Origin of the sequence: Hydrotalea sp., from assembly GCF_049968455.1 — a bacterium.
Classification (GTDB): Bacteria; Bacteroidota; Bacteroidia; order Chitinophagales; family Chitinophagaceae; genus Hydrotalea.
Genome location: NZ_JBMFQT010000001.1, coordinates 121628 through 166763, shown reverse-complemented (window position 1 = coordinate 166763; position 45136 = coordinate 121628). Strand labels below are relative to the sequence as shown.

Sequence of the window (45136 nt, the reverse complement as noted above, 5' to 3'; positions counted from 1 at the left end):
GCAATATGTTTATGCAGTTAACGAAAATCATAAAGAGGTACCGGGTGGCGTAAGCGCTTTTTCATTTAATAAAAAAAATGGCACATTACAATTACTCAACTCTACTCCAAGTGGGGGCGATGATCCCTGTTATATTGATGTAGATGCTACAAATACATGGGCTGCAGTTGCTAATTATAGCAGTGGTAGTTTGTCTATGTTAAAAATAAATGCAGATGGATCTTTACAACCACTTGCCCAGAATATTGAACACCATGGTTATAGTGTAAATGTTACACGTCAGGAACAAGCACATGTGCATTGTACCATTTTTTCACCCGATAATAAATATTTATTTGTTGATGATTTAGGTACTGATAAAGTATATCAATATAAGTTTAACCCAAATAACAGTTCAGCACCTTTATCGGAAACAGATACGGCAATGTTTGATGTTCCGGATGGTTATGGCCCTAGGCACTTAACTTTTAGTCCTAATAGAAAATTTGCTTACTTAATTACTGAATTGGCGGGTAAAGTTATTTGTTTTGATTATGATAGTACAACAGGTCGTTTGCATGCTATACAAACCGTCAATTCCTGCACCGTTGGCGACCCTAAAGAAAGAGGTAGTGCTGATATACGTATAACCCCCGATGGTAAATATTTATATACCTCTAACAGAGGAAAGGCAAATGATATTACTATTTACAGAATTGCTGCAAATGGAACACTAACAGAATTGGGACATCAATCAAGCCTAGGCGTACATCCACGCAATTTTGCTATTGATCCAACAGGAAAATTTTTATTAGTAGCCAATCGCGATACGAACAACATTGTTGTATTTTCAATATATAAAAGCACCGGAATGCTTATGCCAACCGGTGTTCAAATAAAAACAGAAAAGCCTGTGTGTATTAAATTATTTCCTGTTCAATAAAAACTCTTTTAACGCTGAGAAATGTGCAGGCAATACTGTACTGTTTTGTGGTTTACTAAATAAATCTTGAATGCTCTCGGGAATAGGTACCTCTATTTGAGTAGCCTTTTTAACAACATCTGGAAATTTTACAGGATGGGCAGTCGCAGCTATATATCCTTTTAAATTAGGATGTTGCTGTAAATATTGATTTATTGCAGCAAAAGCCACTGCACCATGTGGGTCAAGTAAATAATGATGTTGTTGATAGACATCTTGTATGGTTTGTAAAGTTGTATCATCGTTAATACTATAACTACTTATTTTATTTTTTAGTGTTTGAAACGATTGATGAAAAATTTCTAGTATTCGAATAAAATTGCTGGGATTGCCCACGTCCATTGCATTTGAAAATGTTGGAATAGCTTTTTGTGGTTGATAAACACCCTTGTTTAAATAATCGGGTACAACTTTATTGGCATTACATGCTGCTATAAAGTGTTGTACAGGTAAACCTGATTCATGCGCAAGTATTGCTGCACAAATATTTCCGAAATTACCACTTGGTACTGATATAACGGGGGCCAATTGTTGCTGCCATTGTTGGTATGCGTAAAAATAATAAAGTTGCTGTGGTAACCATCTAGCTACATTAATCGAATTGGCAGAAGTGAGTGTATAATGTTGCTGTAAATCCTCATCTATAAAAGCATCTTTTACCATTGCTTGACAATCATCAAAGTTGCCCTCAATCTCCACTGCAGTAATATTATTGCCTTGTGTAGTTAGTTGTAATTCCTGCACCTTACTTACTTTATTTTTAGGAAATAAAATAATTACTTCAACACCTTGTACCCCTAAAAATCCATTAGCAACTGCACCACCTGTATCACCCGATGTGGCTACTAAAACAGTTACCGGTTTTGAACTAGTCCTATTAAAATAAGCTAAGCATCTACTCATAAATCTGGCCCCAACATCTTTAAATGCCAAGGTAGGTCCGTGAAACAACTCTAAAGCATGTATAGAAGGTGTAATGGGTATTAATGGGAATGGGAAGTTGATGGTTTCTTCAATAATTTTTCCCATTTGTTGAAGTGGCATACTGTTGCCTATATAGGGTAACATAACCGTAATGCCAATTTCAATTTTATTGTATTGATGAATATTATCAATAAATCCTTTTGGTAAAGTAGGAATGGTTTCAGGGAAATATAAACCCTTGTCTGGTGCTTGTCCTTGAATTGTAGCTTGTGCAAAATCAACTAACGGTGATTGTTTATTTAAACTATAATATTTCATTGTTCAAACTTTTCTTTTTGTAGCGTTGTTGTTCATTTTATTTTGAATCCAATATTTTTACACCTTCATGGTTAATGGTGGTAACATAGGTGTTATATGCCAATCCAATTTGGTTATAAACTTCTTGCATAATTTGTTCAAATGAATTGGCTATTTGTAATGTGGTGCTTAGCATAAAAATAGATGGGCCTGAGCCTGATATACCACCACCTAATGCACCTGCCTCTTTGCATTTACTTTTAATTTCATTAAATCCTGGTATAAGTATACTTCTAACGGGCTCAATAATTACATCTTCCAAACTTCTGCCAATTAAATCGTAATCGTGATGTATTAAGCCTGCTACCAAGCCCGCAATATTTCCCCATTGTTTAATGGCATCTTTTAATAAAATGTTCTGTTTTAAAATTTGCCTAGCATCAGCTGTACGAATTTCAATTTGTGGATGTATAATTGTAACGTACAAATCAGGGGCTTTAATTGGAATGATATCTAAAGGGAAAATAGAACGAATTAAGGTTACGCCGCCATATATAGCAGGGGCAATATTATCGGCATGCTTAACACCACTGGCAACTTTTTCACCAAACATAGCAAAGCGCACCAGTTCTTCTTTAGGAAAATAATTATTGATTAAATGGTTTGCTGCAACCACTACGCCGGCAGCACTAGCAGCACTTGAGCCAATGCCACTTCCAGGTTTAATATTTTTTTTGCTATGTAAAATTAATCCTGGAATTTCAGGAACTGCTTCTAAAAATGCTAATAGTGCGGCACCCGAAACATTTTCTTCAGGGTTTGCAGGTAAATCAAAAGCATCCTCCTGAATAATTTTTATGCCTTTTTCATTGCTGATTGTTAAGGTATAAATATCATTAGGTGCTTGTAATGCAAATCCTAAAATGTCAAAACCGCAAACCATATTGGCAACGGTTGCCGGACTACTAACGGTAACGCTTTGATGTTTAATTGTTATCATTTTCTAAGTGTGTCAGGTGACTTAAGATTATTGTGCTACTCTAATTATGTCGGCAAAAACACCTGATGCGGTAACGTCTGCACCTGCACCGGCACCCTTTACTACTAAGGGTTGTTCCAGATAACGTTTGGTATAGAAGAGCACAATATTATCTTTACCATATAAATGATAAAAATCCGAATTAGATGGAATAGCTCTTAATCCAACCTCTGCTTTTCCATTTTTAAACTCTGCCACAAACTTTAATTTGCAATTATTTTTTTGTGCATTCTCATATAATGTTTTGAAATGTAATTCATGAGCTGCTAATTCATTGTAAAAGTCTTCAACTGTTCCTTCCATACATGAGGCGGGAAGAAAACTATGGTTCTCAACTTCCTCAATTTCCATAGTTGTGCCTGATTCACGAGCCAATATCAAAATCTTGCGCATTACATCTGTTCCTCCTAAATCAAGCCTAGGGTCGGGTTCTGTGTAACCCTCATCTTGTGCACGTTTTACTATAGCAGCAAAAGGTTCCTTACCATCATAATGATTAAAAACATAGTTTAAAGTGCCTGATAAAACAGCTTGAATTGAATGAATGCTATCACCACTTTTCATCAAATCGTTTAAAGTTCCAATTATGGGTAATCCGGCACCCACATTGGTTTCAAAAAAATAAGAAGCATTATATTCTCGCGATAAGTTTTTTAATTTTTTATAATTGTTATAAGTTGATGCAGCTGCAATTTTATTACAAGCTACAACTGCTACAGAGTTGGCTAAAAGTTCGGCATATGTTTCAGCTACTTGTTCATTTGCTGTAACATCTACTAAAACACTGTTACGTAAATTTTTTGTAATAATGCTTTTTACAAATGAATGCAAATGCATGGCCGGTGCCTCATTTATTAAATGATGCCATTTTGATAAATCAATACCTTCATCATTAAACAACATATGTCTGCTATTTCCAATTCCGGTTATTCGTATTTGAATATTTAAATTTTCTAACAAATACTTTTGTTGTTGATTAATTTGTTCTATTAATTTACTGCCAACATTACCGGTTCCAACAATAAATAGATTTAATTGCTTGTAGGATGATTCAAAGAAAGCTTCATGTAAAACATTCACTGCTTTTTTTACATCTTTATTGGCTACTACTGCAGAAATATTTCGTTCTGAGGATCCTTGTGCAATAGCTCTTATATTAATGCCATTTCTTCCTAATGCAGCAAACATTTTCCCGGCAATACCCGGATGGCTCTTCATTTTATCACCAACTAATGCTACTATTGATAAATCGTGTTCTAATTTCAATGGCTCCAATTTTCCGGTATTAATTTCATGAGTAAAATGTTCATCAACAACTTGCTGCGCATTAATTGCATCTGCAGTATTTACTGCTACGCATATTGAGTGTTCGGAAGAGCTTTGAGTAATTAGAATTACATTGATGTTTGCAGAAGATAATGCCTCAAATAAGCGTTTAGAAAAACCGGGTATTCCCACCATACCGCTTCCTTCTAAACTTAATAAGCTAATAGCGTTGATGCTTGAAATGCCGGTAATTATTTCATTTTCTTTTTTAGAAATATTTTCAATAACGGTACCGGGTTGTTGTGGCTCAAAAGTATTTTTTATCCAAATAGGAATAAGTTGTTGCATGGCAGGTTGTATAGTAGGAGGGTAAATTACTTTGGCACCGAAATGCGATAATTCCATGGCCTCTTTATACGAAGTAGAAGGAATTGTTTTTGCATTACTTACCCAGCGAGGGTCAGCAGTCATCATGCCTGTAACATCTGTCCATATTTCTAAAGCATTGGCATGAATGGCTGCAGCAAAAATAGCTGCTGTATAATCAGAACCACCTCTGCCTAAAGTGGTTGTTAGTCCTGTTTCATTTGAAGCAATGAAACCCGGAGCTACAAATAGATTAGCATTGTTATTGTTAATAAATGTTTGAATATTTTTGTTGGTTTCAGAAAAATTTACTTGTGCAAATCCAAAGTTGCTATTGGTGATGATTAGTTTTCGACTATCTATCCAAACGTTTTTTATTTCAATGGCATTGAAATAGCTGGAAACAATTACAGACGATAGAAGTTCACCGTAACTGATAATTCTGTCTAATGTACGCTTGGAAAGTTCTTCTAATCTGAATACGCCTTCGCAAATATCTTCCAGTTCGTTAAATTTTTGTTTTACATTACTCAGACAACTACTTTGAGCAGTAATCGGCAATAAGTTTTTAATTGTATCTAAATGCCTAGTTTCTAAATTGGCTAACAATTGTTTGTAATCTTCATTTCCTTTAGAGGCTGTTTGACCGGTTTGTATTAGTGCATCTGTAACACCACCCAAGGCTGAAACCACAACTAAACAATGTTGGTTTTGTTGTGCGGCTACAATTTCGCCTACTTTTTTTATATTCTCTGCATTGGCTACTGACGAACCACCGAATTTCATTACTATCATAAAAAAAATTATTTGTATATAAAATTATATGCTATTTAAAATGTAAAAATTAAACTAAAGTGTATAGTTGTTTGAGGAACTAAAATCAGCAAAATTGCCCGGAGTATTATATAAATGTAGTATTACCCTTTACAGGGTAGTTGTTGTTGTGGTAGTAATAGCAAGTATGTTTAAAGTTGTGTACAACATTGCTAATAATAGGTGTTGAATTGATGACATTTATAATTTCGGTTGCTAAGATAAATAAAATTCAATAATTCTACCAAAATATTTATTAATTTTCAACCCTCAATTCCTTTTAGGATTCGTATCATTCGTTTAAATTATAAATTTTATTATGTCTGGTTCTGCAAATTTATCCGTATTTCAAAGTCAGGTAGCTATTAAATTTCAGTTATATAATAGTTTGTTTACATCTCTCCCTTTTCATAAAATTGAAAAAACAGGGATCTTGGTGTCAATGCTATTGTTGCATTGTGAAGAAGGATATAAGAAAAAGCAGGCCCCTGCAGAAATTATTGAACATTTTTTTCAAACACAAACAGAAATATTAACCGAACAAGAAAAAATTGATTTGTTATTTCGATTTGTTCAATATGTTGAACGACAAGTTGTTTTGTTTGATGCATTGGAAGATGCTGCTTTTCGCGAAGTAAATGACATGCAAGGTAAAGGTACTGTGAAGCAATTATTAATTGAAGCAGAACAAAAGCAATTGTTAGAAGTTTTAAAAAAACGAATGAATGATTTTCATATTCAATTAGTATTAACGGCACATCCAACTCAATTTTATAGAGGTGCTGTTTTAGGAATCATTCACGATTTATCGAGTGCTATTAATGCAAATAATGAAAAACAGATTTATACTTATTTACAGCAACTGGGTCGTACTCCATTTTTTCAACAACAAAAACCTACTCCTTACGATGAAGCAGTAAGTTTAATATGGTATTTAGAAAATGTTTTTTACCATGCTGCCGGGAAAATTATTTCTTACATGAAAGAAAATATGCCCGATTTATTACAGCCGCATCACACCATTTTGCGAATGGGTTTTTGGCCGGGTGGCGACCGTGATGGAAATCCATTTGTTACGAAAGATATTTCGGTAAAAGTGGCGAACTCATTACGAGAAAGTATTGTAAAATCATATTATACTGAAGTTCGTAAATTAAAACGCAGATTAACTTTTAAAGGTGTAGATACAGCATTAAGCAATTTGGAAAAAAGATTGTATGATAACTTGTTTGTTCCAGGGCATGCATTCGATTTAACCAAAGCCGAAATATTAGACGCACTCGAAAAAATTAAACATCAGTTAATTTATGAGTATAACCAATTATTTGTAGGGTTAGTTGAATCATTAATTAATAAAGTAGAGTTGTTTGGTTTACATTTTGCAACCTTAGATATAAGGCAGGATAGTAGTATTCACGGAAAAATTTACGAAAACATTATTGCTAACAGCACTATCTTACCCAAAAACTTTAATGATGTATCTGAAAATGAGCAATTGAATTTACTTGCTAATATTTCAAATGTTATAGATACTAATTTACTTACCGATGCAGTGCAAAAAGATACGCTGGAAATTGTTGGTGCTATCCGTCAAATTCAACAGTTAAATGGTGAAGCCGGTTGTAATCGTTATATCATTAGCCATTGCTTTAGTGCTGTGAATGTAATGGAAGTGTTTGGTATGTTTTTAATGATGGGATGGCCTAAAGAAAAAATGTCAATTGATATTGTTCCGCTTTTTGAAACTATTGACGATTTGCAAAATGCAGCACATATTATGGAAACGTTGTACCAACACAACGTGTATCGTGCTCATTTAAAACATCGGAATAACAAGCAAACCATTATGTTAGGCTTTAGCGATGGTACCAAAGATGGGGGTTATTTAATGGCAAATTGGAGTATTTATAAAACTAAAGAAGCTTTAACTGCTATTTCACAACAATACGGCATTGACGTTGTATTCTTTGATGGTAGGGGTGGCCCTCCTGCACGTGGTGGTGGAAAAACGCATCAGTTTTATGCTTCAATGGGTAAAAATATTTCCAATAAGGAAATTCAATTAACCATACAGGGGCAAACAGTAAGTTCAAATTTTGGAACTGTTGATTCAGCGCAATACAATGTAGAGCAACTGATACATGCAGGTATGTACAATGAAATATTTTCCAATAATGCTATTACTTTCAATGAAAAAGAAGAAGTGTTAATGAGTGAAATTGCTTCAACCAGCTATGATGCATTTCTGCAATTAAAAAATCATCCTTATTTCATTGATTTCTTAGTGCATGTTAGTCCTTTAAAATTGTATTCTGAAACCAATATAGGCAGTAGGCCTACCAAACGGGGCAGCTCAACCAAACTAACGTTAAACGATTTGCGTGCCATTCCATTTGTCGGTTCATGGAGTCAAATTAAGATTAATGTAACCGGCTATTTTGGTGTAGGCACTGCTTTGCAAACCGCTGAAAAGCAGGGCAAATGGAATGATATTAAAGCCCTGTATCAACATTCTTTATTTTTCAAAACACTGATTGATAATTGTGAAATGGCCATGCAGAAATGTTTTTTCCCATTAACTGCTTTTTTGGCACACGATGAAAAATACAGTGATATTTGGAATATGTTGTTTCATGAATATGAACTAACAAAAAAATATGTTTTATTGTTGAATGGTAAAACTACTTTGATGGCCGATTATCCCGTTGATCATTTATCTATACAAATGCGTGAAAGAATAGTACTGCCATTGGTTACCATTCAACAATACGCAATTACTAAAATCAGAGAATTTGAAAATATACCTTCAAAAGAAACGCTAAAAAATACTTACGAAAAACTGGCTATGCGTTGTTCATTTGGAATTATTAATGCCGGGAGGAATTCAGCATAAACTATTTAAATAAGGCCTTCTATAAAGAAGGCCTTTTGCTTTCTTTTATAAGAAAGTGCTCACAACTTAATAGGTGGTTAGTTTTGGTGAATAACCCAATTGTTGGCTTGCTTAGCCTTTAGCATTTGTTGTGAACGAGCTATTTTTATTTGTTTTATATCTAATATAAAAAAGTAAATACTGCTAATGGCAAATGATAAGCACATAGCTAATAAAATGGCTACCGTTGCTTCTTCTTTTAGGATAGAATGATCAAATGCCAGTGTTGTTGTAAAAATGGACATGGTAAAACCTATGCCGGCCAATGTTCCCATACCTATAAATTGAATCCAAGATGTTTTAGAGGGTAAATGTGCAATTTTGAAATATACTAATATCCGACTAAATAAAAAGATGCCAATTGGCTTACCAACTACTAAACCTAAAAGAATGCCCATACTAATGGGCGTAAATATATTTTGCCATATATTGTTAGGTAAGATTATTGCCGTATTGGCTAAAGCAAATAAAGGTAGAATGATGAAGTTGACAGGAGTATGAATTATTTTCTCTAGTTTGTTTAAACTGCTAATGGGTAGTGCTAATGCTACTAATACACCGGTTATTGCAGCTTCTATACCTGATTGATAAAGACAATACCATAACGCAATAGATATGATAATGTATAATGCTGAATTTTTTGTTTTAGTAAAATTCAACAGCAATAGGATGCCGTATAAAACTACTGCAACAATAAAATAATTTAAATGAATAGCACCACCATAAAAAAAAGTTACAATAATAATTGCACCCAAATCATCAATAATAGCTAAAGCCATTAAAAATATTTTTAGGGAAACAGGGAATCTTTTTCCTATGATAGAAGCAATGCCTAATGAAAATGCTATATCTGTTGCAGTTGGAATACCCCATCCGGATAAATGACCTGAGGTTCGGTTGAATAAAAAATATAATAATGCAGGTACAACCATTCCACCTAAAGCTGCTCCAAAAGGTAGTATTGCTTTTTTGAAAGCAGATAATTCACCATTGCTCAATTCTCGTTTTATTTCAGTTCCGGCTAAAAGAAAAAAGAATGACATGAGTGCGGCATTAATGAAGCTTAAAGGGGTGTTAGGAAAAATTTCAGCATCGGTTTTTAGAATGCTTTTATGCCAAAATAAAAGATAGTTGTGCGTAAATGTTGCATTTGAAAGCACTATTGATACTAATGTGCATGTTATTAATAAAATTCCGGTTACCCTACTATCGTTTAATAGTAACCTAAATGGTTGGATAGCTTTTTTAATTTTTGGATACATATAGTAAATGTTTAATTTAATAATGATAGAAGGGAAGGGGTTTTGCAACCCCATCCCTGTGTATCCCTCCTCATGTTTATTTATAAAAACATTTTATTGATCATTGATTAATCAACATATCCCAACACGCCGGTCTCCGGAATATCTAAACCGGCAATTTCATCCGCTTCTTTTGTTCTTAAAGGAATTACTTTGTTAAGTAGTTTAAAAAACACATACATCACTACAAATACAAAAACAAAACAGGTAATTGTGCCAATGCATTGGGCAATAAATTGTTTGTAATCACCATAAAACAAACCTTTTACTGTGCCTGAAACGCCATTCCAACCATCACCATACGATCCATCGGCAAATAAACCAAGCGCTAACACACCCCAAGCTCCATTTGCGCCATGTACAGCAAATGCTCCAACAGGGTCATCAATTTTTAATTTGGTATCTACAAAATTGTATACTAATATCACCAGTATGCCTGAAATAGCACCAATAATAACTGCTGATATTGCTGTAACAAATGCACAGGGTGCTGTTATGGCAACTAAGCCCGCCAGCATTCCATTTGCAACCATGCCGGGGTCAGCTTTTCCGCCCTTAATGTACATGTAAAACAATGCTGCAATAGCACCGGCTGCGGAGGCTAACATTGTATTTACTGCAACAATGCTAATACGTAAATCACCACCGGCTAATGTTGATCCTGGATTAAATCCAAACCAACCGAATGCTAAAATAAACGTACCAATAATGGCCATTGGAATATTATGTCCGGGAATGGTTTTTACTGATCCATCTTTTCCATATTTACCATAACGTGGACCAATTACTATTGCTCCTGCTAAAGCTGCAACGCCGCCAACCATATGAACAACAGAAGAGCCAGCAAAATCAACATGACCATGTCCCAGACCAAAATTGGTGCCTAAAGCTGAAAGCCATCCACCGCCCCATACCCAATTTCCATAAAGTGGGTAAACAAACATGGAGATAAAGAAGCCATATACAATAAATGATTTTAAAGTCCAACGTTCAGCCATTGACCCGGTAGGAATTGTGGCAGTTGTATCCATGAAAACCATTTGGAATAAAAACAACGTAAATACCCCTACGTCATAAACCTTACTGTTTAAAAAGTAGGCAGCAGTTCCGGCAATGCCAAAATCTTTACCAAATAAATGAATAATTACTTCATGACTGGAAACGCCCGGTGCACCACCCAATGTTGCAGGATTTAAAGATCCGCCAAACATAATAGCAAATCCAACTATCCAAAATCCTAACATGCCAATTGCATAAATTAAAAAATTCATGAGCATGGTATGTGCCACATTTTTCTTTTGTGTAAATCCTGTTTCAACCATGGCAAATCCTGCCTGCATAAACATTACCAAAAATCCGGCAATTAAGGTCCACATAATATTAATTGCAATTTTATTGTGGCCATCTGCATCTCCAATACTATGAACTGTGCTTGCTAATTGGCTAATATGTTCAGCCAATTTTGCGGTACTACTATCTTTTGCTTTGCTTATTGTATCTAAAGTTTTAACGGCTGATGTATCAATATCCGCTAATGTCCCGGTTTTGGCTCCTGTGGGGTCTTGTGCAAAACTGTGCAATGGTATAAATGTTATTATAAATACAAATAATAATATTATCGTATATAAATATTTTTTTCCTAAAAAGGATGGTTTTGATTTTTCCATGATAATAAGTTTGATTTTAGTTAGTTTGGTTTTGGTGTAGGTTAGAATTTGTAAACGGCTGCAAGAAGGCAGCTGTTATCATTTTTGCTGGAATTATATAAACTGCTCTTAGAGAAAATGGCCGATTGTGAATTATCTATTCTAAATTCCGGAATGAGTGTAAGATTATTAATGTGAATATTTCCAGAAAGTGTTGTAGCAAAAATAGCTGCACCAACACCTGCCACATTTTTTTTGTCGTTAAAATATTCATTCCTTAAAGTGAACCCAACTGTTTTGTTGATGTCGTAATTAATGTACAATGCATTGCTAGTCCAGTTATTACTTACTCCATTTTCATGCACGGTTTTAATAGTCCCGTCATAATCAAGGCTTAGTTTATCTGATAGCGTTGCATTCAATACTAAGTCGAATTGATTAAAACCTGTACCACCTTGGAAATTGAGGAAGGCTTTAAAATGATCATCTTTAGTACCTGTGCTTATTTGCGCCAATGCCACCTTGTTAGATGAGGAAGTGGTTGTATAATCTGTTGGATTGGCTATTCCTACCATGATGGCAGTTTTGCCCCCCAAAGAAATATCGGCTTTAATACCGGTATGAAAGAATGGGCCGTAGGAAAACCCATAACTCATACTGTAGTTTCTGTTAGCGTAAGCATCTAATACTTCATAGCCAATGAAGGTGCCAAATTTTCCGGCAGTGAAGGTTAAATTTTTAAATGGGTGATAGGTGAGGAATAGTTGTTTAATAGCAGCCATAGTGCCCACATCGTTATAGGAATAACTTTCGGCACGTTGTCCAAAACCTAAATCAGCAGTAGCGCTTACTTTTCCAAAAGTTTGATCTACCCTTACAGAAGCCATGCCCAATTCAAATGAATTTTTAGAATTGGTAAAACTTGTTAAGCTGTTTGTTTTACTGTCGGAAGCAGGGTCTGTAAAATCGGTTCTGTAATAAGCATCTACTGAATAGCTGAAAGTGGTAGAGCTCGTTTCCAATTTTTTGGTAGTGTCGGTTTGTGCTTCAATAGAAGTGACCGCTGCAAAACTTATTGCAGTTAGTTGGCAAATTTTCTTTAACATTGTGGTTGGTTTTTTGTTAATAAAAGGGTACAGCAAATAGGCTTGGTCAGAAGTTTGTTACCTGCTGTACCTTTTTTGTGTTATGATGCATGCATGATAATTTCTTTTTGAGTGATTAATCCCGGTTCTGTTTCTTCAATTTTTTCTACAATTAATGTTCCTTGTACGTATTTTTCATCGTGTTGTGATTTGTCCAATCCCACTTCTTCTTCTGCCAAACTAACTCTCAGCGGTAAAATGAAGTTGATGAATTTAAAAATAGCAAATGACATGATGAAGCTATAGGCTACAACTATTAGCATGGCTTTCATTTGGATAAAGAATAAAGCCGCATTGCCATAAAACCATCCATTATTACCTGCAGCATTTACTGCTTTGGTAGCTAATAATCCGGTTAACAACATGCCTACAATACCCCCTAAACCATGACAAGGAAATACATCCAGTGTATCATCTAATTTCGACTTTGATTTATAGTAAACAGCAATATTCGAAATAACTGCAGCAATTACACCCACAAATATGCTTTGAGGAATACCAATAAATCCCGAAGCGGGTGTAATGGCTACTAAACCCACAACAGCCCCAATACAAAATCCTAAAACAGAAGGTTTTTTACCTTTCATTGCATCAAAAAACATCCAGGAACAACCTGCAGCGGCGGCTGCAATACTGGTGGTTGCAAATGCTGATACGGCTAATGAGTTGGCTGCTAATGCAGAGCCTGCATTAAAACCAAACCAGCCAAACCACAATAAACCGGTGCCAATTAATACGTAGGGAATATTAGCTGGTGGAATTTCACGTTGTTCAATATGAACTTTTCTACGTTTTAAAACCAAAGCACCTGATAAAGCTGCACAACCGGCTGATATGTGTACAACCGTTCCACCGGCAAAATCTAATACGCCCATTTTAGCTAAAAATCCATCAGGATGCCATGTCCAATGAGCAATTGGTGCATAAACCAATAAACTAAATAAAGCAATAAATAAAATATAAGCTGTAAACCGAATGCGTTCAGCAACGGCCCCTACTACCAATCCGGGAGTAATGATGGCAAACATTAATTGAAATAGGGCGAATAAGGTAAGAGGAATTGTTGGAGCACCCGTCCATGGAGCGCCGGAAGCAACATTTTTAAAGAAAAAGTGGGTAGAAGGATTACCTATAAAGCCCCCTATTGAGGGTCCAAAAGCCAAGCTGTAGCCCACTACAATCCATAAAATACTAACAATACCGGCTGCAACCACACTTTTAATCATAGTTGAAAGCACGTTTTTGCGATGTACCATGCCGCCATAAAAAAAAGCCAAACCTGGTGTCATTAAAAATACCAATGCAGTTGCAACCAAAATCCAAGCAATATCTGCGGTGTTATATTGTCCTTTTGTGTCTGCAAAATCGGGGATAGTTGGAACGAATAATGCTGCAATTGCTACAAGGGCTAATAAGGTAAAAGGGGCAATTGTTTTAAATGACAGTTTGTTTACCATGATGCTTATTTTATGTTATAAAAATAAATATATTTATTTTTTTTTGCTAAAATAACAAAAAAATTATAAAAATAAAATAAATTATCAAATGTAAATATATATAATATGATTATAAAAAAAACATTCTTTTGTTAAGTTATTGATTTTCATTGAATATTGTTTGATAAATAAAAAAGCCGCTCATTTTAGCGGCTAAAAAAAGTATTAAAAAATAATTAATTTATGCAATTTCCCAAAGAGATGCATCTTTTGTTTCTAAAACTGACTGTCCCATTAAAAATTCATCCACTTTACGGGCACATTCTCTGCCTTCACTAATTGCCCATACTACTAATGATTGTCCGCGACGCATATCACCGGCTGTAAATATTTTAGTAATATTAGTTTGGTAATTTTTTTCAGAAGCTTTTACATTGCCTCTTTCATCTAATTCTACATCTAATTCCTCCAATAAACCGGAATGTTCAGGATGCACAAAACCCATGGCTAATAAAGCTAACTCACAAGGCAAATCTCTTTCTGTACCCTGTATTTCTACAAACCGAGTTGGCTTGCCATCATTACTAACCGTCCATTCAACATCAACTACTTTTACGGCTTTTAATTTCCCATTTTCATCACCTAAGAATGATTTGGTAACAATGGCCCAATGGCGATTGGCCCCTTCTTCATGTGAAGTAGTTGTTTTTAATAGAATGGGGTAGGTAGGCCAGGGCATGAATGCTGTACGACTTTCAGGTGGTTTGGGTAATAATTCAAACTGGGTTACTGATTTAGCCTTATGGCGATTGGAAGTGCCTACGCAATCGCTACCTGTATCACCTCCGCCAATTACAATTACATTTTTGTTAGTGGCCATTACTTCATAAGTAAGCATATTGCTTTCTATGGTATTACCCGTAGATGTTGTAGTTGGTTTACTGGCTACTCTTTTATTGTTTTGTTTTAAAAACTGCATGGCAAAATAAACTCCCTCTAGTTCTCTGCCAGGTATAGGTAAATCTCTTGGTGTAGTAGAACCACCGGCCAACACTATGGCATTAAATTCTCGCAGTAAATCGTTAATACTCACATTTACACCCACATTGGTGTTGCACTTAAATACAATACCTTCTTGCTCCATTAATTGAATTCTTCTATCCAATACCGATTTTTCCAATTTAAAATCGGGTATACCATATCTTAATAAACCACCGGGTGCATCATCGCGTTCAAATACAGTAACACTATGGCCTGCATAATTTAGTTGAGCAGCCGCCGCTAATCCGGCAGGTCCTGAACCTATAATGGCTACTTTTTTCCCGGTACTTACATTGGGTTTTCTAGGTTGTACAAATCCTTTTTCAAATGCAATTTCAATAATGTGTTTTTCAATTTCTTCAATGGTAACTGCGGGGCGATTAATGCCTAATACGCAAGCACTTTCACAAGGGGCAGGGCAAATGCGTCCGGTAAATTCCGGAAAATTATTGGTTGAAATTAATATTTCATAAGCTTCCTGCCAATTGGCGTTATATACTGCATCATTAAATTCAGGAATTACATTTCCCAACGGACAACCATTGTGGCAAAAAGGAACACCGCAATTCATGCATCGTGCAGATTGTTGATTTAATTGTTCTGCTGTGAAAGGAAGTACAAATTCTTTATAGTCGTTAATACGTTCTTTAACCGGTCTTTTTTGGGGTAATTCTCTTTCAAATTCCAAGAATCCTGTTGTTTTTCCCATAATGAAATTTTTTAAATAATGTTAGTTGATGCAATAAGTTGAATTATTTTTTTTGTGTGACGGTTGCTTTGTTTTTTTCTTGTAACACTTTTTTATAATCTCGTGGGAACACTTTAATAAAGTTTTTTAATTGATTTTCAAAATCATCTAAAACAAACTTGGCAACAGTACTTCCGGTATATTGATGGTGTTGCTGAATGAGTTGAAATAATTCACGGCTGTCCTGTTCATCTAATGGATCTAAATCAACCATTTCAGTGTTGCAATTGGTTTTGAAATTATTGTTGACATCGTACACATAGGCAGTTCCGCCACTCATGCCTGCAGCAAAGTTTCGACCTGTATTACCTAATACTACCACTTTACCACCGGTCATATATTCACATCCATGATCGCCAACACCTTCTGTAACCGCAATAGCGCCGGAATTTCTAACGGCAAAACGTTCCCCTGCTTTTCCTCTAATAAATGCTTCCCCTGAAGTAGCACCATACAGGGCTACATTGCCGATTATGATATTATTTTCCGGCACAAATGAAGCTTGTTTGGGCGGATAAACTATCAGTTTAGCACCGCTTAAACCCTTTCCAAAATAATCATTGGCATCGCCTTCCAATTCTAACGTAATGCCATTTGTGTTGAAAGCGCCAAAACTTTGTCCGGCAGTTCCCAAAAATTTAAAATGTATAGTATTTTCAGGAAGTCCTTTTGAACGATATCGTTTCGTAATTTCATTTGAAAGAATAGCGCCAACAGTTCTGTCTGTGTTTTTAATATTGAATTGTGCTTGTACTTTTTTTGCTTCTTCTAAAGCCGGTTTTGCTTTTTCCAATAATTGCCAATCAAGTACATTGTCTAATCCATGATCTTGTGTTTCCTGCTGGTATAAACTAACATATGGTGAAGCAGGTTGCTTATATAAAATTGGTGAAAGATCGAGGTGTTGATATTTCCAATGATGAATATTATCACGAACTGTAAGATTATCAACCTGTCCTACCATTTCGTTTATGGTTCTAAAGCCCAATTCGGCCATAATTTCACGCAATTCCTGTACAATAAATTGGAAGAAATGAATAACGTGGTCGGGATTGCCGGTAAATTGTTTTCTAAGTACTTCATCTTGTGTAGCAATACCTACCGGACATGTATTGAGGTGGCATTTACGCATCATAATACAACCTTCTACAACTAATGCTGCAGTTGCTGCGCCCCATTCTTCAGCACCCATTAAAGTTGCAATAGCAATGTCTCTGCCGGTTTTCATTTGGCCATCAGCTTGTAAAACCACTCTGCTGCGTAATTTATTTTTTACTAAGGTTTGGTGCGCTTCTGCTAATCCCAATTCCCATGGTAAACCTGCATGTTTAATGGAGCTAATGGGTGAGGCGCCAGTACCGCCATCATACCCGGAAATAAGAATTACATCTGCTTTAGCTTTTGCAACACCGGCAGCAATGGTTCCTACGCCTGCCTTCGCAACCAATTTAACACTAATGCGTGCTTTGCGATTGGCGTTCTTTAAATCATATATTAATTGTGCTAAATCTTCAATCGAATAAATATCGTGATGGGGCGGGGGTGAAATTAATCCCACACCAGGTGTTGCGTGCCGTACTTTCCCAATCCATTCATCAACTTTATGTCCGGGCAATTGTCCACCTTCACCCGGCTTTGCACCTTGTGCCATTTTAATTTGCAATTCATCGGCTTCGGTTAAATATAAACTGGTTACACCAAAGCGTGCAGAGGCAACTTGTTTAATAGCGCTGCGCATACTATCGCCATTGGGTAAAGGAGTATATCTTATTTCGTCCTCGCCACCTTCGCCGGTATTGCTTTTTGCACCAAGACGATTCATGGCAATAGCCAATGTACTATGTGCTTCATGCGAAATAGACCCGAAACTCATTGCACCTGTAGCAAAGCGTTTGTAAATGTTTTCTGCAGGTTCTACTTCGTCAATGGATATGGGTTGTCTTGTTCTTTTAAAATCTAATAAACTGCGAATAGTGCATGCTTTTGCGCCCTGCTCATTAATAAGCTTTGCGTACTTTTTGTAGGTATTATAATCATTCATTCGTGTAGCATATTGCAATAAATGAATGGTTTGAGGATTGAACAAATGTTCTTCTCCTTTTCTTTTCCATTGATATAACCCACCAACTGCTAACCGCTGAACAGGTGCTTCTTTTTTACTGAAAGCTAATTGGTGTTTTGCCAAAGCTTCACGAGCAATTTCATCTAACCCCATTCCTTGAATACGGGAAGTGGCACCGGTAAAATATTTATCAACTACGGATTGATTCAATCCCACAATTTCAAAAATTTGCGCACCCTGGTAGGATTGTAAGGTTGAAATACCCATTTTGGAAAACACTTTCAATAATCCATCACAAACTGCTTTAATATAATTTTTCTTCAACTGATCAGCATCTTGTTCTGTTTTTAATTGTCCATCCATCTTCATATCACGAATGGTTGACAACGCTAAATATGGGTTAATTGCAGTTGCACCAAAACCAATTAAACAGGCAAAATGGTGTACTTCCCAAACATCGCCTGCCTCAACAATAATACCTACTTGCCCACGATATCCTTTTCTAATTAAATGGTGATGTACAGCAGCAGTTGCTAATAAAGTTGGAATAGGTGCATGTTCACTATCAATTGCGCGATCGGAGAGAATGAGTACTTCAAAGCCATCTTCAACAGCATCAACTGCATAACGACAAAGTCGGTCAATACCTTTTTGTAATGAACCGGGTTGTCCATCAGCACGGAAATAGGTTTGAAGTGTCTTTGCTTGAAAAATTCCGGTATCAATACTTCTAATTTTTTCTAATTCGTGGTTGTTTAGAATTGGATGCTTCAGTGCTACACTATGGCAATCAAGCGGATCTTCTACCAATATGTTTCCATTGTTCCCTGCAAATGTGGCAAGGCTCATCACCATCTTTTCGCGAATAGGATCTATAGGTGGATTAGTAACCTGCGCAAACAATTGTTTAAAATAATGGCTTAAATGCTGTGGTTGATTACTTAAAATGGCCAATGGTGTATCAGTACCCATAGAACCGATGGGTTCTTTCCCATCTAATGCCATAGGGGCAATAATGGTTTCTAAATCTTCTGTGGTGTAGCCAAACGCTTTATGATATTTAAATACCTGATCGTGATGTAAATGGGTAAACGTTACCCTGGGTTCAGGTAATTCTTCCAAACGAATTTTATATTTGTTTAACCATTCTGCATAAGGCTTTCTGGAACAAATATCTTTCTTCAATTCTTCATCACTAATAATTCTACCTTGTTCCATATCAACCACAAACATTTTGCCGGGTTGTAGGCGACCTTTTTCAATTATTAGCTCAGGATCAACGGGCAATACGCCGGTTTCAGAAGCCATAATTACTCTATCATCTTTTGTTACACAGTAACGTGATGGGCGTAATCCATTTCTGTCTAAAGTGGCACCAATTATTTTGCCATCGGTAAATGAAATGGAAGCAGGCCCGTCCCAAGGTTCCTGAAAAGCTGCATGAAACTCATAGAACGCTTTTTTTACCGGATCCATTTGTTCATTACCATCCCAAGCTTCCGGAATCAGCATCATCATTACATGCGGAAGTGATCGACCTGATAAGGTTAGCAATTCAATCATGTTATCTAAACAAGCAGAATCAGACTGGTTTTCAGAAACAATGGGCAAAAGCATTTCCATTTCTTCTTTAGTGAAATAAGGTGTAGTGAATCCTTTCTCACTGGTTTTTAACCAGTTTAAGTTGCCTTGTAATGTATTGATTTCGCCATTGTGTGCAATGTAACGGAATGGTTGTGCTAATTTCCATGAAGGAAATGTGTTGGTAGCAAAGCGAGAGTGTACCAAGCCAAATGCACTTACTACTCTTTTATTTTGCAGATCGGGAAAATAAGTGCGAACCTGCATGCTGGTTAATTGCCCCTTGTAAACAATTGTTTTATAAGAAAGTGAAGCAATGTAAAAACCAATATTATCTTTTTTTACAGTATTTTGAATTGTATGTGTAGCATAGTTTCTTAATACAAATAATTTTCTTTCAAATGCATCGGCATGGTTAATATGATCGGGGCATGCTATAAATACTTGTTCAATTTCAGGTTCTACTGAAAGAGCTGTTGCGCCTATGTTTGAAGGATTAACAGGCACTTTTCTATAGGCAAGAATTTCAAGTCCGAGTGTTTCAGCAGCTCTGTTAAATATATCGCGGCATTCTTCCTTTAATCGAATATCTTTTGGGAAGAAGATCATGCCAACTCCGTATTTTCCAAAACTGGGCAGATGTACTCCAAGTTTTACACATTCTTCAAAGAAAAATTCATGGGGTAGTTGAATCATAATACCTGCACCATCGCCCGTATTGTTTTCGCATCCGCAGGCTCCTCTATGCTCCATGTTTTCTAAAATGGTAAGTGCATCTAATACATTTTGATGCGACTTATTGCCTTTAATATTGGCAACGAAACCAATACCACAAGCATCATGTTCAAAAGCAGGGTTGTATAAACCTTCGTTTGCAGCCATTGTGTTGTTAAAGTTTACCATTGTTGTTTGAATTATTTTATGTAATGGCGGTAATCGTTCAAATATATTTAATTTTTTGGGAAAATTGTTTAAATTATCTAAGTTTTTGCTTAAAAAATTAGATAAGATAGCCAAAAAGTGTGTTTTGTTTATTAATTTCCGTAAAATCTATTTGATGTTGTTGCATGCGTTGAATAAGTGCGGTATAATCGTTTCGATTGCTTAATTCAATTCCTACTAATGCAGGACCTTTTTCTTTATTGGTTTTTTGCATGTATTCAAAGCGGGTAATGTCATCGTTTTTACCCAGCACATCGTTTAAAAATTCTCTGAGTGCACCGGGACGTTGTGCAAATTGTATTAAGAAATAATGTTTTAAACCTTCAAATTGCAAAGCCCTTTCTTTTATTTCGGGCATTCGGTCAATATCATTGTTGCCTCCGCTAATAATGCACACAACGGTTTTGTTTTTAATTTGGTCTGCAAACGCATCTAATGCCGCAATACTTAAAGCGCCGGCGGGTTCCGCAACAATGGCGTTTTGGTTGTATAAATTTAAAATTGTAGTACACACTTTTCCCTCGGGAACCAGGCATAGTTTTGAAAGTGTTGATTTACATATAGGGTAGGTAAGATTACCCACTTTTTTAACGGCAGCACCATCTACAAATCGGTCAATAGTTGGTAAGGCAACCGGGTAACCGCATTCAAAAGCTTTTGTCATAGATGGAGCCCCTTCGGGTTCAACACCTATAATTTTTGTTTGAGGTGTTTGCCTTTGGAAATAGCTGCCAACACCTGCGGCTAATCCGCCGCCCCCAACGGGTAAAAACAAATAATCAATTAGGTGCAATTCTTCCAAAATTTCCATTCCCACTGTTGCTTGTCCTTCAATAATTTTAAAATCATCGAATGGGGGAATAAAGATCATTCCATGGTGTAATGTATATTCTTGTGCGGCTGCTGCACAATCGTCAAAAGTATCACCAGTTAAAATAATTTCAATTGCATTTTCCCCAAACATTTTAGTTTGATTAATTTTTTGTTTGGGTGTAATAATTGGCATAAAAATTACGCCCTTAATACCCAGGTATTTACAACTATACGCAAAGCCCTGTGCGTGGTTGCCGGCGCTTGCACATACAACGCCTTTTTGTAATTGCTCTGTAGGAATGCTGTTTAATAAATTAAATGCGCCGCGAATTTTGTAGGAACGAACGATTTGTAAATCTTCGCGTTTAAGAAATATTTTGCAATGGTATTGTTTTGATAAAACTTCATTGTATTGTAGTGGTGTTTTTACTACTACCTGCTTTAGTTTTTGGTAAGCCTCTTGAAAATTGAATACCTCTATTTTTTCCTGAACCTGCATTGCCACAATTTTTTTAAAGATGATGGTGTAATGCTACACCATCATCTTAACACACATTTTATTACTGATTTTCAGGCCTTAAGCTGCGTACAGTTTTTCCGGCCTGCCACATTTCGCTATCGCGTAATTCTTTTAATTCTTTTTCTAACTTTTCTCTGTAATCGGGCTGACTATTGGAATCAATTGAACGTTGTGATTCTTTGCCACTGGCAACGCTTTCATATAATTCCTTGAAAACAGGTGCGGTAGCATCTCTGAATTTTTTCCACCAGTCAAGTGCTCCCCGTTGTGCTGTAGTTGAACAGTTGGCATACATCCAATCCATGCCATTTTCTGCAACTAAAGGCATTAAACTTTGAGTAAGTTCTTCAACAGTTTCATTAAATGCTTCACTTGGTGAATGGCCTTTATCGCGCAATACCTGGTATTGTGCAGCAAATATGCCCTGTATAGCACCCATTAATGTGCCTCTTTCACCGGTTAAATCGCTGTATACTTCTTTTCTGAAATCAGTTTCAAATAAATAACCGCTACCAACGGCAATACCTAAAGCAATTACTCTTTCTTTAGCTTTTCCTGTAGCATCTTGGTATAAGGCAAAACTACTGTTTAAACCACGGCCTTGTAAAAACATTCTTCTTAATGAAGTTCCGGAACCTTTTGGGGCAACTAAAAATACATCCACGTCATTTGGGGGAATAATGCCGGTTTGATCATTAAAAGTAATACCAAAGCCATGTGAAAAATAAAGTGCTTTACCGGGTGTTAAATGTTTTTTTACAGTTGGCCATAAAGCAATTTGTGCAGCATCGCTAAGTAGATAACAAATAATGGTACCTTTTTGTAACGCCTCCTCAATTTCAAACAAAGTATGTCCGGGAACAAAACCATCGGCAATGGCTTTGTCCCATGTTTTCGAATTTTTGCGTTGGCCTACAATAACGTTAATGCCATTGTCGCGCATATTCAAAGCCTGTCCGGGACCTTGAACGCCATATCCTATTACAGCCACAATTTCATTTTTCAATACATCCTGTGCTTTTGAAAGAGGAAATTCTTCGCGGGTTACTACATTTTCTTCAACGCCGCCAAAATTCAGTTTTGCCATTTTGCTAATTTTTAGTTTTTAATGTTGGTTGTTTGTATAATGGTATATTACATAGAAAATACTTCAGCCTGTTTACTCAGGTATTCATTTTCAATTACCTCTTCACCAGGTTCTAATTGCTCAAATTGTTTTAATTTTTCGTGGAAGCCACTGCTCGATTTAATGATGGCTACCCGTGCACTTCTAACAAATTCAATTAATCCGTGCGGCTCCAACACTTTTATTAAGCGGTCGGTTTCTTCTCGATGACCTGATGTTTCAAAAACTGTATAATCTTTTCTAATTACAACTGCACGGGCACCATATTCGCGAAGTAGCCTTTCAACTTTTACTTTTTCAGCTATTGCATCCGTTGATACTTTATACATGGCTAATTCTTGCCATACAATTTCATCCTCGGTATTGTAATATGCTTTTAAAACTTCAACTTGTTTTTCAATTTGCCTGCAGAGTTTTCTTACCACTTCCTCTGTTTCATTAATTAGAATCGTAAAGCGATGAATGCCTTCCGATTCAGAGGGGGAGGTATTTAAACTTTCTATATTAATTTTTCTTCGCGAAAAAATGATGGCAATTCTATTCAATAAGCCAATTTGATTTTCGGTATAAACGGTTATGGTATATTCCTTTTTCATATTTGTATTTTTAAAATGCAATTACTGTAATCTAATTTCAGCTACGCTGCAGCCTTGTGGAACCATGGGGAATACATTATTTTCTTTTCCTACCATAACTTCTAATAAATAACTCCCTTTGTGGTTTAACATGGTTTGTAACGCATTTTTCAATTGGTTTCTATCTTTAATACTATTGGCTTCAATATGATAGGCTTTGGCAAGTTGCACAAAATTGGGGCTGGTAATATCTACAAACGAATATCTTTTATCGTGGAATAACTGTTGCCATTGACGTACCATACCCAAGAACTCATTATTTAATATTAAAATTTTTACATCAACATTAAATTGCATGATGGTACCTAATTCCTGTAAAGTCATTTGAAATCCTCCGTCGCCAATAATTGCTACTACGGTTCTGGTTGGTGCACCAAATTTTGCACCTATTGCTGCCGGTAAGCCAAATCCCATAGTTCCTGCTCCGCCGGATGTGATGTTGCTTTTTGATTGATTGAATTTAGCATAGCGGCAGGCAACCATTTGGTGTTGTCCAACATCAGTTACAACAATGGCATCTCCGTTGGTCAATTCATTCAAGGTTTTAATTACTTCACCCATTGTCATAATTGGTGATGTAGGGTTTAATTCGTTTTGAATAACTACATCATATTCCTGCTGTGCATATTCGCGAAAACGATTAATCCATGCTGTGTGGTTATTGGGTTGAATGAGTTGGGTTAACATGGGAAGTGTTTCCTTACAATCGCCCCAAACAGGAACTGTGGTTTGAACGTTTTTATCAATTTCTGCAGGATCAATATCTAAATGAATAACTTTAGCTTGTTTGGCGTATTTATCTAAACGTCCGGTAACACGATCGTCGAAGCGCATTCCTACCGCAATTAATACATCGCATTCATTGGTTAAAACATTTGGCCCATAGTTACCATGCATACCTAACATACCCATGTTTAAGGGATGATCTGTTGGTAAAGCGCTTAAACCTAATACAGTCCATGCAGCGGGAAAATTTCCTTTTTCAATAAATGCTTTTAGTTCCTGTTCTGCCTTTCCTAAAATAACTCCCTGGCCAAATATTACGAATGGTTTTTTGGCTTCATTAATCACTTTCGCAGCTTCTTCTATATAACTTTTTCTAATGATAGGTTTGGGCCTGTAGCTTCTTATGTGATTACATTTTTCGTAACCACTGTATTCAAACTTTTGTAATTGCGCATTTTTGGTAATATCAATTAAAACAGGGCCCGGTCTTCCAGTGCCGGCAATAAAAAATGCCTTCGCTAAAACATGCGGTATTTCAGTTGCGTCTGTAATTTGATAATTCCATTTGGTTACCGGTGTTGTAATGTTGATTACATCAACTTCCTGAAATGCATCTGTTCCTAATAAATGTGCAAAAACCTGACCTGTAATGCACACTAACGGAGTACTATCTATCATTGCATCTGCTAAACCTGTAACAAGGTTGGTAGCACCGGGACCACTGGTTGCGAATACAATACCGGTTTTTCCCGAACTGCGAGCAAAGCCTTGTGCAGCATGAATTGCTCCTTGTTCGTGGCGGACTAAAATATGCTTTATTTGGTTGGTATAATCGTATAAAGCATCATAAATCGGCATAATTGCACCTCCCGGATAACCAAAAATGGTAGTTGCATTTTCAGCTAATAATGCTTCTAATACCGCTTGAGATCCTGAGATGGAAACAGTTGGTTTAGAAGTTGATGTAGCTGTTTTATTAGGTGCAGTGATTACAGTATCCATTATTCAATATTTTATTGTGATTAAAAGGTTTGCTCATCGGTAACACAGCCCTCAGACGCTGATTTTACCAATTGAATATATTTATACAATACCCCCTTTGTGGCTTTTAGTTCGGGGCGGTTCCATTGTTGTTTTCTGCTTTCAATGGTTTTTTCGTCTACCAACAAATTAATGGTGTTTTTGATAGCATCAATTTCAATGATATCATCATTTTCTACTAATGCTAATACACCACCTGTAAATGCTTCGGGTGTAATGTGGCCTACTACAAAACCATGTGTACCACCACTAAATCTTCCATCAGTAATTAAAGCCACACTTTTTCCTAAACCTGCTCCTACAATTGCACTGGTAGGTTTAAGCATTTCGGGCATGCCTGGTGCACCTTTAGGGCCAATGTATCGGATAACGACCACATCGCCGGGTTTAATTACATTGTTTTCAATGCCTTTAATAAAATCATGTTCACCATTAAACACACGGGCAGGGCCTTTGAAATGAGTACCTTCTTTGCCGGTAATTTTAGCTACTGCCCCTTCACTTGCCAAATTGCCAAATAAAATTTGTAAGTGTCCGGTTGCTTTAATAGGAGTTTCAACCGGTTTAATTACTTGTTGTTTTTCAAAATCTAAATCTCTAGCTTCCTCAGCATTTTCTGCTACTGTTTTACCCGTAACGGTTAGGCATTGACCGTGAAGAAAACCTTTTTTCAGTAAGTATTTCATTACAGCCGGTAAACCTCCATGTTGATGTAAATCTTCCATTAAATATTTTCCGCTGGGTTTAAAATCAGCTAATACAGGAACTTTATCACTTATTTTTTGAAAATCGTTTATGCCAAAAGGCACACCAATGGTTTTGGCCATGGCAATAAGATGCAATACGGCGTTGGTGCTTCCACCTAATGCCATTACGATTGTTACAGCATTTTCAAAAGCTTCGCGAGTCATAATGTCGCGAGGTTTAATGTCTTTTTCCATTAAAAGTTTAATAGCTTTTCCTGCTGCTTCACACTCTTTTTGTTTGTCATTACTCAAAGCAGGATTAGTAGATGAGTAAGGCAAACTCATGCCCAATGCTTCAATGGCTGAAGCCATGGTATTAGCTGTATACATGCCACCACATGCACCGGCTCCGGGGCAAGCATGCTGAATAATACCTTTAAAATCGCCTTCACTTAATTTTCCCGCAATTTTTTGGCCCAATGCTTCAAAAGCAGAAACAATATTTAAATCTTCTCCCTTATAATGCCCTGCAGCAATGGTACCTCCATAAATCATTAAACTTGGACGGTTTAAACGGCTCATAGCCATAATGGAACCAGGCATATTTTTATCGCAACCGGGTATAGTAATTAATGCATCGTAATATTGTGCAGCTGCGTTGGTTTCTATGCTATCAGCAATTAAATCGCGACTCACTAATGAATAACGCATGCCATCTGTTCCCATGCTAATACCATCACTAACACCAATAGTATAAAAACGTAAGCCCAATAAACCTTCTGTATTATCAACACTTTTCTTCACCACAGTAGCCATATCATTCAAGTGCATATTACAAGGGTTACCATCCCATCCCATACTGGCAATGCCTACCTGCGCTTTTTTTAAATCTTCTTCATTAAAGCCTAGTGCATAATACATTGCTTGTGCTGCCGGTTGTGTTTCATCTTGAGTAAGCGTTTTGCTGTATTTGTTTAATTCTTTTTGCATAGTATTTATTTTGTATTAATGTTATTCTGTTCCTAATACTTCGTTTAAAATTGTTTTTTGGTTTTCGGTAATTAAGTTTTTATAAGAAGTTTGAATAAGCCGACTAATGGTTTCAGCCCAAGGCTTTGTAAATGGCTTATTGTCTAAAGATTCAATACCAATTACTTCAGCAGCAGTGCCACAAAAAAAAGCTGCATCAGCATTGTACACATCTTCTACTTTTAGTTTTGTTTCTTTTACAGGAATATTTAATTCACTGCATAAATCTAAAATTGTGGCACGTGTTATACCAGGTAATATATTTCCTAATTCGGGGGTAAAGAGTGTTCCATTTTTTTCGAAAAATACATTGGCACCAGGAGCTTCTGCAATGTAACCGTGCATATCTAATAATAAGGCCTCATCAAAGCCTTTTTGTTTTGCTTCCTGACTGGCTAATATTGAATTAACATAATGTCCGGTAGCTTTTGCATGAATGTGAAATGCTTTTGGATTTGGACGTTCAAAGGAGGAAGTAACTACTCGCAACATTTTGTTACCTAAGAAAGGCTCCATATGCCATGCTTCAATAACTATATGTGAAATGGTATTTTGGGCAAAACTCATATTAGCCGGCGCAAACACCAATGGACGTATGTAAGCATCTTGCAAATCATTCAGCGCTAGAACTTTGTAAGAGGCTTCTATTAATTCTTCAACTGTGTAGGTATAAGGTAAATTCAATGCTAAAGCAGATTGACGCAATCTTTCGAAATGTGCCTCAGCTTTAAAAATTTTAGTTTGGTTGGATACAGTTTTGTAAGCACGTATGCCCTCAAAAACTCCATAACCATAGTGTAATGTTTGGCTATATAAATCGGTAGTTGCATTAGCAGCTTTTACGTAGCTGCCATTTAAATAAATGAAAGTATTTTGGTTATAATACATGGTTTTGTGTTTTATATGAAATAAAAAACCCGCCTTTTTGAGGCGGGTTGAATTGTTTTATAATTGCTGTAAACAAACAAACTACCCTCCTCTGAAGACAGGCATAATAATGACAATTATAATGACAGCAACTATTGCAGCGCTGTTATTAAAAATTGCATTATGTAATTTGTTCGCCACGTTTATTTTTTTGTGTTGAACAAATATACCTGTTGTATTTGAATGAACAAAGAACTTTTTTATATGCTAAATAATGGTTGACTTTCTCAACTCAATATTTTTATGATTAATATCTTCGAAATTGTTATTGCCCGATATAAAATCACAAATCAATTCACCTATGGTAGAAGTGAAATAGAAATTAATGGGGTCAATATCTTTTGTAACAAATTTGTGTGTTAATGTCCAGTTTACACCTGCTCTTACTACAGCTGCTTCTGTAGTTAATCCAAAATAATCCAACATCATAGCAGCGGAAAGAATGGCACCCAGTGGATTAGCAATATCTTTTCCTGCAGCTTGAGGATACGAACCATGTATAGGTTCAAATAAAGCAGTACTTATACCAAATGATGCTGATGGCAACAAGCCTAATGAACCGGATAATACACTTGCTTCATCGCTTAAAATATCACCAAACATATTTTCCGTAAGTATTACATCAAATTGAGCAGGATTAAGAATGATTTGCATGGCTGCATTATCTACAAATAAATAACTCACTTTTACATCAGTGTAATTTTGAGCTACATTCTGCACAACGGAACGCCATAAGCGTGATGTTTCTAGTACATTGGCTTTATCAACCAAGGTTAATTGTTTTTTTCGTTGCATGGCTGCTTTAAAAGCGGCATGAGCAATTCTTTCTATTTCATTGGTATTATAAATACATTCATCAATGGCTTGGGTTTTATCGCTGCTAAGTTCTTTTTTGCCAAAATAAATACCGCCGGTTAATTCTCGATAAATTATAAAATCAACATTTTGTAATTGTTTTTCTTTTAAAGGAGATAAATGATGTAAAGCCGGGTACGTTGTAACCGGTCGTACATTTGCGTAAAGTTGTAATACTTTTCTTAGTTTCAATAAACCTTGTTCAGGTCTAACTTTAGCCGATGGATCATTGTCATATTTTGGGTCGCCTATAGCACCAAATAAAATAGCATCACTGTTTAAACAAACTTCAATTGTTTCATCTGGTAATGGGTTTCCTGTTTTGTCAATGGGTACTGCTCCCATTAAGCAATCAGTAAATTGCCATTCATGATTAAATTTTTCCGCAATGGCATGTAATACTTTTATAGCCTGTGTGGTTACTTCGGGTCCAATGCCATCGCCATGTATTACTGCAATATTTTTTTTCATACTATAAGTTTTTAATGTTGTACACAATAATGGGTAGTACGTACAGTTTTTTTATTTTCTTTATTTTGAATGTTTTCTACTTCCTCAATTTTTGCTTTCCCGTTTTGTAAGATTAATACCTTGTTTATACAATTTGGAATTTCGTCATCTACATGCGTTACATACAGTAGCGTAGTAGTAGGTTGTTGAGCGGCAATTTGTTGTATGGAATTTAAAAATAATTTTGTGAAAGTGACATCTAACCCTTGGCAAGGCTCATCGAAAATAAGTAAGGGAGGATTTTTTATTAATGTTCTTGCCAATAACACCCAACGCTGCATGCCAAATGATAATGTTTTTAATTGTTTGTGTATTTCACTCTGTAATTGAAATTCCTGTATGATAGTGTTAAGTGTTTGTAGTTGTGTTTCATTAAGTATTTTATATACACCCATCGTATCAAAAAAACCGGAGGCAATGGTTTTTTCAACAGTCAGTTGTTTGTCGAAGTATTTATGTAATTCGGGGGAAATATACCCAATTCGTTTTTTTATATCCCAGATGCTTTCACCACCACCTCTTTTTGTTCCAAAAATTTTAATAGCGTTAGCATAAGCTTGTGGATTATCACCGTTGATTAAGCTGAGTAAGGTTGATTTACCTGCACCATTATGTCCTTTTATTAACCATTTTTCACCTATACGTACATTCCAATTAATGTTTTCTAAAATTTTTTTATCGCCATAGATAACAGTTGTATCCTGCATTTCAATTACCCTCGTTTCACTTGTTGGCAATTGATTAGCAATTAAAAGCTTTTTAAAGTTAGGTAAGATTTGATTTTCACTTTTTGGCAAGTACATTTCTTTAGAAAAATACCTACTTTTTTTCTCTACATTTAATTCTAGTACATGTGTTATAAAGTTAGGTACAATTTTATCATTCCCTATATACACAATGGTAACTCCGTTAGTTGCATATTTTTCTAAAAGTTGTAATAAAGTATTTTGTGCTGTTTTGTCTAACCCGGTTAAAATATTATCAACAATTAAAATTTCGGGGTTATGCATTAAGCATTTAATAATTTGTAATTTTTTTTGTTCCCCATTGGAAAGTTGGATAAGCGGAGTTTCTAAACGATGCAGCAAATTGAATTTTTGGCACAGCTCATAATAATTTTCGGTGTCCTTGTCACTATTATTTAACTGTTGTGTGTGATGTGCTAAATGTTGTACCATGGTTTCACTATCATACGCATCACAACTATTGTATCGTTGTTGATAATAAAAATCGGAAAGGTTGGTAAGGTTTTTCCATTGGTGTGTATCCTCAATATAAACTATTCTGGGTAACTGATTAGCGTTTTCAAATGCAGGAAATGCAATTTTCCCTTTAAAAAATATTCTAGTGGCCAAAGCCTTACCCAATGTGGTTTTTCCACTGCCTGCCATTCCAGTTACGAACAAGTGTTCGCCTATTTGAATTGTGAAGCTTATATCCTGCAAAATGGTAATGCCATATTGTTGTATGTTCAAATGGGTAACTTGTATTGCAGGTAAGTTATTCATAAATTATGCTTCAATCCGTTGGTGTTGTTTAGCCATTGCATGCAAATCGTCATCACATACTTCTTTCTTTTGATCGGCTATTTGTAGAAATTTTTCATACAAAGTATCAATATCGTTTCTGGTACATTCATATCCTAAGTTCTTTAAACGATAAGCCAATGCACTTCTGCCACTGCGTGCAGTTAACACAATTTTTGAGGTATCGGCACCCACATCTTTTGGGTTAATAATTTCATAGGTAATAGCACTTTTCAAAAATCCATCTTGATGAATACCAGATGAATGTGAAAAGGCATTTGCACCCACAATAGCTTTGTTGGGCTGAACCGGCATCCGCATGGTATCGCTAACCAAACGGCTCATGGGGTTTAATTGTGTTGTTTTAATATGGGTATGAAAGCCTAAATGCTTGTGTTGTTGAATAATCATCACCACTTCTTCCAAGGAAGTGTTGCCTGCTCGTTCGCCTAAACCGTTCATTGTACATTCAATCTGTCTTGCACCATGTATTATTCCCTCAATTGAATTAGCTGTGGCTAAACCTAGATCGTTATGGCAATGACAGGAAAGAATAGCTTTGTCTATGTTGGGAACATTATTTTTTAAAAATGCAATTTTGGCCCCATATTGTGAAGGCAAACAATAACCGGTTGTGTCGGGAATGTTAATCACGGTTGCACCGGCTTTAATTACCGCTTCAACTACACGTGCCAAATATTCGTTGTCGGTTCTGCCTGCATCCTCTGCATAAAATTCAACATCATCTACAAAATTTTTAGCCCATTGCACACATTGTACGGCCCTTTCCAAAATTTCTTCTCTTGTTGAGTTGAATTTTCCTTTAATATGATAATCAGAAGTGCCAATGCCGGTATGTATTCTTGGTTTTTTGGCATATTTAAGGGCTTCGGCAGCAACTTCAATATCTTTTTTTACTGCTCTGCTAAGGCCACATACCGATGCGTGTTGAATAATTTTTGAAATTTCTTGTACGGAATGAAAATCGCCCGGTGATGAAATGGGGAAACCTGCTTCAATAATATCTACACCCAAATCTTCCAGAGCCAATGCCAGTTCAATTTTTTCTGAAGTATTTAATTTGCAACCGGGCACTTGTTCTCCATCGCGTAAAGTAGTATCGAATATATATATTTTTTCACTCATGAAATAATGGTTAAACGTTAACATTAATGAAACCAAAAACCCTTTGTAATTTTACGGAATACCGAATTTAGCTCATAAATAATGCTGGAATGCGTTAAATTCACTAGTATTTTACGCTGGATAAAAGGTATATAATTGACTAAAACCCTTTACAGTAATGCATTTTAAATAAAACGAATTACGATGCCTAACCGAAGTACCGATATGTTGTTTCAACTCATAAAATCGCTTGAAAAGGGTGAAAAACGCAATTTTAAGCTGTACGTAAAACGCAATGCATCAGGCGAAGAGTTGAAAATTGTACAGTTGTTTGATGCCTTAGATAAAATGAAAGATTATGATGAAGTGCAATTATTACAAAAAAATCCGAGCATAAAAAAGCAGCAGCTTTCCAATATGAAAGCGCATTTGTACAAAGAATTGCTATCTAGTTTGCGCTTAATTCAGCAATCGGATAATATAGATCGCTATGCCCATGAGCAACTAGATTTTGCCAGAATTTTATACAACAAAGGCCTTTATTTGCAGAGTTTGAAGTTGCTTGATAAGTTGAAAGAAGTTACCAATTCTCAGCATCAGTATATTTATGCATTGCTTACCCTTCAATTTGAGAAAAAAATTGAGTCCATGCATATTACGCGCAGTATGGAAAACCGTGCTGAAACACTAAGTGGAGAATCGGAAAAAATTTACCATCAATTAGATTTAAGCAATAAACTGTCAAATTTAGCTTTAGAATTATATAGTTGGTATATACAAAATGGGCATGCCCGTGATAAACGCGATGTACATGCTGTTAAAGTTTTTTTTGAATCGAATTTACCTCCCATACATTACGGTGAACTTGGCTTTTACGAAAAATTATATTTATATCAGTCCTACTGTTGGTATGGATTTATTTTGCAAGATTTGTTAATGTATTATCGATACACGCAAAAATGGGTATCGTTATTTCAAGATAACGAACTTATGAAGCGGATTGAAACCGGACAATACATTAGAGGGATGCACAATTTACTGGGCGCTCAGTTTAACTTAAATAATTTCGATAAATTTAATGAATACCTGCAGCAATTTGAAGCCTTTGCACAATCAGATTTAGGCAACAGTAATGATAATATTCGCATACAAACTTTTGTATATTTAAATACTGCCAGAATTAATAAACATTTTTTAGAAGGAACATTTACGGAGGGTTTGCAATTAGTACCTGAAATTGAAAAACACTTGGATGAATATAAGTTGCATTTAGATAGGCATAGGGTGTTGGTATTTTATTATAAAATTGCCTGTTTATATTTTGGCAGCGGTGACAATGAAAAAGCAATTGATTACTTAAATAAAATTATTAATTGGAAAGTTGATTTACGTACGGATTTACAATGTTATGCCCGCTTGTTACACTTAATTGCTCATTATGAATTAGGTAATGACAACTTAATGGAATACTTAATTAAATCCGTATATCGTTTTATGGCTAAAATGAAAAATTTAAGTATTGTTGAAGAAGAGATTTTTAAATTTATTCGCAAATCGTTTAATCTTTCACCCAAAAAATTATTACCGGCTTTCAAAAGTTTAAAAGAAAAATTAGAGCAATTGCAAGGCGAGCCATTGGAAACACGTTCATTCATGTACTTAGATATTATTGGATGGTTAGAAAGTAAAATTGAAGGAGTACCGGTACAAGAAGTTCGAAGAAGAAAATTTTTAGAAAGAAGAAAGCCCGGTACCGTTGTTAAACATAAAGTACATACAGAAAAAAAATATTAACAAAACATGCCAAATAGAGAAGAATTTAGCGCCCTTTTTACTTATGCCACAGAAGGTATTATAGTGGTAAATGATAGTGGCTATTTAATTATGGCTAATCCAGCAGCGGAAAAGTTGTTTGGTTATGAAACAGGCGGTTTATTAAACATAAAATTGGAACAACTTATTCCTCAAAGGTTTTCACAGTCACATCAACAGCATCGTACCCAATATGCAAATAAACCTCATCCTCGATCAATGGGGATTGGCATGAATTTGTTTGCTTTACGAAAAGATGGCAGTGAGTTTCCGGTTGAAGTTAGTTTAAGTCCTTTTAAAACAGCGGAAGGTAATTTTGTTATTGCTTTTATTATAGATATAACCATCCGTAAACAAACGGAAAGTGCTTTGCTAAAACAAAAATTAGAACTCGAGAAGCTCAATAGTGAATTAGAAAAAAGGGTCCGGCATCGAACACTGATTTTAGAAGAAGCATTGCACGAATTGGAGCGTTCAAGGGAAGAATTAAGCCAGCTATTGGAAAAAGAGAAAGAAGTAAATGAGTTAAAGTCAAGATTTGTTTCAATGGCTTCACACGAATTTAGAACACCATTGGCTACTATTTTATCATCACTAAATTTAGTAGAAAAGTATGGTGAACTGAATGATAGAGAAAACCAGCAAAGGCATATTTTACGCATAAAATCAGCCATTAACCATATGACTGATATTTTAAACGATATGCTATCAATCAGTAAAATTGAAGAAGGGAAAATTATTGTGCAAAAAGATTGGGTAAATGCAGTTCAGCTCTCTCAAAACATATTACAAGAAATTCAAGCGATATTAAAGGCAGGTCAAATTATTCATTTTCAACCTGCGGGACAGGAGTTGGCTTACATTGATCCCAATATTTTTACCACAATTGTTACTAATTTGCTCTCAAATGCAATTAAGTTTTCACCTGTAAATAAACCCATTTATTTGAATTTGAATATTACTGATGAACAAATAACCATTGCAGTAAAGGATGAGGGTATGGGAATTCCAGAGGAGGATCAGTCAAATTTGTTCAATAGATTTTTTCGCGCAAAAAATGTTACCAATATACAAGGTACCGGTTTGGGATTGAATATCATTGCGAGGTATGTAGAATTATTGCACGGGAATATTACCTTTGAAAGTCGTTTAGAAAAAGGCACCACTTTTAATATTGTAATTCCAAATATCATTGAAAATGCGTAAAAAAATTTTATTGATTGAAGATAATTTAGATATGCGGGAAAACACCGCTGAAATATTACAATTGGCCAATTATGAAGTAAAAACCGCTGAAAATGGGAAAGAAGGGGTTGCATTGGCTGAAAAAGAGCATTTTGATTTGATTATTTGCGATATTATGATGCCGGTTTTGGATGGCTATGGGGTTTTACATTTATTATCAAAGAACAAAAACACCAATTCTATTCCCTTTATTTTTTTAACAGCCAAAGCCGAACGCACTGATTTTAGAAAAGGAATGGAAATGGGTGCAGATGACTATTTAACCAAACCTTTTGATGATATTGAGCTATTAAATGCTATTGAAAGTCGCTTAAAAAAGTCGGAACTAATGCGACAGGAGTTTGCCAATAATGTGAATGGTTTAAATCAATTTATTGAAACCGTAAAAGGATTTGATTCTTTAAAAAAAATTTCCGAAGAAAACGAACTTAGAAATTATCGAAAAAAAGAAGAAATATATAAAGAAGATAGCTATCCTAAAGGGTTATATTTATTAGTAAGCGGGAAAATAAAAACTTGTAAAACGAATGAAGATGGTAAAGAGCTGATTACAGGGTTATATAGTGAAGGAGATTATTTTGGTTATATAGCATTATTAGAAGATACCAAGCATAAAGAGAGTGCCGTTGTTTTAGAAGACGCCCAAGTTTGTATGATGCCCAAAACCGATTTTTTTGAACTAATTTACAAAAATGCAGAGGTGTCAAAGAAATTTATTCAAATGTTGTCGCACCAAGTTCAGCAACGTGAGGAACAATTATTGCGTTTGGCATACAACTCAGCACGTAAAAAGGTGGCCGATGCGCTTATCACGCTTCAAAATAAATACCAACAAAGTAGTAAACAGGGAAATTTTAGTATGCAAATATCACGTGAAGATTTAGCGAATATTGCCGGTATTGCCACGGAAAGTACTATTAGAACACTTAGTGATTTAAAGGACGAAAAATTAATTGAAATACAATCCGGAAAAATTACCATCATTAATTACGAAAAATTAGCAGCATTACGCAATTAAATGACATTGGGTGGCTTTTGACGCTCGTTTATTTGTTGCGTAATTAGTTCACCTTGTGTGTTTTGCTCTTCTAATGTCCAATCATCCGTAATTGAGGTTTCTATCCACACATTTCCTGATTTTCTTAGTATAACCGGCTCAAGCCCATAAAGCTTAGTAAACTGCTGCTCCAGTTCGGCTACAGTCATTTCCGGATAAATATAAAAGGGAGTTGTATCATTAGTTATTCTATATTGAAGTAAAGAAGTATTCTGAGAAGGTTGTGGTTGATCTTGCATAACTTTCCCACTTTCCTGGCCAGGTTGTATTTTAACCAATAATAATCGCAGATATGGGAATAATTGATTAAACTCCGTTTGTAAGGTTTGTACATTTTTGGTATCATCTATAATAATCTGCATAGCATATATTCTTCTAAACAAAATTATTCTGGCTAATTGGCCTAAATACTGATTTTTATCATGTTCCCTTACAAAAGAGGGCTAGTAAAAATTTTTTTAAACCAATTTGTTTAGTTAAGAATCCTGTTAAAATTGATCCGGCCTGACAGATTGGCAATGCTAACAATCGTTTCTATCATTAAAATTTTGGGGTTTCTTTTTTCTATTTAAAAACCAGTCCTTACCTTTGCCCCCTTAATGATTTTGAAGTATTCCATTACGCTTTATATAAAAAAGTAATACCATAGTGGGTAAATGCAGTGTGCATCACTGTATTGTCCGCTTTTTTTATTGTAATAAATGGGGTATTTCGGGTCATGAATCAAATAAATTGTACTATGGCCATTAAAAGAGACAACCGTCCAAAATCAAGTTTTTCTACCATCACCATTAGTTTGGCTTCTCCCGACTCTATTTTGGAAAAAAGTTTCGGAGAAGTATTAAAGCCCGAAACCATTAACTATCGCACCTATAAGCCTGAAAGAGATGGTTTATTCTGCGAAAGAATATTTGGGCCGGTGAAAGATTATGAGTGCGCCTGTGGTAAATACAAGCGTATTCGCTATAAAGGCATTGTGTGCGACCGATGTGGTGTTGAAGTAACTGAAAAGAAAGTTCGTCGCGAAAGAATGGGGCACATTAAATTAGTGGTGCCCGTGGTACATATTTGGTATTTTAAAAGCCTACCTAATAAAATTGGTTATTTATTAGGAATGAGCTCAAAAAAGTTAGAAAGCATTGTTTACTATGAAAGATATGTTGTAATACAAGCTGGTATTAAGGAAAATTTGGGAACAGGCGATTTATTATCTGAAGAAGAATATTTGGATATTATTGATGCACTGCCCAAAGAAAACCAGATGCTACCGGATGAAGATCCTAATAAGTTCATTGCTAAAATGGGGGCTGAAGCTGTTAGTGATTTATTGGCCCGTTTAGACTTAGATGAACTTAGTTTCTCATTAAGAAATGCTGCAGCAAATGAAACTTCACAGCAACGTAAAGCTGATGCTTTAAAACGCTTAAGCGTAGTGGAAGCATTTCGAGATGCCAATTCAAGAATTAGCAACCGTCCTGAATGGATGGTAATGCAATATATACCTGTAATTCCCCCTGAACTAAGGCCTTTAGTTCCCTTAGATGGGGGTCGTTTTGCATCTTCTGATTTGAATGACCTTTATCGCAGGGTAATTATTCGCAATAATCGTTTAAAGCGTTTATTAGAAATTAAAGCGCCTGAAGTAATTCTTCGTAACGAAAAAAGGATGTTGCAAGAAGCCATCGATTCACTATTTGATAATAGTAGAAAATCGAATGCAGTTAAAGCTGAAGGTGGCAGAGCTTTAAAATCATTAAGCGATGTATTAAAAGGTAAACAAGGTCGTTTCCGCCAAAACTTATTGGGTAAAAGGGTTGATTATTCCGGTCGTTCTGTAATTGTTGTAGGCCCGGAATTAAAAATGCATGAATGTGGCTTGCCTAAAGATATGGCTGCCGAACTATTTAAACCATTTATTATCCGTAAGTTAATTGAAAGAGGCATTGTAAAAACAGTTAAATCTGCAAAAAAATTAGTTGATAAAAAGGAAGCTGTGATTTGGGACATTTTAGAGAACATTCTAAAAGGACATCCTGTGCTGCTTAACCGTGCCCCAACATTACACCGTTTATCAATTCAAGCTTTCCAACCTCGTTTGGTAGAAGGTAAAGCCATTCAATTACACCCATTGGTAACCTCTGCTTTTAACGCCGACTTTGATGGTGACCAAATGGCTGTTCACGTGCCTTTAAGCAATGCAGCAATATTGGAAGCGCAACTGTTAATGTTGTCTTCTCACAATATATTGAATCCACAAAATGGAACAGCTATTACCCTTCCTTCGCAAGACATGGTGTTAGGTTTGTACTATATTACCAAAGGAAAGAAAAGTACTGAAGCAGAACCAGTAAAAGGAGAGGGAAAAGCGTTTTACAGCATGGATGAAGTAATCATTGCCTATAACGAAAAACGCGTTGACCTTCATGCACATATAAAATTAAGAACAAAAGTTAGAAATGCAGAAGGTGTTTTAGAAAAGAAAATTATAGACACTACCGTTGGTCGCGTTCTCTTCAATCAATTTGTTCCTGAAGAAGTGGGGTACATCAACACACTTTTAACTAAAAAAAGTTTAAGAGAAATCATTGGTAACATTATTAAAATAACCAATGTTCCTAAAACAGCAAAATTCCTTGATGATATTAAAACCCTAGGTTTTAGAATGGCGTTTAAAGGAGGATTAAGCTTCAGTATTAACGACTTAATTATACCTGACATTCGTGAAGAGTTATTGGAAAATGCTAAAGCCGAAGTAGATGAAGTTCGAGAAAGTTATAACATGGGTTTAATTACCAATAACGAACGTTATAATCAGGTAATTGATATTTGGGGAAGAGTAGATATGCGCTTAACAGAAACCTTGATTCGAGAAATGGCTAATGATAAACAAGGATTTAATTCTGTGTTTATGATGTTGGATTCTGGAGCTCGTGGTTCTAAAACGCAGGTAAAACAATTAGTGGGTATTAGAGGATTGATGGCTAAACCAAGAAAAAGTGGAAGTTCAGGTAGTGAGGTAATTGAAAACCCCATTCTGTCTAACTTTAAAGGTGGCTTGAACGTATTAGATTATTTCATTTCTACCCACGGTGCTCGTAAAGGTTTGGCTGATACGGCCTTGAAAACTGCTGATGCCGGTTACTTAACTCGTAGGTTAGTTGACGTGGCACAGGATGTTGTTATAGCCGAAGATGATTGCGGTACTTTAAGAGGAATTTCAATTAGCGCATTAAAAGATAATGAAGATATCATTGAGCCTTTATCAGACAGAATTGAAGGTAGAACTTCTTTACATGATGTATTACATCCTGTAACAGATGAGTTAATCATTAAGGCAGGTGAAGAAATTACTAATGATATAGCCAAACGCATTGAAGAAGTAGGTATTGATAGCGTAGAAATTCGTTCGGTATTAACTTGCGAAGCTAAAAAAGGTGTTTGCGTTAAATGTTACGGTAAAAACTTAGCAACTGGTTACATAGCTCAACGTGGTGACTCTGTTGGTATCATTGCCGCTCAATCAATTGGAGAGCCTGGTACACAGTTAACATTGCGTACCTTCCACGTGGGTGGTGTTGCCGGCAGCTCATCTATTGAATCGTCATTAGCAGCTAAGTTTGATGGTACTGTTCGTTTCGATGGATTACGCACTGTTACTAATCTTAATAATGAAGGTGATAAAGTAAACATTGTAATTGGTCGTACGGGTGAAATGCGTTTGATGGATGAAAAAAATGACCGTTTATTAATAACCAATAATATACCTTATGGTTCTACTTTACTCGTAAAAGATGGCCAACAGGTTAAAAAAGGTGATATTATTTGCACTTGGGATCCATTTAATAATGTAATAGTAGCCGAACAAAACGGTGTTATTAAGTTCGAAAATATTATCGATGGTTACACTTATCGCGATGAAGCTGATGAACAAACCGGTCACCGCGAAAAAGTAGTTATTGAATCAAAAGATAAAACCAAAATACCTACTATTATTGTTGAAGGGAAAGAAGTTAAGCAATATAACTTACCTGTAGGAAGCCATATTGCCATTGATGAAGGCGAGGAGGTAAAAGCCGGACAAGTGTTGGTTAAAATTCCACGTGTATTAGGTAAGTTGCGTGATATTACCGGTGGTTTACCTCGTGTAACAGAATTGTTCGAAGCACGAAATCCTGCAAATCCCGCAATTGTTTGTGAAATTGATGGTGTAGTTGCATTCGGAAATGTGAAACGTGGTAACCGTGAAATTGTGGTTGAAGCAAAAGATGGCGTTATTAAAAAATATTTGGTTCCATTAACTCGCCAAATTTTAGTACAAGATGGTGATTTTGTCAAAGCAGGCGCTCCATTATCCGATGGTCAGATTGCACCTTATGACATTTTAACTATTAAGGGTCCTTTTGCTGTGCAGGAATATATTGTAAACGAAATTCAAGAAGTATATCGTTTACAAGGTGTTGATATCAACGATAAACACATTGAAGTAATTGTGAGACAGATGATGAAGAAAGTAGAAATTGTTGACGCCGGTGATACTAAATTCCTGGAAGAAGATTTGGAAGATAGGTTTGAATTTATTGAAGAGAACGATCGGATATTCGATAAAAAAGTAGTTACAAATGCAGGTGAAAGTACTAAGTTACGTGCAGGTCAAATTGTAACATTACGTGAACTACGTGAGGAAAACTCAATACTTCGTCGTGCAGACAAAAAATTGGTAGAAGTGCGTGATGCTCGTCCTGCCACAGCTAAACCTGTTTTATTAGGTATTACTAAAGCTTCATTAGGTGTTAAAAGCTGGATTTCAGCTGCGTCATTCCAAGAAACTACCAAAGTATTAAGTCAGGCAGCTATACAAGGTAAAACCGATGAAATGATAGGCTTGAAAGAAAATGTTATTACCGGTCACTTAATACCTGCAGGTACTGGTCTTCGTGAATTCGAAAATTTAATTGTTGGTAGTAAAGAAGATTTTGAAGTACTATCTACCACTCGTGAAGCCATGAATTTTGATGAAGATGAATAGTTAAACAACTTTTAAGTTCAGTTTAAAAATTTAGCCTGCAATATTTTCAAAAATATTGCAGGTTTTTTTTCATTAAATCCTAATTAAAATTTAAAAAAAGAAGCTAATTTTTTAAATGTGTGATTTGCCTGTATATTCGTTTTCATTTTTAATTCATGTGCTAGTTTAATAATTACACTTAAGTGAAAACATGTATTAAAATTAATTAAACATAATTTTGTATATGAAAAATGTTTTACTCATTATTAACGCCCTATTAGTTATTGCTGTTGCTTATTTGTTATATGAACATTTTAAAGCGCCTCAAAAAGCTGCATTCTTCAACAATAACAATGCTGCATTAAGTACCAATGGTTTTAAAATTGCTTATTTTGAAATGGATTCATTACAAAATCAATATAACTTATTAAAAGAAGTTAGGACAGCCTTAATGGCTAAAGACCAGGAAATGGGTAAAGAATTATCGAATATGGAAAATTCCTTAAGAAATAAATATCAGGACTTACAAAAGAATGGCAACTCACTTAGTCAAGCCGAAATTGCCAATCGTCAGCAGGAAATTATGGATTTGGATAAAAACCTGAAAAATAAGCGTCAAATGATGGAACAGGAAATGCAGGATGAAAGTTTCAAAAAACTACAAGATGTAAAAAAAAGAATTGAAGATTATTTAAAAGAATACAATAGGGATAAAGGATACGCTTATATTTTTTCTAACGTACCCGATATGATGTATTATAAAGACACTGCCTACAATATCACTGCCGACATTGTGAAAGGCTTGAATGAACAATACAAGCAGAAAAAATAATTATTTGTAGTAAATCATTATCTTCAAAGTCCCAAATGCAATAAAGGGACTTTTTTTTATGGATACACCCTCGTTTAAACCCCGCTTAGGTTTATTAGATGCCACCATGATTGTTGCCGGAAGTATGATAGGCTCTGGTATTTTTATTGTAAGTGCTGATATAACTCGAAATGTGGGTTCTGCCGGTTGGCTTATTATTGTATGGTTATTAACCGGATTAATGACGTTAATTGCTGCGGTTAGCTATGGTGAACTCAGTGGTATGTTTCCTAAAGCCGGTGGGCAATATGTTTATTTAAAAGAAGCTTATAATCCCTTAATTGGTTTTTTATATGGCTGGAGTTTTTTTGCCATTATTCAAACCGGAACCATTGCGGCAGTAGGTGTTGCGTTTGCAAAATTTACTGCTTATTTAATTCCACAGGTAAGCGATGAAATTACATTATTCAGTATTGGCTCATTGCATATTTCACCTGCACAAATTTTAGCCATTATTCTCATTATATTTTTAACTTATATTAATACGAGGGGTATTCAAAGCGGAAAAATTATTCAAACAACATTTACATTAACCAAATTACTAAGTTTATTTGGATTAATCATATTCGGATTCATTGCCCTTCAACCGCAAATATGGCATCAGAACTGGTCGGGAAATGCCTGGAGTTTACAGCATTTGAATAAAGATGGTAGCATTCAATCCTATGGATTAGCGGCTGCTATGGGCGCAATTGCTGCAGCAATGGTTGGGTCGATATTTAGCAGTGATGCCTGGAATAATGTAACATTTATTGCCGGTGAAATTAAAAATCCCAAACGTAATATTGGTTTAAGTTTGTTTTTAGGTACACTATTAGTAACTATTGTGTACGTTTCTACCAATTTTGTGTATACGGGTTTATTGCCCATGCAGGCCATTGCTTCGGCTGAAAATGATAGGGTAGCCATAGCAGCCTCGCATGTAATTTTTGGGAATATTGGTACCATTATCATTGCAGTTATGATTATGATTTCAACTTTTGGCTGTAATAATGGGCTTATTTTAGCAGGAGCCCGAGTTTATTATACAATGGCCAATGATGGATTATTCTTTAAAAAAACCGCCCAACTTAACAAAAAAGCAGTACCTGCTTTTGCATTATGGATTCAATGTTTGGTTGCTTGTTTATTGTGTTTAAGTGGGAAATATGGCGATTTGCTCGATATGGTTTCTTTTGTTGTGGTTATTTTTTATGTTTTAACAATTATTGGCATTTTTATTTTGCGTAAAAAAATGCCTAATACAGAAAGGCCTTACCGTGCTTTTGGATACCCATTCTTACCTGCATTATACATAATAATGGGACTGGCATTTTGCACGTTGCTTATCATCTATAAACCTGATTATACCATTTACGGATTAATTTTTGCACTATTGGGTATTCCTTTGTATTATCTTGCACTCGCAACAAAGTCAAAGTCTTAATTCATGAATTTTGAATCTATTTTTCAGCAGTTTAACCAAATGAAAATTGCCGTATTGGGCGATGTAATGTTGGACACTTATTGGTGGGGACATGTGGATAGAATTTCACCCGAAGCACCTGTTCCGGTTGTAGCATTTGATAAACGGGAAGTACGTATTGGCGGGGCGGGAAATGTGGCGCTGAATACCGTGTCGTTAGGTGCTTCTACTACCATTTTAACGGTAATTGGCAATGATAATGATGGCAAACAACTAGTAGATTTATTAGAACAAAACAACATTAGTACTAAATACATTGTTACTACTCCCAATAGGGTTACTACCAATAAAACCCGTATTATGAGTCGCAATCAACAAATGCTTCGGTTGGATTGCGAAGTAACAACGGATATAAATACAGATACAGAAAAACAGCTACTTCAAAAAATTGAAGAATATTTTAAAATAGAACAACCACATGTGCTAATTTTTGAAGATTATAACAAAGGAGTTTTAACTGCTACTGTTATTAATGAAGTAATTACACTTTGTAAAAAATATGGAGTACTAACCGCAGTAGATCCAAAACGAAAAAACTTTTTGTCTTTTAAATCGGTAGATATTTTTAAACCAAATTTAAAAGAAGTTAAAGATGGCCTGAATTTATTGATTGATGAAGTATCACTTAATGTATTACAAAAAATTCATATTCAATTACAACAAATACTTGGACATAGTATATCCTTAATCACACTTTCTGAGAAAGGAGTATTTTATCAAAACGGTAATGAATTAAAAATAATTCCCACCCATGTACGCAATATAGCTGACGTTAGCGGGGCGGGTGATACTGTTATTGCTGTTGCCTCATTGGTTTATGCCACTACCCGTCAAATTGGTCTAGCAGCTGAAATGGCCAATATTGCTGGCGGTTTGGTTTGTGAAGAAGTAGGAACAGCAGCCATTCAAAAACAAAAGTTTTTAAATGAATGTAAAAAACTGCTTTCATAGCTTTGTTTAAAATTTCCGCATTTTTATTGCAGGTTGTTCAGCATTCGTTCAATATATTTTAAAATTCTGTTTCATTCCATTTTCTAATTTCGGGGAAGAAATTTTGAAAGGAATGTCAACATACGCATTGGTAATTCATGGTGGGGCAGGAACAATTCTTAAAGAAGATATGACGCCCCAGTTAGAACAGGCTTATGAACAAGGTTTGAATGCTGCATTGCAAGCCGGTTATGCCGTTTTAGAAAATGGCGGATGTGCCATAAATGCTGTTAAAGCAGCGATAGTTGTATTAGAAGATAATGTTTTGTTTAATGCAGGGCGAGGTGCTGTTTTTACCAAAAAAGGTGTGCAGGAAATGGATGCTGCAATTATGGATGGCACTACGTTAAATGCGGGAGCTGTTGCCGGTGTTCGTAATGTTCGAAATCCAATTGTTTTGGCCACTGAAGTAATGCAGCATAGCAATCACGTTTTTTTAAGTGGAAAAGGTGCTAATGATTTTGCCATTAAGCAAGGTGTTAAGCTAGAACCCGATGAATATTTTTTCTCACCTTTCAGATATGAACAATGGAAAGCCATTCGTGATAGCGATAATTATTCTTTAGATCATACTAATCATCACTTAGAAGAGTTAATGCGTGATAAAAAATTTGGAACCGTAGGTGCTGTAGCTTGTGATGCTGAAGGAAATATTGCCGCAGCAACCAGTAC

At 35.6% G+C, this 45136-nt stretch carries 29 protein-coding genes (1 of these 29 only partly in view); 10 read left to right on the top strand and 19 right to left on the bottom strand.

The features are described from left to right. The coding region (locus tag ACP5P5_RS00715) for a lactonase family protein (RefSeq protein WP_428284206.1) at window positions 1-922 on the top strand (922 nt) is incomplete at its 5' end. Here ACP5P5_RS00715 and thrC read toward each other — a convergent pair. Genes thrC through thrA form a run of 3 tightly spaced genes read right to left on the bottom strand, consistent with a single transcriptional unit; the run spans window position 905 to window position 5648 of the window. Next, window positions 905-2203: a threonine synthase gene (gene thrC, locus ACP5P5_RS00710; protein WP_428284205.1), complete on the bottom strand. Its 1299-nt coding sequence runs from the start codon at window positions 2201-2203 to the stop codon at window positions 905-907. The genes ACP5P5_RS00715 and thrC overlap by 18 nt on opposite strands. Before the next feature lie 37 nt (window positions 2204-2240). Further along, complete coding sequence (locus tag ACP5P5_RS00705) at window positions 2241-3182, bottom strand: homoserine kinase (protein ID WP_428284204.1); 942 nt, start codon at window positions 3180-3182, stop codon at window positions 2241-2243. A gap of 27 nt (window positions 3183-3209) precedes the next feature. Next, window positions 3210-5648 carry a bifunctional aspartate kinase/homoserine dehydrogenase I gene (gene thrA, locus ACP5P5_RS00700; RefSeq protein ID WP_428284203.1) on the bottom strand — a complete coding sequence of 813 codons (2439 nt, stop codon included), beginning with the start codon at window positions 5646-5648 and terminating at the stop codon, window positions 3210-3212. Between the two features lie 337 nt (window positions 5649-5985). On the opposite strand from thrA, the gene ACP5P5_RS00695 reads away from it, so the two are divergent. Continuing rightward, window positions 5986-8559, top strand: coding sequence for a phosphoenolpyruvate carboxylase (locus tag ACP5P5_RS00695; RefSeq protein ID WP_428284202.1), 2574 nt, complete (start codon window positions 5986-5988; stop codon window positions 8557-8559). Between the two features lie 77 nt (window positions 8560-8636). Here the strand turns inward: ACP5P5_RS00695 and nhaA are convergent, their stop codons facing one another. The 15 genes from nhaA to ACP5P5_RS00620 form a co-directional block, all read right to left on the bottom strand. After that, complete coding sequence (gene nhaA, locus ACP5P5_RS00690) at window positions 8637-9860, bottom strand: Na+/H+ antiporter NhaA (RefSeq protein ID WP_428284201.1); 1224 nt, start codon at window positions 9858-9860, stop codon at window positions 8637-8639. A gap of 107 nt (window positions 9861-9967) precedes the next feature. Next, on the bottom strand, window positions 9968-11566 hold the full coding sequence (locus ACP5P5_RS00685; RefSeq protein ID WP_428284200.1) for an ammonium transporter: 1599 nt from the start codon (window positions 11564-11566) through the stop codon (window positions 9968-9970). A 41-nt stretch (window positions 11567-11607) separates the two neighbouring features. Continuing rightward, window positions 11608-12651, bottom strand: coding sequence for an outer membrane beta-barrel protein (locus ACP5P5_RS00680; RefSeq protein ID WP_428284199.1), 1044 nt, complete (start codon window positions 12649-12651; stop codon window positions 11608-11610). Between the two features lie 80 nt (window positions 12652-12731). Continuing rightward, window positions 12732-14147: an ammonium transporter gene (locus ACP5P5_RS00675; protein ID WP_428284198.1), complete on the bottom strand. Its 1416-nt coding sequence runs from the start codon at window positions 14145-14147 to the stop codon at window positions 12732-12734. Between the two features lie 220 nt (window positions 14148-14367). Then, entirely contained in the window at window positions 14368-15876 is a 1509-nt protein-coding gene (locus ACP5P5_RS00670; RefSeq protein WP_428284197.1) for a glutamate synthase subunit beta, read from the bottom strand. Window positions 15877-15919: 43 nt separating this feature from the next. Continuing rightward, entirely contained in the window at window positions 15920-20440 is a 4521-nt protein-coding gene (gltB, locus tag ACP5P5_RS00665; RefSeq protein ID WP_428284196.1) for a glutamate synthase large subunit, read from the bottom strand. A 118-nt stretch (window positions 20441-20558) separates the two neighbouring features. Beyond that, a complete protein-coding gene (gene ilvA / locus ACP5P5_RS00660; RefSeq protein WP_428284195.1) occupies window positions 20559-21812 on the bottom strand; it encodes a threonine ammonia-lyase IlvA in 1254 nt (417 codons plus the stop codon). A 61-nt stretch (window positions 21813-21873) separates the two neighbouring features. Next, complete coding sequence (gene ilvC / locus ACP5P5_RS00655) at window positions 21874-22920, bottom strand: ketol-acid reductoisomerase (protein WP_428284194.1); 1047 nt, start codon at window positions 22918-22920, stop codon at window positions 21874-21876. A 47-nt stretch (window positions 22921-22967) separates the two neighbouring features. Further along, window positions 22968-23555, bottom strand: a complete 588-nt coding sequence (ilvN, locus tag ACP5P5_RS00650) for an acetolactate synthase small subunit (RefSeq protein WP_428284193.1) — start codon at window positions 23553-23555, stop codon at window positions 22968-22970. A gap of 21 nt (window positions 23556-23576) precedes the next feature. Then, window positions 23577-25322 (bottom strand): biosynthetic-type acetolactate synthase large subunit, encoded by a 1746-nt coding sequence (gene ilvB, locus ACP5P5_RS00645; protein WP_428284192.1) that lies wholly within the window; start codon window positions 25320-25322, stop codon window positions 23577-23579. A 20-nt stretch (window positions 25323-25342) separates the two neighbouring features. After that, window positions 25343-27037 (bottom strand): dihydroxy-acid dehydratase, encoded by a 1695-nt coding sequence (gene ilvD / locus ACP5P5_RS00640; RefSeq protein ID WP_428284191.1) that lies wholly within the window; start codon window positions 27035-27037, stop codon window positions 25343-25345. Window positions 27038-27058: 21 nt separating this feature from the next. Beyond that, the gene (locus ACP5P5_RS00635; RefSeq protein ID WP_428284190.1) at window positions 27059-27964 is read right to left on the bottom strand and encodes a branched-chain amino acid transaminase; all 906 of its coding nucleotides are present in this window, start codon (window positions 27962-27964) and stop codon (window positions 27059-27061) included. A 246-nt stretch (window positions 27965-28210) separates the two neighbouring features. Beyond that, entirely contained in the window at window positions 28211-29329 is a 1119-nt protein-coding gene (gene leuB, locus ACP5P5_RS00630; RefSeq protein WP_428284189.1) for a 3-isopropylmalate dehydrogenase, read from the bottom strand. An 11-nt stretch (window positions 29330-29340) separates the two neighbouring features. Continuing rightward, window positions 29341-30876, bottom strand: a complete 1536-nt coding sequence (locus ACP5P5_RS00625; protein ID WP_428284188.1) for an ATP-binding cassette domain-containing protein — start codon at window positions 30874-30876, stop codon at window positions 29341-29343. 3 nt (window positions 30877-30879) lie between these two features. Continuing rightward, window positions 30880-32040, bottom strand: a complete 1161-nt coding sequence (locus ACP5P5_RS00620; RefSeq protein ID WP_428284187.1) for a 2-isopropylmalate synthase — start codon at window positions 32038-32040, stop codon at window positions 30880-30882. 183 nt (window positions 32041-32223) lie between these two features. Here ACP5P5_RS00620 and ACP5P5_RS00615 point away from each other — a divergent pair, with 183 nt between their 5' ends. The 3 genes from ACP5P5_RS00615 to ACP5P5_RS00605 are packed head-to-tail and all read left to right on the top strand — an operon-like array spanning window position 32224 to window position 36094. Next, window positions 32224-33813 carry a hypothetical protein gene (locus ACP5P5_RS00615; protein ID WP_428284186.1) on the top strand — a complete coding sequence of 530 codons (1590 nt, stop codon included), beginning with the start codon at window positions 32224-32226 and terminating at the stop codon, window positions 33811-33813. 6 nt (window positions 33814-33819) lie between these two features. Beyond that, window positions 33820-35037 carry a PAS domain-containing sensor histidine kinase gene (locus tag ACP5P5_RS00610; protein ID WP_428284185.1) on the top strand — a complete coding sequence of 406 codons (1218 nt, stop codon included), beginning with the start codon at window positions 33820-33822 and terminating at the stop codon, window positions 35035-35037. Continuing rightward, window positions 35030-36094, top strand: coding sequence for a response regulator (locus ACP5P5_RS00605; RefSeq protein ID WP_428284184.1), 1065 nt, complete (start codon window positions 35030-35032; stop codon window positions 36092-36094). The genes ACP5P5_RS00610 and ACP5P5_RS00605 overlap by 8 nt, the downstream gene beginning before the upstream one ends. Here the strand turns inward: ACP5P5_RS00605 and ACP5P5_RS00600 are convergent. Next, window positions 36091-36495, bottom strand: coding sequence for a hypothetical protein (locus ACP5P5_RS00600; protein WP_428284183.1), 405 nt, complete (start codon window positions 36493-36495; stop codon window positions 36091-36093). The genes ACP5P5_RS00605 and ACP5P5_RS00600 overlap by 4 nt on opposite strands. A gap of 377 nt (window positions 36496-36872) precedes the next feature. Here ACP5P5_RS00600 and rpoC point away from each other — a divergent pair, with 377 nt between their 5' ends. From rpoC to ACP5P5_RS00575, 5 genes are all read left to right on the top strand, one after another. Further along, window positions 36873-41159 carry a DNA-directed RNA polymerase subunit beta' gene (rpoC, locus tag ACP5P5_RS00595; protein ID WP_428284182.1) on the top strand — a complete coding sequence of 1429 codons (4287 nt, stop codon included), beginning with the start codon at window positions 36873-36875 and terminating at the stop codon, window positions 41157-41159. Window positions 41160-41382: 223 nt separating this feature from the next. Beyond that, window positions 41383-41970, top strand: coding sequence for an OmpH family outer membrane protein (locus tag ACP5P5_RS00590; protein ID WP_428284181.1), 588 nt, complete (start codon window positions 41383-41385; stop codon window positions 41968-41970). Window positions 41971-42028: 58 nt separating this feature from the next. Then, on the top strand, window positions 42029-43435 hold the full coding sequence (locus ACP5P5_RS00585; RefSeq protein WP_428284180.1) for an APC family permease: 1407 nt from the start codon (window positions 42029-42031) through the stop codon (window positions 43433-43435). Between the two features lie 3 nt (window positions 43436-43438). Then, on the top strand, window positions 43439-44425 hold the full coding sequence (locus ACP5P5_RS00580; RefSeq protein ID WP_428284179.1) for a bifunctional heptose 7-phosphate kinase/heptose 1-phosphate adenyltransferase: 987 nt from the start codon (window positions 43439-43441) through the stop codon (window positions 44423-44425). Between the two features lie 112 nt (window positions 44426-44537). Continuing rightward, window positions 44538-45136 carry the 5' portion of an isoaspartyl peptidase/L-asparaginase family protein gene (locus ACP5P5_RS00575; protein ID WP_428284178.1) on the top strand. The gene runs 442 nt beyond the window's last position, so the window shows 599 of its 1041 coding nt (coding positions 1-599); the start codon lies at window positions 44538-44540; its stop codon lies off the right edge, out of view.

Coding starts and splice junctions, on each gene's coding strand:
- thrC (WP_428284205.1), bottom strand. CDS start 2,203: ATGAAATATTATAGTTTAAATAAACAATCACCGTTAGTTGATTTTGCA.
- ACP5P5_RS00705 (WP_428284204.1), bottom strand. CDS start 3,182: ATGATAACAATTAAACATCAAAGCGTTACCGTTAGTAGTCCGGCAACC.
- thrA (WP_428284203.1), bottom strand. CDS start 5,648: ATGATAGTAATGAAATTCGGTGGTTCGTCAGTAGCCAATGCAGAGAAT.
- ACP5P5_RS00695 (WP_428284202.1), top strand. CDS start 5,986: ATGTCTGGTTCTGCAAATTTATCCGTATTTCAAAGTCAGGTAGCTATT.
- nhaA (WP_428284201.1), bottom strand. CDS start 9,860: ATGTATCCAAAAATTAAAAAAGCTATCCAACCATTTAGGTTACTATTA.
- ACP5P5_RS00685 (WP_428284200.1), bottom strand. CDS start 11,566: ATGGAAAAATCAAAACCATCCTTTTTAGGAAAAAAATATTTATATACG.
- ACP5P5_RS00680 (WP_428284199.1), bottom strand. CDS start 12,651: ATGTTAAAGAAAATTTGCCAACTAACTGCAATAAGTTTTGCAGCGGTC.
- ACP5P5_RS00675 (WP_428284198.1), bottom strand. CDS start 14,147: ATGGTAAACAAACTGTCATTTAAAACAATTGCCCCTTTTACCTTATTA.
- ACP5P5_RS00670 (WP_428284197.1), bottom strand. CDS start 15,876: ATGGGAAAAACAACAGGATTCTTGGAATTTGAAAGAGAATTACCCCAA.
- gltB (WP_428284196.1), bottom strand. CDS start 20,440: ATGGCTGCAAACGAAGGTTTATACAACCCTGCTTTTGAACATGATGCT.
- ilvA (WP_428284195.1), bottom strand. CDS start 21,812: ATGCAGGTTCAGGAAAAAATAGAGGTATTCAATTTTCAAGAGGCTTAC.
- ilvC (WP_428284194.1), bottom strand. CDS start 22,920: ATGGCAAAACTGAATTTTGGCGGCGTTGAAGAAAATGTAGTAACCCGC.
- ilvN (WP_428284193.1), bottom strand. CDS start 23,555: ATGAAAAAGGAATATACCATAACCGTTTATACCGAAAATCAAATTGGC.
- ilvB (WP_428284192.1), bottom strand. CDS start 25,322: ATGGATACTGTAATCACTGCACCTAATAAAACAGCTACATCAACTTCT.
- ilvD (WP_428284191.1), bottom strand. CDS start 27,037: ATGCAAAAAGAATTAAACAAATACAGCAAAACGCTTACTCAAGATGAA.
- ACP5P5_RS00635 (WP_428284190.1), bottom strand. CDS start 27,964: ATGTATTATAACCAAAATACTTTCATTTATTTAAATGGCAGCTACGTA.
- leuB (WP_428284189.1), bottom strand. CDS start 29,329: ATGAAAAAAAATATTGCAGTAATACATGGCGATGGCATTGGACCCGAA.
- ACP5P5_RS00625 (WP_428284188.1), bottom strand. CDS start 30,876: ATGAATAACTTACCTGCAATACAAGTTACCCATTTGAACATACAACAA.
- ACP5P5_RS00620 (WP_428284187.1), bottom strand. CDS start 32,040: ATGAGTGAAAAAATATATATATTCGATACTACTTTACGCGATGGAGAA.
- ACP5P5_RS00615 (WP_428284186.1), top strand. CDS start 32,224: ATGCCTAACCGAAGTACCGATATGTTGTTTCAACTCATAAAATCGCTT.
- ACP5P5_RS00610 (WP_428284185.1), top strand. CDS start 33,820: ATGCCAAATAGAGAAGAATTTAGCGCCCTTTTTACTTATGCCACAGAA.
- ACP5P5_RS00605 (WP_428284184.1), top strand. CDS start 35,030: ATGCGTAAAAAAATTTTATTGATTGAAGATAATTTAGATATGCGGGAA.
- ACP5P5_RS00600 (WP_428284183.1), bottom strand. CDS start 36,495: ATGCAGATTATTATAGATGATACCAAAAATGTACAAACCTTACAAACG.
- rpoC (WP_428284182.1), top strand. CDS start 36,873: ATGGCCATTAAAAGAGACAACCGTCCAAAATCAAGTTTTTCTACCATC.
- ACP5P5_RS00590 (WP_428284181.1), top strand. CDS start 41,383: ATGAAAAATGTTTTACTCATTATTAACGCCCTATTAGTTATTGCTGTT.
- ACP5P5_RS00585 (WP_428284180.1), top strand. CDS start 42,029: ATGGATACACCCTCGTTTAAACCCCGCTTAGGTTTATTAGATGCCACC.
- ACP5P5_RS00580 (WP_428284179.1), top strand. CDS start 43,439: ATGAATTTTGAATCTATTTTTCAGCAGTTTAACCAAATGAAAATTGCC.